This is a genomic window from Streptomyces sp. B3I8 (genome assembly GCF_030816915.1).
Lineage (GTDB): Bacteria > Actinomycetota > Actinomycetes > Streptomycetales > Streptomycetaceae > Streptomyces.
Genome location: NZ_JAUSYN010000002.1, coordinates 6749453 through 6807123, shown reverse-complemented (window position 1 = coordinate 6807123; position 57671 = coordinate 6749453). Strand labels below are relative to the sequence as shown.

General features: G+C 72.9%; 41 protein-coding genes and 1 pseudogene (2 of these 42 running past the window's edge). 17 read left to right on the top strand and 25 right to left on the bottom strand.

Translation table 11 applies throughout. The features are described from left to right. Window positions 1–54: the start of a LysR family transcriptional regulator gene (locus QFZ64_RS32110; protein WP_307070979.1), read on the bottom strand. It extends 867 nt beyond the left edge of the window; only the first 54 of its 921 coding nucleotides appear in the window; the start codon lies at window positions 52–54; its stop codon lies beyond the left edge, outside the window. 348 nt (window positions 55–402) lie between these two features. On the opposite strand from QFZ64_RS32110, the gene QFZ64_RS32105 reads away from it, so the two are divergent. Next, window positions 403–807 (top strand): ANTAR domain-containing protein, encoded by a 405-nt coding sequence (locus QFZ64_RS32105; protein WP_307070978.1) that lies wholly within the window; start codon window positions 403–405, stop codon window positions 805–807. Window positions 808–862: 55 nt separating this feature from the next. Here QFZ64_RS32105 and glgB read toward each other — a convergent pair whose 3' ends face one another. The 5 genes from glgB to QFZ64_RS32080 form a co-directional block, all read right to left on the bottom strand. Next, complete coding sequence (gene glgB / locus QFZ64_RS32100; RefSeq protein ID WP_307070977.1) at window positions 863–3094, bottom strand: 1,4-alpha-glucan branching enzyme; 2232 nt, start codon at window positions 3092–3094, stop codon at window positions 863–865. Beyond that, window positions 3091–4476 (bottom strand): phosphotransferase, encoded by a 1386-nt coding sequence (locus QFZ64_RS32095; protein WP_307070976.1) that lies wholly within the window; start codon window positions 4474–4476, stop codon window positions 3091–3093. The genes glgB and QFZ64_RS32095 overlap by 4 nt, the downstream gene beginning before the upstream one ends. 57 nt (window positions 4477–4533) lie before the next feature. Beyond that, window positions 4534–6267, bottom strand: coding sequence for a maltose alpha-D-glucosyltransferase (treS, locus tag QFZ64_RS32090; RefSeq protein WP_307070975.1), 1734 nt, complete (start codon window positions 6265–6267; stop codon window positions 4534–4536). Further along, a complete protein-coding gene (locus QFZ64_RS32085; protein WP_307070974.1) occupies window positions 6264–8264 on the bottom strand; it encodes an alpha-1,4-glucan--maltose-1-phosphate maltosyltransferase in 2001 nt (666 codons plus the stop codon). Before QFZ64_RS32085 ends, treS begins: the two co-directional genes overlap by 4 nt. A gap of 66 nt (window positions 8265–8330) precedes the next feature. Next, complete coding sequence (locus QFZ64_RS32080; protein ID WP_307070973.1) at window positions 8331–8729, bottom strand: DUF5133 domain-containing protein; 399 nt, start codon at window positions 8727–8729, stop codon at window positions 8331–8333. Window positions 8730–9108: 379 nt separating this feature from the next. Between QFZ64_RS32080 and QFZ64_RS32075 the strand changes: the two genes are divergently transcribed. The 4 genes and pseudogenes from QFZ64_RS32075 to QFZ64_RS32060 form a co-directional block, all read left to right on the top strand. Next, window positions 9109–9618 carry a pep a2 gene (locus QFZ64_RS32075; protein WP_307070972.1) on the top strand — a complete coding sequence of 170 codons (510 nt, stop codon included), beginning with the start codon at window positions 9109–9111 and terminating at the stop codon, window positions 9616–9618. 240 nt (window positions 9619–9858) lie between these two features. Then, window positions 9859–10674, top strand: coding sequence for a ribonuclease BN (locus QFZ64_RS32070; RefSeq protein WP_307071941.1), 816 nt, complete (start codon window positions 9859–9861; stop codon window positions 10672–10674). A gap of 146 nt (window positions 10675–10820) precedes the next feature. After that, window positions 10821–11645 carry a triacylglycerol lipase gene (locus tag QFZ64_RS32065; protein ID WP_307070971.1) on the top strand — a complete coding sequence of 275 codons (825 nt, stop codon included), beginning with the start codon at window positions 10821–10823 and terminating at the stop codon, window positions 11643–11645. 93 nt (window positions 11646–11738) lie between these two features. Next, window positions 11739–12090 (top strand): annotated as a pseudogene (locus tag QFZ64_RS32060) (SDR family oxidoreductase); the annotation flags it as partial. Window positions 12091–12166: 76 nt separating this feature from the next. On the opposite strand, the gene QFZ64_RS32055 reads toward QFZ64_RS32060, so the two are convergent. From QFZ64_RS32055 to QFZ64_RS32045, 3 genes are all read right to left on the bottom strand, one after another. Continuing rightward, window positions 12167–13939, bottom strand: a complete 1773-nt coding sequence (locus QFZ64_RS32055; RefSeq protein WP_307070969.1) for a glycoside hydrolase family 15 protein — start codon at window positions 13937–13939, stop codon at window positions 12167–12169. 103 nt (window positions 13940–14042) lie between these two features. Then, window positions 14043–15869: a thiamine pyrophosphate-requiring protein gene (locus tag QFZ64_RS32050; RefSeq protein WP_307070968.1), complete on the bottom strand. Its 1827-nt coding sequence runs from the start codon at window positions 15867–15869 to the stop codon at window positions 14043–14045. 120 nt (window positions 15870–15989) lie between these two features. Further along, complete coding sequence (locus QFZ64_RS32045; protein ID WP_307070967.1) at window positions 15990–19067, bottom strand: FAD-binding and (Fe-S)-binding domain-containing protein; 3078 nt, start codon at window positions 19065–19067, stop codon at window positions 15990–15992. A gap of 376 nt (window positions 19068–19443) precedes the next feature. On the opposite strand from QFZ64_RS32045, the gene QFZ64_RS32040 reads away from it, so the two are divergent. Continuing rightward, window positions 19444–20442: an alpha/beta fold hydrolase gene (locus tag QFZ64_RS32040; RefSeq protein ID WP_307070966.1), complete on the top strand. Its 999-nt coding sequence runs from the start codon at window positions 19444–19446 to the stop codon at window positions 20440–20442. On the opposite strand, the gene fxsT is transcribed toward QFZ64_RS32040, so the two are convergent. The 6 genes from fxsT to QFZ64_RS32010 form a co-directional block, all read right to left on the bottom strand. Continuing rightward, window positions 20408–24469 (bottom strand): FxSxx-COOH system tetratricopeptide repeat protein, encoded by a 4062-nt coding sequence (fxsT, locus tag QFZ64_RS32035; protein ID WP_307070965.1) that lies wholly within the window; start codon window positions 24467–24469, stop codon window positions 20408–20410. The two genes, QFZ64_RS32040 and fxsT, sit on opposite strands and share 35 nt — an antisense overlap. Next, window positions 24466–25683, bottom strand: coding sequence for an FxsC protein (gene fsxC, locus QFZ64_RS32030; RefSeq protein ID WP_307070964.1), 1218 nt, complete (start codon window positions 25681–25683; stop codon window positions 24466–24468). Before fsxC ends, fxsT begins: the two co-directional genes overlap by 4 nt. 1 nt (window position 25684) lies before the next feature. After that, entirely contained in the window at window positions 25685–26344 is a 660-nt protein-coding gene (locus QFZ64_RS32025; protein ID WP_307070963.1) for a TIR-like protein FxsC, read from the bottom strand. A gap of 176 nt (window positions 26345–26520) precedes the next feature. Continuing rightward, entirely contained in the window at window positions 26521–28917 is a 2397-nt protein-coding gene (locus QFZ64_RS32020; protein ID WP_307070962.1) for an FxsB family cyclophane-forming radical SAM/SPASM peptide maturase, read from the bottom strand. 7 nt (window positions 28918–28924) lie between these two features. After that, on the bottom strand, window positions 28925–29098 hold the full coding sequence (gene fxsA, locus QFZ64_RS32015; RefSeq protein WP_307070961.1) for an FxSxx-COOH cyclophane-containing RiPP peptide: 174 nt from the start codon (window positions 29096–29098) through the stop codon (window positions 28925–28927). 166 nt (window positions 29099–29264) lie between these two features. Further along, entirely contained in the window at window positions 29265–29687 is a 423-nt protein-coding gene (locus QFZ64_RS32010) for a PPOX class F420-dependent oxidoreductase (protein ID WP_307070960.1), read from the bottom strand. 195 nt (window positions 29688–29882) lie between these two features. On the opposite strand from QFZ64_RS32010, the gene QFZ64_RS32005 reads away from it, so the two are divergent. The 3 genes from QFZ64_RS32005 (at window position 29883) to QFZ64_RS31995 (ending at window position 32220) form a co-directional block, all read left to right on the top strand. Beyond that, on the top strand, window positions 29883–30692 hold the full coding sequence (locus QFZ64_RS32005; RefSeq protein WP_307070959.1) for an MBL fold metallo-hydrolase: 810 nt from the start codon (window positions 29883–29885) through the stop codon (window positions 30690–30692). A gap of 185 nt (window positions 30693–30877) precedes the next feature. Beyond that, window positions 30878–31840: an ATP-binding protein gene (locus QFZ64_RS32000; RefSeq protein WP_307070958.1), complete on the top strand. Its 963-nt coding sequence runs from the start codon at window positions 30878–30880 to the stop codon at window positions 31838–31840. Window positions 31841–31944: 104 nt separating this feature from the next. After that, a complete protein-coding gene (locus QFZ64_RS31995) occupies window positions 31945–32220 on the top strand; it encodes an SCO5389 family protein (protein WP_307070957.1) in 276 nt (91 codons plus the stop codon). A gap of 47 nt (window positions 32221–32267) precedes the next feature. Here the strand turns inward: QFZ64_RS31995 and QFZ64_RS31990 are convergent, their stop codons facing one another. The 9 genes from QFZ64_RS31990 to QFZ64_RS31950 all read right to left on the bottom strand — a co-directional run bounded on the left by QFZ64_RS31990 (window position 32268) and on the right by QFZ64_RS31950 (window position 42214). Beyond that, window positions 32268–32747: a copper chaperone PCu(A)C gene (locus tag QFZ64_RS31990; RefSeq protein WP_307071940.1), complete on the bottom strand. Its 480-nt coding sequence runs from the start codon at window positions 32745–32747 to the stop codon at window positions 32268–32270. Between the two features lie 104 nt (window positions 32748–32851). Continuing rightward, a complete protein-coding gene (locus tag QFZ64_RS31985; protein ID WP_307071939.1) occupies window positions 32852–35089 on the bottom strand; it encodes a cation-translocating P-type ATPase in 2238 nt (745 codons plus the stop codon). An 89-nt stretch (window positions 35090–35178) separates the two neighbouring features. Then, complete coding sequence (locus QFZ64_RS31980) at window positions 35179–35421, bottom strand: hypothetical protein (protein WP_307070956.1); 243 nt, start codon at window positions 35419–35421, stop codon at window positions 35179–35181. Window positions 35422–35519: 98 nt separating this feature from the next. Further along, complete coding sequence (locus QFZ64_RS31975; protein WP_307070955.1) at window positions 35520–36131, bottom strand: sigma-70 family RNA polymerase sigma factor; 612 nt, start codon at window positions 36129–36131, stop codon at window positions 35520–35522. 153 nt (window positions 36132–36284) lie between these two features. Further along, window positions 36285–37169, bottom strand: a complete 885-nt coding sequence (locus QFZ64_RS31970) for a hypothetical protein (protein ID WP_307070954.1) — start codon at window positions 37167–37169, stop codon at window positions 36285–36287. Between the two features lie 36 nt (window positions 37170–37205). Continuing rightward, the gene (locus tag QFZ64_RS31965; RefSeq protein WP_307070953.1) at window positions 37206–38102 is read right to left on the bottom strand and encodes an ABC transporter ATP-binding protein; all 897 of its coding nucleotides are present in this window, start codon (window positions 38100–38102) and stop codon (window positions 37206–37208) included. Then, window positions 38099–39103, bottom strand: a complete 1005-nt coding sequence (locus QFZ64_RS31960; RefSeq protein WP_307071938.1) for an iron ABC transporter permease — start codon at window positions 39101–39103, stop codon at window positions 38099–38101. Before QFZ64_RS31960 ends, QFZ64_RS31965 begins: the two co-directional genes overlap by 4 nt. Window positions 39104–39198: 95 nt before the next feature. Beyond that, complete coding sequence (locus QFZ64_RS31955) at window positions 39199–40266, bottom strand: ABC transporter substrate-binding protein (RefSeq protein ID WP_307070952.1); 1068 nt, start codon at window positions 40264–40266, stop codon at window positions 39199–39201. A gap of 223 nt (window positions 40267–40489) precedes the next feature. Beyond that, window positions 40490–42214 carry a hypothetical protein gene (locus QFZ64_RS31950; protein WP_307070951.1) on the bottom strand — a complete coding sequence of 575 codons (1725 nt, stop codon included), beginning with the start codon at window positions 42212–42214 and terminating at the stop codon, window positions 40490–40492. 290 nt (window positions 42215–42504) lie between these two features. On the opposite strand from QFZ64_RS31950, the gene QFZ64_RS31945 reads away from it, so the two are divergent. Then, window positions 42505–45849 (top strand): right-handed parallel beta-helix repeat-containing protein, encoded by a 3345-nt coding sequence (locus tag QFZ64_RS31945; protein WP_307070950.1) that lies wholly within the window; start codon window positions 42505–42507, stop codon window positions 45847–45849. Window positions 45850–45869: 20 nt separating this feature from the next. Beyond that, on the top strand, window positions 45870–47183 hold the full coding sequence (locus tag QFZ64_RS31940; RefSeq protein ID WP_307070949.1) for a S8 family serine peptidase: 1314 nt from the start codon (window positions 45870–45872) through the stop codon (window positions 47181–47183). A 294-nt stretch (window positions 47184–47477) separates the two neighbouring features. On the opposite strand, the gene eccCa is transcribed toward QFZ64_RS31940, so the two are convergent. Further along, on the bottom strand, window positions 47478–51404 hold the full coding sequence (gene eccCa / locus QFZ64_RS31935) for a type VII secretion protein EccCa (protein WP_307071937.1): 3927 nt from the start codon (window positions 51402–51404) through the stop codon (window positions 47478–47480). A gap of 367 nt (window positions 51405–51771) precedes the next feature. On the opposite strand from eccCa, the gene eccD reads away from it, so the two are divergent. The 6 genes from eccD to QFZ64_RS31905 all read left to right on the top strand — a co-directional run. After that, window positions 51772–53175: a type VII secretion integral membrane protein EccD gene (eccD, locus tag QFZ64_RS31930; RefSeq protein ID WP_307070948.1), complete on the top strand. Its 1404-nt coding sequence runs from the start codon at window positions 51772–51774 to the stop codon at window positions 53173–53175. Between the two features lie 91 nt (window positions 53176–53266). Further along, window positions 53267–54967: a type VII secretion protein EccB gene (eccB, locus tag QFZ64_RS31925; protein ID WP_307070947.1), complete on the top strand. Its 1701-nt coding sequence runs from the start codon at window positions 53267–53269 to the stop codon at window positions 54965–54967. 233 nt (window positions 54968–55200) lie between these two features. Further along, a complete protein-coding gene (locus QFZ64_RS31920; protein ID WP_307070946.1) occupies window positions 55201–55539 on the top strand; it encodes a hypothetical protein in 339 nt (112 codons plus the stop codon). Between the two features lie 130 nt (window positions 55540–55669). After that, window positions 55670–55993, top strand: coding sequence for a WXG100 family type VII secretion target (locus tag QFZ64_RS31915; RefSeq protein ID WP_307070945.1), 324 nt, complete (start codon window positions 55670–55672; stop codon window positions 55991–55993). A gap of 122 nt (window positions 55994–56115) precedes the next feature. Then, window positions 56116–56565 (top strand): type VII secretion system-associated protein, encoded by a 450-nt coding sequence (locus QFZ64_RS31910; protein ID WP_307070944.1) that lies wholly within the window; start codon window positions 56116–56118, stop codon window positions 56563–56565. Window positions 56566–56646: 81 nt separating this feature from the next. After that, window positions 56647–57671, top strand: partial view of an AAWKG family protein gene (locus tag QFZ64_RS31905; RefSeq protein ID WP_307070943.1) — the beginning only. 2815 nt of this gene lie beyond the right edge of the window; the window shows 1025 of its 3840 coding nt (coding positions 1–1025); the start codon lies at window positions 56647–56649; its stop codon lies off the right edge, out of view.

Here is a 57671-nt window from a genome sequence, read left to right as displayed (position 1 = left end):
GAAGTAGCGGACGAGCCGCAGGTCGAGATCGGGCGCGGAGGCCGGTTCGGTCATACCGGAAGCGTACGCGCCCCGGCCGGCCGCGCCCACTCGAAACCGTGCTGAGCTGCCGCGATGCCCGAATCGCAACACGAAGCACGCATGAGCCCGCCGGGCGACGTGTCCTACTTGACGTCGTCGGCCAGTTCACCGGGCAGGACCGCCGGGACGCCCGGCGGGTACGGCGTGACAGGAGCTCGTCGGCCGCGGTACCGGCCGGCTTCCTGTCCGGTTCCGGCTTCCAGCCGGGAGCGCGGCGGCGTACCCGTGACGCTGCGTCCCGGCTCGCACACAGCCGCTCGCGCCGCGACCATGGAGGCAACGCCCCGCACGGTGGGCCCCGAACAGGATCCCGGAGGGACGATGACCTCGAGCGCCCGGGCAGGGCAGGAGCCGCAGGACCACACGGGGGCGGACGCGGACGCGGAGCGGATCTTCGCCCTCGAGGAGGAGAACCGCCAGCTCAAAGAGGCCGTCACCTCGCACGCGGTCGTGGACCAGGCGATCGGCATGGTGGTCGGGCTGGCCCGGGTGACACCGGACGAGGCGTGGCGGGTACTGGTGGAGGTCTCCCAGCACACCAACATCAAGCTGCGCTGCCTGGCGGAAACACTCGTCCACTGGGGCGGCTCGGGGGTTCTCGCACCGGAGATCTGGGCGGTCCTGGAGGAAACACTGGACCGGAGGGGGCCCGAAAAAGGGGCGCGGGGAACCGCGCGATCCTTCGGGGGGCCGGGGGGCGGAGCCCTCCGGGGACGGGAAGGGTAGGGGCGGCGGGGGCGAAACAACCTCCCCAGCCGCCCCCTGTCTCCCCCCGGTCGCCTTACTCCGGCCGCCACCACACCGTGGCGAGCGGCGGCAACGTCACCCGCAGCGCACCCTCCGGCTCCGGCTTGACCAGCTCTCCCCCGCTCACCCCGCTCCCCCCGTACCGCTCCGCGTCCGTGTTCAGCACCTCCCGCAGCACCCCCACCCCGGCCGGCACCGCCATCCGGTAGTCCCGCCGCACCACCGGCGAGAAGTTGCACGCCACCACGAGCGGCGCACCCTGCGCGTCGTACCGCACGAACGACAGCACGTTGTCGTCCGCCGCGTTCGCGTCGATCCAGGCGAACCCCTCCGGCGAGGTGTCCCGCTCCCACAGCGCCGGTGTCTCGCGGTACCGCAGGTTCAGATCGCGCACCAGGTCCCGCACCCCGCGGTGGTCACCGGCCGCGCAGTACCCGTCGTCCATGAGCCACCACTCCGGCCCGGCCTCCGCCGACCATTCGGCGCCCTGCGCGAACTCCTGTCCCATGAAAAGGAGTTGTTTGCCTGGGTGGGCCCACATGAAGCCGAGGTAGGCGCGGTGGTTGGCGCGGCGCTGCCACCAGTCGCCGGGCATCTTGCTCACCAGCGCCTGCTTGCCGTGCACGGTCTCGTCGTGGGAGATGGGGAGCACGTAGTTCTCGCTGTAGGCGTACACCATCGAGAACGTCATCTCGTCGTGGTGGTACTTGCGGTGCACCGGCTCGTGCTGGATGTACTCCAGCGAGTCGTGCATCCAGCCCATGTTCCATTTCAGCCCGAACCCGAGCCCGCCGAAGCCACCGGCGCCCACGATGTCGGTGGGCCGGGTGACGCCGTCCCACGCGGTGGACTCCTCCGCGATGGTGACGACGCCCGGGCAGCGCCGGTACACGGTGGCGTTCATCTCCTGCAGGAAAGATACGGCGGCGAGGTCCTCGCGCCCGCCGTACACGTTGGGCACCCACTGCCCGTCCTCGCGCGAGTAGTCCAGGTAGAGCATGGAGGCGACGGCGTCCACGCGCAGGCCGTCGATGTGGAACTCCTCGCACCAGTACACGGCGTTGGCGACGAGGAAGTTGCGCACCTCGTTGCGTCCGTAGTCGAACTCCAGCGTGCCCCAGTCGGGGTGGGAGGCCCGCTGCGGGTCGGCGTGTTCGTAGAGGTTGGCCCCGTCGAACTGGGCCAGCGCCCAGTCGTCGCGCGGGAAGTGCGCGGGCACCCAGTCCATGAGGACGCCGATGCCCGCCCTGTGGAGTGCGTCGACGAGGTATCTGAAGTCGTCGGGGGTGCCGAGCCGGGAGGTGGGCGCGTAGAAGCCGGTGACCTGGTAGCCCCAGGAGGGGCCGAACGGGTGCTCCGCGACCGGCATCAACTCGACGTGGGTGAAGCCGAGATCGGCGACGTACGCGGGGAGTTCCTCGGCGAGCTGCCGGTAGGTCAGCCCCGGGCGCCAGGAGGCCAGGTGGACCTCGTAGACGGAGAACGGGGCTTCGTGTACCGGGCGTTCGCCCCGCCGGGCCATCCATTCGGCGTCGTCCCACTCGTGGTGCGAGGCCGTGACGATGGAGGCGGTGGCCGGAGGCACTTCCGCGCGCCGGGCCATCGGGTCGGCGCGCAGGGTGTGGCTCCCGTCGGGGCGGGTGATGTCGAACTTGTAGAGCGTGCCCTCCCCGAGGCCCGGCACGAACAACTCCCACACCCCGCTGTGGCCGAGCGAGCGCATGGGCAGGGCGGTGCCGTCCCAGTAGCAGAACTCCCCGCAGACCCGCACCCCGCGCGCGTGCGGCGCCCACACGGTGAAGCGGGTGCCTTCGGCACCCTCGTGGATCATCGGCTCGGCGCCCAGCGCGGTCCACAACTGCTCGTGCCTGCCCTCGTGGATGAGGTGCAGGTCGAGCTCGCCGAGCGCGGGCAGGAAGCGGTACGGGTCCTCCGTCTCGTGCACCGCGTCCCCGTAGGCGATCCGCAGCCGGTACCGGGGGACCTCCGGCCGGGGCAGCAGCGCGGAGAAGAAGCCGTCGCCGTCGTCGTGCAGCGCGGTCTCCCCCTCCCCCGTCACCAGCGTGACCGCCGTGGCGTACGGGCGCAGTACGCGAACCGCGACGCCGCCGGACACCGGGTGGGCGCCCAGGGCGGCGTGCGGGTCGTGGTGGGTGCCGGCCAGCAGCCGCTCCCGGTCCTCCGCTCCGGGGGGTGCGGGCCGCGCGGGCTGCCTCGCCGGCTGTCGCGCGGGCGGGGACGGGCGGGTTCGTGTGCGTGCGATCATGGTGTGGGCCTCCTCGATCCGGCCGGTGGACGTTCGGCGAGACGGGTGATCGCCGCCATCGGCACGGGTAGCCAGTCGGGGCGGTGCCGGGCCTCGTAGAGGACCTCGTACACGGCCCGGTCCGTCTCGTGGGCGCGCAGCAGTTCGGGTTCCTGCCGGGGGTCCCAGCCGGCCGCGGCGGCGTATCCCGCGCAGTACGCCTCCCGGCAGCGCTGGGACCACTCGGGGCGCCACGGTCTGCCCGTGCGCGCCGCGTAGTCGAAGGACCGCAGCATCCCGGCCACATCCCGTATCGGCGACTGGGCGCGGCGGCGTTCGGGCAGCGGGCGGGCCGGTTCGCCCTCGAAGTCGATGAGGTGCCAGTGGCCGCCCGTGCGCAGCACCTGGCCCAGGTGGAGGTCGCCGTGGATGCGCTGCGCGGGCCGGGCCGCGTCCAGTCCGGCGAGCGCCTCGACCGCCGAGCTCAGCGCGGGGACGTACGGCTGGAGCTGGGGCACGGCGCGGGCGACGGCCTCGACGCGGTCGCGCATGGCGGCCGCCAGCTTCCGGTGCTGCCGCCGGTCGGGGTACTCCAGCGGGAACGCGGCGGCGAGTGCCAGGTGCACCTCGGCGGTGGCCCGCCCCAGTTCGTACGCCTCGTCGGTGAAGTCGGCCCCGGAGGCGAGGGTCCGCAGGGCCAGGGTCCAGCCGGCCTCGGCGCCGCGCAGATACGGCTGGAGGACGGCGAGGGTGGCGTCCCACGGCAGCGAGGTGCGCACCCAGGCGACGGGTGCCGGAACCCGGGTGCAGCCCTGCCGGGCGAGTGCGCCCGGCACCTCCAGGTCGGGGTTGGTGCCGGGCTGGACGCGGCGGAACACCTTGAGGATGTACGTGTCGCCGTACACCACCGAGGAGTTGGACTGTTCGGCGTCCAGGAGCCGGGGCGCGAGCCCGGAGGGCAGCAGCACCTTCGGGTCGCGTTCGAAGGCGAGGGCGCCCGCGGTGCCCGGGGCGCGCAGCCGTTCCATGAGCAGGGCCGCCGAGTGGGGGTCCTGCAGGGCGTCGTACACCATCAGGCCGGCCAGCGGGCCCTCGGTGGGGCGGCCGATGGCGGCGGGCGCGAGGTGCGGCGGCAGCGTCTCGTGGGCGCCGAGGAGCAGTTGGTAGCAGTCGTGCAGGGGGTGCTCCCCGGACGGCGGTTCGGCATGTCCTGCGTGCACCAGCAGGTGCAGGCAGCCGGGGTGCAGCTCGGTCACGCTGAGCAGGGCGAGCTCCGTGACGGGGCGGCCCTTGCCCGCGAACCAGCGCTGCCGGGGCAGCCAACCGTGCAGCAGGTCGGCCAGTGAGGTCAGCAGCGATCCCGCGCCCAGGCCGCTCGGGCGGAGCGTTGCGGTGTTCGACATGGCGTCGCGTCCTTTCCGGGCCACGCGGCGGAATCCACGGGAGGAGGGTGCTTCGGGTCACACACTGGCGATCAGGCTCACCTTGGTGGCCGGGGCCGCTTCCCTGCGGAGCCGGAACCAGTAGAAGCCGTGGCCCGCCAGGGTCAGCAGGTACGGCAGTTGCCCGATGGCCGGGAAACGTACTCCGCCGATCAGTTCGACCGGGTGGCGTCCTTCGAAGGCCTGGAGGTCGAGTTCGGTGGGCTGGGCGAAGCGGGAGAAGTTGTGCACGCACAGGACGAGGTCGTCGCCGTGTTCCCGCAGGAAGGCCAGTACGGCCGGGTTGGAGGAGGACAGTTCGGTGTAGGAGCCGAGGCCGAAGGCGTGGTTCTGCTTGCGGATCTCGATCATCCGGCGGGTCCAGTGCAGCAGCGAGGAGGGCGAGGACATCGAGGCCTCGACGTTGGTGACCTGGTAGCCGTAGACGGGGTCCATGATCGTGGGCAGGAAGAGCCGTCCGGGGTCGCAGGAGGAGAACCCGGCGTTGCGGTCGGGGGTCCACTGCATGGGGGTGCGCACGGCGTCGCGGTCGCCGAGCCAGATGTTGTCGCCCATGCCGATCTCGTCGCCGTAGTACAGGATCGGCGAGCCGGGCAGGGAGAGCAGCAGCGCGGTGAACAGTTCGATCTGGTTGCGGTCGTTGTCCAGCAGGGGTGCGAGCCGCCGGCGGATGCCGATGTTGGCGCGCATGCGGGGGTCCTTGGCGTACTCGGCCCACATGTAGTCGCGTTCCTCGTCGGTGACCATCTCCAGGGTCAGCTCGTCGTGGTTGCGCAGGAAGATCCCCCACTGGCAGTTGGCGGGAATCGCCGGCGTCTTGGCGAGGATCTCGGAGACGGGGTAGCGCGATTCGCGGCGGACGGCCATGAAGATGCGGGGCATGACGGGGAAGTGGAACGCCATGTGGCACTCGTCGCCGCCGGTGCTGTAGTCGCCGAAGTAGTCGACCACGTCCTCCGGCCACTGATTGGCCTCCGCCAGCAGCACGGTGTCCGGGTACTGGGTGTCGATCTCCTTGCGCACCCGCTTGAGGAACTCGTGGGAGGCGGACAGGTTCTCGCAGTTGGTGCCTTCTTCGGCGTACAGGTAGGGGACGGCGTCGAGCCGGAAGCCGTCGATACCGAGGTCGAGCCAGAACCGGAGGGCCGCGAGGATCTCCTCCTGCACGGCCGGGTTCTCGTAGTTCAAATCCGGCTGGTGCGAGAAGAACCGGTGGAAGAAGTACTGCTTGCGCTCGGGGTCGTAGGTCCAGTTCGACGCTTCCGTGTCGACGAAGATGATGCGTGCGTCGGGATAGCCCTGGTCGTCGTCGGCCCACATGTAGTAGTCGCCGTAGGGGCCGTCGGGGTCCTTGCGGGACTCCTGGAACCACGGGTGCTGGTCGCTGGTGTGGTTCATGACGAAGTCGATGATGACGCGCATGCCCCGCTGGTGCGCGGCGTCGACGAACTCCACGAAGTCCGCGAGGTCCCCGAACTCGGGCAGGACGGCGGTGTAGTCGGAGACGTCGTAGCCGCCGTCGCGGAGCGGGGACTTGAAGAAGGGCGGCAGCCACAGGCAGTCGATGCCGAGCCACTGCAGGTAGTCGAGTTTGGCGGTCAGGCCCTTGAGGTCGCCGACGCCGTCGCCGTCGCTGTCCTGGAAGGAGCGGACCAGGACCTCGTAGAAGACGGCGCGTTTGAACCAGTCCGGGTCCCGGTCCTTGGCGGGGGTGTCCTCGAAGGTGTCCGGGACGGGCTCATTGACGATCATGGTGTGGGTGACCCTCCGATCTGCGGTGAGGACGGTCGCAGGACGGTCAGCACGTGTGCCGGCCTGTCGCCCGGCTCCAGACGCACGTAATTGGCCCTGCCCCAGGAATAGGTGTCGCCGGTGAGCTCGTCACGCACCGGCACCGCCTCGTGCCAGTCGAGACCGAGCTGCGGCATGTCCAACGACACCGTCGCCTCCTGCGTGCGATGCGGGTCGAGGTTCACGACGGTGACCACGGTGTCCGTGCCGGTGCGCTTGCTGTACGCGAGCACGGAGTCGTTGTCGGTGTGGTGGAAACGGAGATTGCGGAGCCGGCGCAGGGCGGGGTGCCGGCGCCGGACCGCGTTGAGCGTGGTGAACAGGGGGGCCAGGGTGCGGCCCTCGCGTGCGGCGGCGGCCCAGTCGCGGGGCCGCAGCTGGTACTTCTCGCTGTCGAGGTACTCCTCGCTGCCCGGGCGCAGGGGGGTGTTCTCGCACAGTTCGTAGCCGCTGTAGATGCCCCAGGTGGGGGAGAGGGTGGCGGCGAGGACCGCGCGGACGGCGAAGGCGGGGCGGCCGCCGTGCTGGAGGTAGGCGTGCAGGATGTCGGGGGTGTTGGCGAAGAAGTTGGGCCGCATGTACGCGGCCGCCTCACCGGAGAGTTCGGTGAGGTACTCCGTCAGCTCCTCCTTGGTGGTGCGCCAGGTGAAGTACGTGTACGACTGCTGGAAGCCGACCGCGCCCAGGGTGTGCATCATCGCCGGACGCGTGAACGCCTCCGCCAGGAAGAGCACGTCCGGATCCCGGCCGTTGATCTCCCCGATCACCCGCTCCCAGAACACCACCGGCTTGGTGTGCGGGTTGTCCACCCGGAAGATCCGCACCCCGTGGTCCATCCAGTGCCGCAGCACCCGCACCGTCTCCGCGACCAGCCCGTCCATGTCCGCGTCGAACGCGATCGGATAGATGTCCTGGTACTTCTTCGGCGGGTTCTCCGCGTACGCGATCGACCCGTCGCTGCGGTGGTGGAACCACTCCGGGTGCTTCTCCACCCACGGATGGTCCGGCGAACACTGCAACGCGAAGTCGAGCGCGACCTCCATGTTGAGCCGCCGTGCGCGGGCGACGAAGGCGTCGAAGTCGTCCAGGGTGCCGAGCGCCGGGTTGACGGCGTCGTGCCCGCCCTCCGGAGAGCCGATGGCCCAGGGGCAGCCGACGTCGGACTCGTTCGTGGAGAGGGTGTTGTCGGGGCCCTTGCGGAAGGCCGTCCCGATGGGGTGGACGGGCGGGAGGTAGACGACGTCGAAGCCCATGTCCGCGATGGCCGGAAGCCGCTCGGCGGCCGTGCGGAACGTGCCGTGCACCGTGGGGTCCAGGACCCCGCTCTCGCTGCGCGGGAAGAACTCGTACCAGGAGCCGAACAGCGCCCGCTCCCGTTCCACCCGGAGCGGGAGCGCGGCGGAGGCGGTGACGAGGTCCCGCAGGGGGTGGGCGGCCAGGATCGCCCGCACCCGGGGAGTGAGCGCGGCCCCGTACCGGGCCCGAGGGGAGCGGGTGTCGTCGCGCAGGGCCTCGGCGGCGGCGAGGAGGTCGGCCCGGGCCGCCGCGTCCGGCACGCCGTCGGCGGCCCGCTCGTGGAGCCGCGCACCCTCCTCCAGCACCACCTCGGTGTCCTGGCCGGCCGGGACCTTGATGCCGGCGTGGTGCCGCCAGGTGGTGACGGGGTCCCTCCACGCCTCCACCCGGTACGTCCAGTCGCCGACCGCCGTCGGGGTGACGTCGGCGCCCCAGCGGTCGGTGCCGGGGGCCAGTTCGCGCATCGGGGTCCAGGGGCCCGGGCGGCCGCCGGGGTCCGTCAGGACGACGTTGGCGGCGATCGCGTCGTGGCCCTCCGCGAAGACCGTGGCGGTGACGCGGAAGGTCTCGCCCTCGACGGCCTTGGCCGGACGCCGGCCGCCCTGGACGAGCGGCCGGACGTCCAGGACCGGAATGCGGCCGATGGCGGGGTCGGGGTTCATCGGTGTCGCCTCCTCCTCCGCCGTCCAGGAACCGGCCGCGGTGGGTGTGGGGGGTGGTTGACAGCGCTAGGGGGTGCCCGCGGGTGCGGGTTCGCCGTGGCGGGTTGGGCCGGACGGGGTGCGGGTGCCGCGGCGGGGGGTGGTCGTGGTGCGGCCGGCGGCCTTCGTACGCGGGGTGGCCGGGTGCTGGGGGACCGTCGCGCGTGGCCGTTCCGGGGTCTTCGGCACCGTCCGTGCGGGGGCGGTACGGGGGGTGGGGGCGAGGTCGGCGGCGCGCAGCCGGCGTTCGGCCGCCTGGGCGGCCTCCCGTGCGCAGCGCTTGCCCATGAGGGTGCGGAGGATCTGGCCCTCGTTCTCGAAGCCGTCCCGCGCCGCGGGGTCGTCGGGGGCCGCGAGCATCCGGCGTTCCCACTCCCGGTACCGCTCGAGATGGCGGGCGATCTCGGCCCTGGCAGGCGTCGGCATCGCACCGGTCACCTCCTTCTCCTCTGGATGCCGCTGGGTTCCGCCGGTTCCCGCGGTGCCGCAACGGAGGCGGCCGGGGAGTTCCGGCGTCGGATGAGGGCCGCGTACACGGACACGTCGTCCGGTCACGGCCCTCGACAGCTTTCACTCATGGTGCACGCGACAGCACGAAGCGTCCTGTTCGGATTTCAACCACCAAGCCCCTCCACCCGCACCCGGGCCCGCACCGGCGGGGCGGGCGGGTTCGAGTTGCGCGGATGGAGTAGCGATCCCACCCTGGGAGTGACTCAGGAGCGATGACCGCTCACGCTTCGTGATCGGGGCTCGGCCCACAAGGGCGAGGAGGAGCGAGAGCTTCGCCGGTGAGGAGCCAACGACGATGAAGACCGCATCACCCTGCTACTACCACCTCGAGGTGGATGTCACCCCGGAACGGATCGACCAGATCCGCCGGATCCTGACCGCCCACCTCCGGTACTGGAACCTGGAGGCGCACGCCGAGACCGTCTGTCACTGCACCGACGCGCTGCTGCACACCATCGCCCAGCACGCGGTGGACAAGAACACCACGCTCGAGACGTGGTGGAACGGCCAGCACCTGATCACCGCCGTCCAGGACAGCGACCGGGACATCCGGCCGCACTACGCCCCGAGCGGCGCGCTGGCGCAGATCGCCGCGCTGAGCGACGGCTGGGGGTGCTGCGCCACCGCCGGCGGCGGAAAGATCATCTGGTTCTCGCGCCGCGCCCGGGCGGCGGAACGGTCCCCGCTGGTGGCGCCCGCCCCGACGCCCGGAATCAGCACGGCGCTCGGCCTGCCGCGCGCCCTTCCGGTGCCCGCGCTGGCGCTCTCGGAGGAGGTGGCGGTGGCGGCCGAGGTGCACGCCTGACCCGACCCGCGGCCGCTCGAGTGCCCGGGCCGCCGGACGGACGTCCGGCGGCCCGGTCGTGTGCGGGACGGGGCGCCCTGCGGTGCGGGGCGCGTGACGGGCGCGGCGGGCGCGGCGGGCGCGATGAGCACAGTGAGCGTGATGAGCACGGTGGGCGCGGTGTCATGGTTACCGTACGTACGGCCCGGGGAACTCACCGGCGTGACCACCGGGGAGAGCGGGCGGGAGGAGCCGTCGAGCATGGAGCCGTCCGGGGAACCGAGCGACCGGTCGTGGCTCGGTGAGCTGTACCGGCGCGCCAAGGAACTGGAACTGCTGCACCGCGCCATGGGGTTCGCCACCCTCGCGCTGGTCACCCTCGCTCCCCTGCTGATCGTGGTGGCCGCGGCGGATCCGTTGCGGCACGGAGGGTTCGCGCTGTGGCTGGTGGACGGCATGGGGCTGTCCGGCCGGTCCGCCGGCGCGGTCGGCCGGGTGTTCACCCCGCCGAGCCGGGTGGTGGGGACGACCAGCGTGTGGGGCGGGGTGCTGCTGGCCGTGTTCGGGCTGTCGTTCGCGGCCAGCGTGCAGAACGGCTACGAGAGGATCTGGGGGCTGCCGCCGGGGCCCTGGCACCGGGTGTGGCGGCAGTTGGTCTGGCTGGTGGTGCTGATGGCGTACCTGTACCTCCAGGTGCAGTCGCGGACGGTGCTGGAGGGCTCGTACCGGATCGCGCTCAGCGCGGGAACGGGGCTGCTGTTCTTCTGGTGGGGGCCGTGGTTCCTGCTGGGACACCAGGTGCGCCGGCGGGAGCTGCTGCCGGGGGCCCTGACGACGGTGGCGTGTCTGGCCGGGCTTCGGCTGTTCTCGATCCTGGTCTTCACGCCGCTGGTGGTGACCAACGCGGTGAGCTACGGGGCGGTCGGCACCGTACTGGTGGTGGAGTCGTGGCTCGCGGGGGTCGGGTTCGTGGTGTACGGGGGCGCCGTGTTCGGGCGGATGGTGTGGGAGGGGGTGGCGGGGACGCTCTCCCGGCGGGCGGAGGCGGCCTCCGGGCGCAGGCACGGCAGTCGCTGATCGGGGTTCGCTCGGGTCGGAGGTCGCGCCGATCGGGGACCGCGGGTTCGTGCGGGGCGGCCGGGGTACTCGAGGGTCCTGGATTCGGCCGAGGGCGCGGGTTTTCGGGAGACCGGGCGACGCGCCGGACGGAGGTCGACCCGCACATGAGCATCACGGGCCTGGATCTGATGAGAGCGCGTGTCGTCGTCGCCTCACTGATGGCGTTGCGCGGTGCCGCACTGGAGACCGGATGGGCGTACGTGCGGCTGGCCGGTCTGCCGTGGGAGCTGACCCTGCAGGGGGTGCGCGGCCTCACCTCGTGGCTGGGCGGCGACGACGCACGGCTGGAGGAGCTGGACTGCGCCGACGAGAACGGCCTGCCGGTGCTGTTCGTGCACGGGCTGGCGGACCGCTCGTCGATCTTCACCCGACTGCGCCGGGCCCTGAGCGACAGTGGTGCCGGGCCGTGCTTCATGGCGACGTACAACGCCTTCAACCCCGACATCCCCGAGGCCGCCCGGCTGCTGGGCGAACAGGTGGAGCGGGTGCGGCGGCAGGCGGGCGGCAGGCCGGTGTGCCTGGTCGGGCACAGCCTGGGCGGTCTGGTGGTCCGTTACTACGTGCAGCGGCTCGGCGGTGACGCCCATGTCCCGCTCGCGATCACCCTCGGCACCCCGCACGGCGGCACCGCGATGGCGCTGTGGGGCATTCCGCATCCCTTCCTGCGTCATTTGCGGCCCGGCAGCGCGCTGCTGGCCGAGCTGGACGAGCCGTGCCGAGGCTGCCGCACGCGGTTCGTGTCCTTCTACAGCGACCTGGACGAGGCCGTGATCCCCACCAGCCGGGGCCGGCTCGACCATCCCGACCTGCGGGTGCGCAACGTGCGGGTGCACGGGGTGGGTCATCTGATGCTGCCGGTGGACGGCACGGTGATCGACGAGGTCCGTGCGGTGCTCGCCGAGGGTCCGGGACTGCCGCTGGCCGGATGAGACGCACACCCCACGTGTACGCGGGCGTACTCCCGCCCTCCGCCGGTCACTCGGCCCGCGCCGCGGGAAGCGCGGTCCCCCGGGTACGACGTGTTCGCGCTGCCGCACATCCCCGAGGGCGGCAGCATCATCGACTCCGTGTCCGCGCAGGCGTACAAGCCCAGTCCGCATCTGCTGGACTACGCGACCACGAAGGGCGGCATCGTCACCTTCACCCAGGGCCTGGCGCGGATGCCGGCGGAGAAGGGCGTCCGGTGAACGCGGTGGCCCCGGGTCCGGTGTGGACGCCGCTGATCTGGGCCACGCTCCCGGACACCCGGGAGTTCGGCAAGCGGGCGCCGTCTCGTTTCCGCGCCAGGAAGACATAGGCGGGCGCCGTCTCGGCCGGGCGTCGTTCACCAGCGCGGAGATCGTCAACGCGACGGGCGGGGCCCCGCTGCCGTGATCCTCGGGTCGTGCCCCTTCGGTCGTGCCCCTTCGGTCGTGACCCTCCGTCCGTGGTGACCGGGGCGCATCCCGCGTCACCCAGGCGGCCCGTCCAGCCGGGCCGCCGACTCCAGCAGCAGGGCGTGCACGAACGCCTGCGGCAGGTTGCCCCTCAGTTGGCGCTGGGCGACGTCGAACTCCTCTGCGTAGAGGCCCGAGGCGCCGCAGGCACCCCGGTTGCGTTCGAACCAGCGGTACGCCGAGGCCCGGCGGCCCTGCCGGTGCTCGGCCAGGGCCATGACGAAACCGCACAGCACAAAGGCGCCCTCCGCCTCCTCCAACGGTCTGTCGTCGTGCCGGAAGCGGTAGACGAAGTGGTCCTGGGTCAGATCGCGGCGGCACGCCTCCAGGGTGGCTCGGGTGCGCGGGTCCTCGGCCGGCAGCGCGCCGCGCACGGCGGGCAGCAACAGCGCGGCGTCCACGTGCGGGTCCTCGGGCGAGCGCTGCCAGTGGCCGTCCGGATGGACACTGGTGGCGGCGGTGGCGGCCAGGATCGTGTCGGCGAGCCGGGTGCAGGTGCCGGCCAGCGGGTGGCGGGGGGCCGCGCCGGCGACGGCCCGCAGTCCCGCGACGCAGCTCAGCCGGGAGTGGGTCCACCGGCGTTCGTCCAGTTCCCAGATGCCCGCGTCGGGTTCCCGCCACCGTTCGGCGACGGCGCGGACGGCGAGGTCGACGGCCTTCCAGCCGGTGTCGTCGAGCCGCCTCAGTCGGGCGGCGGCGGCGAACAGCAGCAGCGCCTCGCCGAAGCCGTCGAGCTGGAACTGGGTGCGCACCTGGTTGCCGATCCGGTCGAACCCGCCCGGGTAGCCCGGCAGATCGAGGTCCTGCTGGTCGGGCACGGGGGCGCCGTGCACGGTGTAGGCGGGGGCCAGGCCGGGCCCGTCCTCGTGGAGCCTTTCGCCGACGAACCGGACGGCGTCGTCGAGGAGTTCGGGCGCCCCGGCAGCGGCCGCGGCCTGCCCGGCGTAACTCTGGTCGCGGATCCACACGTACCGGTAGTCGTAGTTGCGGCCCTCCTCGGCCCGCTCCGGCAGACTGGTGGTGGCCGCGGCGACCATGCCGCCGCCGCGTGTGGTCAGCCCGCGCAGCACGGCGTAGGCACGGCGGGCGTCGCCGGGCGCGAGGGTGTTCTCCAGTGCCGGCACGGCCCGCCGCCAGGCGTCCTCGGTGGTGCGCCACAGGTCCCCGGCGCGGGGCAGCACCCGGGGCAGCGGGGAACCGGAGCATTCCAGGACCAGGTCGAGCCGCTCCCCCTCCCCCAGTTCCACCTGTGCGGTGAGGCCGTCCTCGCCCGGCACGGCGGACGGGGGTCCCTGCCAACGCAGGTGGAGACCGCCGGTGCGCAGCTCCCACACGCCGGGCCCGGATCGCCGTACGGGCTCCAGCGGCGCGCGGCCGTAGTCGGCGTGCGGATCGAGGACGACCGAGAGCCGGGCCGGGTTGTCGACGGCCCGGAGCTGCCGCAGCAGGAGGAGCCGTTCGGGATCGCCGGGGAAGGCAAGGGCCTCGCGGCACTCGACGATGCCGTCGACGGTCACCCAGCGGCTGCGCCAGATGAGGGTGCCCTCCTCGTAGTAACCGCCGAAGACGTAGGTGTCGCGCGGGCTGACGGCGTACACGCCACGGCCGCCGATGAGGTCGGCGAGGACGGCACCGTCGTGCCAGCAGGGCGCGCACAACCAGCCGATGGCGCCGTCCGGTCCGATCAGCGCGCCCCGTTCCCCGTCGGCCAGCAGCGCGTAGTCGTGCAGCGCGTGCGGGGGGAACGGGCCGCCCGGCCCGGCCGGCCGGGTGTCCTTCGTGCTCATGCTGTCCGGCCTTCCGTCCGGCGGGCCGTCCAACGGGCCGGGCCGGCCGGATGCCGCCGGTCGGCCCGGTGGGGGTACGGGTGGGGTCGCGGGTGCCGGTGCGTCACTTGCCGTTCTCCGTGCCGGGCCGGTCCGCGCGGTCCCGGCCGCCGGGCAGCATCTCCTGCACCTTGGCCTTGAAGCCCTGCCGGACCATGCCCGCCCGGTCGCTGTCGCCCTTGAGGATGGACGTGGCGGCGGCTTCGATCTGGTCGAGGGAGGCGTGCGGCGGGATCGGCGGCACGGCGGGGTCGGTGACGAAGTCGAGGACGAACGGCCGGTCGGAGGCGAGCGCGGCCTGCCAGGCGGCCTGGACGTCACCGGGCTTCTCCACCCGCATGCCGTTCAGGCCGACCGAGCGGGCGAAGTCGGCGTAGGCGACGTCGGGGAGAGACTGCGAGGGCAGGAACTGCGGGGCGCCGGACATGGCCCGCATCTCCCAGGTGACCTGGTTGAGGTCCTGGTTGTTCAGGACGGCGACGATGAGGCGCGGGTCCTCCCACTGCTGCCAGTACTTGGCGACGGTGATCAGCTCGGCCATGCCGTTCATCTGCATCGCCCCGTCGCCGACCAGCGCGATCGCGGGCCGGTCGCCGTGGGCGAACTTGGCGCCGATGACGTACGGGACGCCGGGGCCCATGGTGGCGAGGGTGCCGGAGAGCGAGCCGCGCATCTCGCCGCGCAGCCGCAGGTGGCGGGCGTACCAGTTGGCGGCGGAGCCGGAGTCGGCGGCCAGGATGACGTTCTCGGGCAGCAGTTCGTTCAGGGCGTGGGCGACGTACTCGGGGTTGATCGGTTCGGCGTCCACGGCGGCGCGCCGCTGCATCACCTCCCACCAGCGGGCGGTGCCCTTCTCGATCTTCTTGCGCCAGGAGTTGTCCTTGGCTCCGTCCAGGTGCGGCAGGAGCCGGCGCAGGGTCTCGCGGGCGTCGCCGACGAGGTTGACCTCGAAGGGGTAGCGCAGGCCGATCATGTGCGGGTCGATGTCGATCTGCACCGCCCGCGCCTGACCGAACTCGGGCATGAACTGGGTGTACGGGAAGCTGGAGCCGATGACGAGGAGGGTGTCGCACTCCTGCATCAGCTCGTACGAGGGCCGGGTGCCCAGCAGTCCGATGGAGCCGGTGACGTAGGGCAGGTCGTCGTCGAGGGCGTCCTTGCCGAGCAGCGCCTTGGCGACGCCGGCGCCGAGCCGCTCGGCGACCTCCATGACCTCCTGGCGGGCCCCGCGGGCGCCCTGGCCGATCAGGACGGCGACCTTGCTGCCCGCGTTGAGCACTTCGGCGGCGCGCTCGATGTCGGCCTCGGCGGGCACCGGCGCGTAGTGGGTCATGCCCAGGCTGGAGGGCACCATCTTGAAGGCGTGCTCCGGCGGCGAGTAGTCCAGTTCCTGCACGTCGGCGGGGATGATGACGGCGGTGACCGAGCGGCGGGCCATGGCGGTGCGCATCGCGCGGTCGAGCACGTTGGGAAGCTGCTCGGGGACGGTCACCATCTCGCAGAAGTCGGAGGCGACGTCCTTGTAGAGGCTGACCAGGTCGACCTCCTGCTGGTACGAGCCGCCCATGGCACTGCGGTTGGTCTGGCCGACGAGGGCGACCACGGGCACGTGGTCGAGCTTGGCGTCGTACAGCCCGTTGAGCAGGTGGATCGCGCCGGGTCCGGAGGTGGCGGCGCAGACGCCGACCTTGCCGGAGAACTTGGCGTAGCCGACCGCCTCGAAGGCGGCCATCTCCTCGTGCCGGGCCTGTACGAACCGGGGGTGGTTGTCGGCGCGTCCCCAGGCGGCGAGGAGGCCGTTGATGCCGTCGCCCGGGTAGGCGAAGACGTGTTCGACCTCCCACTCGCGCAGCCGCTCGAGGACGTAGTCGGAGACCTTCTTCGACGACATGTTCGGGACCTTTCCGTGGAGTTCGCAGTTGACTCGAGGTGAGGGCCGGGAGGCCGGTCCGCACCCGGTTACCCCGCTGCCGGGCGCTGTCACGCGTGCCGGCCAGCCCGGCGCCGTGCGTCAGCCCCGGCGCGTCAGCCGGCGTACGGCGCCGCGGCCCGCCGCCGCGGCGGCCGTGGCGGTGACGGCGGCGGCGCCCGCGGTGGCCGCCCAGCGGGCGGTGCGGGAGGGGCCGGCCGGGCGGTCGGCCAGGCGTTCGGGGTGTTCGGTCGGCAGGTTGTCCTGACCGAGCCCGAGGGCGAGCACCTCGGCCAGGTGCAGGGCGCGACGCCCGGTGTCGCCCTGCTCGATCTGGGTGCGGCAGCTGAATCCGTCGGCGAGCAGCACGCTGTCGGGAGCGGCCGCGCGGACGGCGGGCAGCACGCCCTGTTCCGCAACAGCCATGGAGACCTCGTGGTGGCCGCGTTCGAAGCCGAAGTTTCCGGCCAGTCCGCAGCAGCCCTCGTCGAGCACGTCGGCGTCCAGGTGGGCGCGGCGCATCAGCTCGCGGTCGGCGTCGAACTTCATGATCGCGTGCTGGTGGCAGTGCGTCTGTACGGTCGCCCGCCGGGACAGCCGAGGCGGCTCCCAGTCCTCGGGGGCGTGGTGGACGAGCTGCTCGGCGAAGGTCCGCACCTGGCCGGCGAGCCGTCGCACGTCCTGGTCGGCGGGCATCAGCTCGGGTGCGTCGGAGCGGAAGACGGCGGTGCAGGAGGGTTCCAGCCCGATGATCGGGGTGCCGGCCTCCAGGTACGGCTTCAGGGTGTCCAGGGTGCGGCGCAGCACCTTCTTGGCGACGGTGAGCTGGCCGGTGGAGATCCAGGTCAGCCCGCAGCACACGGGTCGTTCCGGCACGGCGACGCGGAAACCGGCGTCGCGCAGGACCCGTACCGCGGAGGTCGCGATCGCGGGGTGGAAGTAGGTGCTGGAGGTGTCGGGCCACAACATCACTGTCCGTGGGTCGGCGGGATCCGGCGCGCCGGCGAGGGAGGCGTCGTGCTTCCCCTCCTCCCGCCACCACTGCAGGAAGGACCGCTCGGCGAAGACGGGGGCCTGCCGTGCCTTGTCCACCCCGGCCACCCATTTGCCCGCCCGGCTCAGTACGGGCGCCTGGAGCGCGGTATTGACCAGCGAGGGCGCGATCCGGGAGAGCCTGGCCCACACCGGCATCCAGCCCATGGAGTAATGGGCGGGCGGACGGAGCCGGCCGTCGTAGTGGTGGGCGAGGAACTCGGCCTTGTAGGTGGCCATGTCCACCCCCGTGGGGCAGTCCGACTTGCAGCCCTTGCAGGCCAGGCAGAGATCGAGGGCGTCCTTGACCTCGGTGGAGCGCCAGCCGTCCTTGACGGCGGAGTCGGCGTGCCCGTCGAGCATCTCGAACAGCAGCCGGGAGCGGCCGCGGGTGGAGTGCTCCTCCTCCTTGGTGGCCCGGTACGAGGGGCACATCACGCCGCCCTCGTGGCCACGGCAGTTGCCGATGCCGACGCAGCGCATCACCGCGCGGCTGAAGGAGTGCTCGTCCTCCGGATAGCCGAAGTGGGTCTCCGGGGTCATCGGCGTCCAGGAGGCGCCGAGGCGCAGCTGTCCGTCGACGGGATTCGGGTGGACGACCTTGCCCGGGTTCATCCGGTTCTCCGGGTCGAACAGCGCCTTGAGCTCGCCGAAGGCGCCCACCAGCCGCCGGCCGAACATCCGGGTGAGCAGCTCGCCGCGGGACTGGCCGTCGCCGTGCTCGCCGGAGAGGGAGCCGCCGTAGGAGGCGACGAGGTCGGCGGCGCGTTCCAGGAACCGCCGGAAGACGGCGATGCCCTCGGCGGTCTTCAGTTCGAACGGGATCCGGGTGTGCACGCAGCCCTGCCCGAAGTGCCCGTACACGGACGGGTGGTCGTAGTCGAACTCCTCGAACAGCTTCTTCAGGTCACGGAGGTAGTCGCCGAGGCGTTCGGGCGGGACGGCGGAGTCCTCCCAGCCCTCCCAGGTCTCCCGGCCGTCCGGCGGGCGGGCGGTGACGCCGAGTCCGGCCTCCCGGGCCTTGAGCATGCGCTGCTCGCGCTCGGGGTCGTCGGAGAAGGCGACCCGGGGGTCCTTCTCGTCGCGGCCGAGGGCGCGCAGCAGGTCGTGCGCCTGCCGGTCGACGTCGTCCTGGCTGTCGCCGGCGAACTGCAGCAGCAGCCAGCTCCCGCCCTCGGGCAGGGCGTGCAGGGACTCCTCGTGGGCGTGCTCCTCGCGCATGAGCTGCGCCATGCGGTCGTCGAGCGCCTCCAACTGGGTGGGCTCGCAGTGCCGCAGCAGGCGGGTGACGTCGTCGGCGGCATGGCAGATGTCGTCGTAGCCGAGGACGAGCAGCGGCTGGTACGCGGGCACCGGCACCAGGTCGAGTTCGGCGCGCAGTACGGTCACCAGGGTGCCCTCGCTGCCGACGAGGGCGCGGGCGACGTCGAGGCCGTTCTCGGGGAGCAGCGAGTCGAGGTTGTAGCCGGAGACGCGGCGCGGGATCTTCGGGTAGCCGGTGCGGATGTCGGCGAGGTACTCGGTGACGAGGCGGTCCAGGCCGTCGTAGATCTCGGCGCGGCGGCCGCCGGCGGCGGCGATCGCGGCGCGCTCCTCCGGCGAGGTGGGGCTGACCCACATCCGGACGCCGTCGTAGGTGAGGACCTCCAGCCGGCGCACGTTGTCGACGGTCTTGCCGTACGCCTGTGCGGAGGCGCCGCAGGAGTTGTTGCCGATCATGCCGCCGAGCGCGCAGTGGCTGTGCGTGGACGGCTTCGGCCCGAACTGCAGCTTGTGCTCGGCGAGTCGGCGGTTGAGTTCGTCCAGGACGATGCCGGGTTCGACGACGCAGGTACGGGCCTCCGGGTCGACGGAGACCAGGGCGTCGCAGTACTTGGTCCAGTCGACGACGACGGCGGCGTTGGTGCACTGGCCGGCCAGACTGGTGCCGCCGCCGCGGGAGAGGACGGGGGCGCGGAAGCGTGCGCACACCTCGACGGCGCGGGCGCCGTCCTCGACGCTGCGGGGGACGACGACGCCGAGTGGGACCTGGCGGTAGTTGGAACCGTCGGTGGCGTAGGCGCCGCGGCTGCCGGCGTCGAAGCGGACCTCGGCGTCCGTCTCGGCGCGAAGAGCGGCCTCGAGCTGGGTCACCGGAACATCGGCCATGTTCGCTCCCGCAGGGTTGGGTGGCTCACGGCGGTGCGGGTACCCGGTTTTGCACTGTGCAAAGGAGTCGATTGCGCAGGGGATTTCCGCCCCCGCCGCCCCTACCCTTCCCGTTGCCGCGAGAGGCGCCGCCCCCATTACCCCGAAAGGGCGGTACGCCGCGGCTTGTCGCGCGGTTCCCCGCGCTCCCTGACAAGGGGGGACGCGCCCGCCGGTCACTGGGCGATCCGCCCACGGCGGCATCCCCCGGTGCACTACCGTAGGCGCGGTTTCCGCCGCCTCGAAACGGCTGAACCACACCTTGGCGCGGGTCCCTCCGGGGAGAATCATGGGAAGGTCCCGCCCAGTACAGCCGCTGGCGACGGGAGGACATCGAGTGGTCGGAAGTGTCGAGGTGCCGGTCCGTGAGCAGGGCGGTCCGGGGCGGCCCAGGACCCTCGTCTACCAGACGTGGGGCGACGAGGACGCGCACCCCGTCTTCCTGCTGCACGGAACTCCCGGCAGCCGGCTCGGTCCCCGGCCCCGCACCTTCGACCTGCACAAGCTCGGTGTCCGTCTGATCGCCTACGACCGTCCCGGCTACGGCGACTCCGACCGGGCCCCGGGACGTACGGTCGCCGACGCCGCCGCGGACGTCGACGCGATCGCGCGGCGGCTGGGGCTGGAGCGCTACTCGGTGGTGGGCCGGTCCGGCGGTGGCCCGCACGCGCTGGCGTCGGCCGCGATCAACCCCGGAGGGCGGGTGGCGAGCGCGGCCGCCCTGGTCTCGACCGCTCCACCGGACGCGGACGGCGCGGAGCTGGACTGGTTCGCGGACATGTCACCGTCGAACGTCGCCACGTACGAGCTGCTCGACCGTAGCGCGCCCGATGTGGCGGAGCTGGGCGCCCTGCTGGCGCGCAACGCCGAGGCCATCCGCAGCGATCCGGCCTCGCTGCTGCGGTCGCTGGACGAGGAACTGCCCGCGGTGGACCGGGTCGTGGTCTCGGACGCCGGGGTGCGACGGATGCTGCTGGTCAACTATCTGTCGGCGGTCGGGCACGCCCGCTCCCCAGGCGCGGAGTCCCCGCGGATGGATCCGCGGGCGCCGCTGGGCTGGGTGGACGACCTGGTCGCCTTCCGCTCGCCGTGGGAGTTCAAGCTGGAGGAGATCGACCCGTCGCTGCCCGTGCTGCTCTGGCACGGCGAGCACGACGTCTTCGCGCCCCTGTCCCACTTCCGCTACCTCGAACGGCACGTTCCGTCCGCCCGGGCGGTGCTTCAGCCGTCGGTGGCGCATTTCGCGGCCCTGCCGGCCATGCCGCAGGTCCTCGCCTGGGTGCGCGACCGGGCCCGGGAGGTCAGATCGGCGGTGGCTCCAGTTCCAGGCAGGTGATCCGCTCCTCCCGCAGGGCCCGCACCCGCGGGTGGTCCTCGCCGAGCCGCTTGGCCAGGGCGGACAGGGCGGCCTGCAGGGTGCTGCGCGCCTCCTGCGGCCGGCCGAGCAGTCCCAGGACCAGCCCCAGGTTGCCCGCGCAGGTGAGCGTGGAGGGGTGGGTGGGTTCCAGGGCCTCGCGGAGGAGGTCGTACGCCTCCTGGCAGCCCCTGCGCGCCTCCTCCCGGTCACCGAGGGCCGCGTCGGCTGCGGCCAGGTTGACGCGGCAGATCAGGGTGTAGGGGTGGTGCTCGCCGCTGAGCGCGGTGAATGCTTCGAGCGCCCGCAGCAGCAGCGTGCGCGCCCGTGCCGACTCCTCGACGGTCGCGGTGTCCCCGCCTGCCGGGTGCGCGGCCGTGTCGATGTCGCCCAGCAGCAGGACCGCGTAGTTGGCCGAGCACGCCACCGTCTGCGGATGGTCCTCGCCGAGGCTGTCCCGGAGGTCGTCGAGGACCCTGCGGATCAGCCGCAGTCCGTCGTCCCTGCGGCCCTGCGCGGCCAGGTCGCCGGCCAGGCTCATCTCCACCAGCAGCCGTTCCGGGGAAGCCCCTTTCTCCCCCTCCGGCCCGTGCTTGAGCACGTGTTCGACCAGTTCCTGCGCCTCGGCCGGCCTGCCCGTCCGGCGCAGCGCGCCGGCCAGGCCCTTGGCGGTGTTCAGCACCGTCGGTGAGCCCTGGGTGAGCCGGGGGTTGCGCAGACAGCGGTCGTAGGCGCGCCGCAGCAGGCTGACGGACGCCGCGTAGTCGCCGCAGTCCCGGTGGTCGCGTCCGAGGTTCACCGCGGACTCGATGGTCAGCGGATGGTCGTGCAGCAGGATCTCCTCACGCAGGGCGAGGGTCCTGGTGTCCAGGGCGCGGGCCGTGTAGTACTCGCCGGACAGCCGCAGGGATACGGCGAGATTGTTGGCGGCGCCGAGGGTGCGGGGGTGGTCCTCTCCGTAGATCTCCAGATAGCGCTGGTGGGTGCGGCGGTCGTGCTCCAGCGCCTCGGACAGCCGGCCCAGGCCGCGCAGGTCGGCGGCGACGCTGCTGGTGGTCATCAGGACGTGCTGGTCGTCGGGGTCGCGCAGGGTGGCGAGCTGACGTTCGAGGACCTCCCGGTCCAGGGCCAGCGACTCTTCGTAACGGCCTTGTGCGCGCAGGATGTTGGCGATCTGGAAGCGCATGTGGAGGGTCCAGCGGTCGTCGGGGGAGCCGCTCTCCGTCCAGGTCGTCACACAGCGGTTGCTCAGCTCCATGGCCTGTGCCAGCTCGCCCCGGCGGCGCAGTTGCCGTACCCGGTCGACCAGGAGTTCCCGGATGCCGCCCTCGGTGGCGCTCATCGCCCAGGGAGTGCCGATGTGGGACCAGATGACCCGGTAGCTCTCCCAGGTGTTGGGGTCCTCGGGGTCGTCCTTGCTGGGGCGGGCCGCGATCAGAGTGCGGTAGACGACGTCCCGCGCGGCCTGCCGTTCCTGCTCGGTCATGCTGTCCCGCATGGCGCGCTGCACCAGCCGGTGCACCTGGACACCCCAGATCTTGCGGTCCACGGTGACCAGGGAGAAGCGGCTGAGTTCCTGGTAGGCGCGGGCGACGGTGCGGGAGTCACCCAGCGCGCGGGAGACCTCGGCGCCCTCCAGCAGGTCCATGGAGATCGGCTCGGGGCCGAAGTAGGCGCAGATCTGCAGTAGTTGCACCGCCTGCGGGAACTTGAGGCGCAATTGCCCGAGGGCGAACTCCCAGGTGGCGCCGCTGACCCTGGTGACATCGCCGACCTTGTCGTCACCGGAACCGCGGGTGCGGGCGGCACCGGTGGCCGGGGACTGCAGCTCGCGGAGGTAGGCGCGGGCACTGACCTTGGACTGTTCGATGCCTGCGGCGGCCTGTTCCACCGCGATCGGCAGGTCGCCGAGCGCCTCCGCGATCTGGTCCGCGTCGGCCCGGCCGCAGTCGGGCAGCCGGCCGCGCAGATGGGCGATGCTCTCCTCGCGTTCGAACACGCCGACTTCGAGGGTGTCGGCCCAGCGCCCCCAGCCCTCCGAGCGCTGGCTGGTGATCAGAACGTGTCCGCTGCGGCCGCTGACCATGAAGTCGGGCAGATTGCCCGCCTCCACCGCGTTGTCCAGGATCAGCAGCCAACTGCCGTACGGTTCGCCGCGGTCGAGGGCTTCACGGACGGCTTTGGCGGTGTCGGTGGGGTTCTTCCGCTCGGCCACGCCCAGCGGCCCGGCCATGGCCGCGAACTGTTCGACGGCGAGGTTGCGCTGTTCGGCCTGGATGTGCCAGGCGATGTCGTAGTCGCTCTTGTAACGGTGGGCGAACTCGCGAGCGAGCAGCGTCTTTCCGACTCCGCCGAGGCCCTTGAGGAGCAGCGCCCTGCCGTCCCCCTCGTGGAGCCGCTCACGGATCCGCTCCAGTAATGCGGTGCGGCCGGTGAAGGAGGCGGTGCGCAGCGGGACGGACCACACCGGGGGTTCGGCTCCGGGGTAGCGGGGCATCCGGCGTTCGCCGCCGGTGTAGTGCTCGCGGGAGGCGGGGGCGAAGGTGCGGCCGAAACAGGCCAGCAGGGCGTCGCGGGCGGCCTCTCCGGTGTCACAGCGGGTCAGGTCGGCGAGCCGGTCGGTGAACGGGCTGCCGAGCGGCAGCCGTTCGACGCTCATGGACACCAGGCGGCCGTCCTCCTCCAGGCCCCCGGCCGCGTAGACCGCCTCCCAGGTCGTACGGAAGCGCGAGGAGCGCAGATAGGCCTCGGAGAGTACGACGAGGGTGTGCGGGGCCGACTCGACGACCCGCTCGATCTCCTGCCGGTGCCGGCCGCCCTCGGCGGTGCCCTCCTGCGCCAGGTGGACCTTGAAGCCGGCCTCCTCCAGGACCGCGCCCGCCCACAGCGCCCAACTACGGTCCTGAGGTACGAAGCTGACGTACACGTCGGAGACACGGGGCGGCCGGTGGCGGGTGTAGCGCTCCAGGGTACGGCGGCGCAGCGCCTCGTCGATCCGGGCCATCCGGGTCACCTGGCCGTCGGAGAGGACCTCGGCGAGCCGCTCGTAGGCGGAGAGCAGGCTCTTGGGGTCGCCGGGGGCCTCGCGGAAGGGGGCCAGGGTCTCCTCGTAGGAGTAGATGGGCCGGTAGGGGATCTCCACCCGGCCCCAGTAGTCGTCGGGCTGGGTGCCGGCGGGGAGGTGGCGGCGCAGGATGCGGTCGAAGCGGTACTGGAACTGGCCGCGGGCGGCCTCCAGCCGGTCGGCCTCGGCGTTCTCCACGCGCATGGGGACGGGCAGGATGCGGATGCGGCGGTCGCGGTGCATCTCCTCGATGCGTTCGGCGACCGCGACCGCGCCGTCGATGCTCTGGCTGCTGGGGGTGAAGCAGGTGACGAGGGTGTGCGGCAGGTTGACGGTGCAGATGTCGGAGATGTCGTTCAGGCCCGTACGGCTGTCGACGAGGACGTAGTCGTACCGGTCGCCGAATGCGCGCTTGAGGCGTTCCAGGAAGCGGGTGGCAAGCGGGCCGTCCATGAACGGCTTCCAGTCGAACTGCGAGAAGGCGGTCAGATAGCCCTTGTTCTTCGTCCCCGCCGGGAGGTAGTCGAGCCAGCCGCCGTCCGGGAAGTGCCAGGAGACGGGCAGCACACAGCTCTCCAGGGGGAGCATCTCGGCACCCCAGTCGTCGCCGGAGACGGTGACGGCCTCGACGGAGCCGTGGCTGGAGCCGTGGCCGAGGTGGGGCCCGGAATCGTGTGTCGCCGCGACGGTGTGCCGGACCTGGACCAGGGACTCGCTGAAGCGGGAGACGAGTTCCAGCACGCCGGGTGTGGTGCGCAGTTTCTCCTCGTCCAGGAAGGGGTGGAAGAAGCGGTCCAGGCCGGGAGCGTCCAGGTCCCAGTCGACGACGAGCACGCGGTGTCCCGCGGAGGCCAGGATCCAGGCCGTGTTGGCGAGCGCCATCGTCCGTCCCGTACCGCCCTTGTACGAGTAGAACGTGATGATTCTGCCCTCGTCGCCGGTCATGACCTGCCCTCCGTGCGGTCCCCGGCGCCGTTTCCCCCGGTGGACAATTGCGAGTGAATGTATCGCAAATAGCGCATCTTGGCGGACTCGGCGAGTTCGCTGAACCACAGTGCGAACACGTCCGGGTCGGGCAGGCGGCCTCGGACGGCATTCTGCTCCCCCGTGCGGCCCTCGCGCAGGAAACGGGGAAAGCAGGTGTGCAACAACCGCTCCAGCCGCTCGGACCCTTCCTTGGTCTGCGGATCGTCCTCGGGGAGCACGCTCAGCACGGCCGTCCACGGTCGCCGTGCGGCGTCGAACTCCTTCGCCTGGGCGGCGATCCGGGGATTCTCCAGAGCCCAGGGATCGACCACGAGGATCCAGGGGGCGTCCGGGACGGCCGCGCTGCGCAGTTCGGCGCGGGGCTTGTCGAAGGCCACCAAGTCGGGAGCGAAGCCGAGGTTGCGGGCCAGCGCCCGTACCTGGTCGGCGAGCGGGCCGAGGGCGGGGCCGTAGGGCCGCCAGTCCTCCGGCGCCGGGCCGTAGCGCGACTCGTCCCGGCCGATGGGGAGTTGGTCCTCGGTAGGGGCGAGGACGGTGATCCGCAGCGGCGGCGGGGCGGGTGGCGGGGCGGCGAACGCGTTGTCCAGGTCGGTCAGCGGGGACGGCAGGCCCTGGTCCTCGGGCGGTGCGGGGACGGTGGCGGCGGCGTGCAGGACGCGGCGGGCGAGCCAGGCGGTGATCCGGCCCGCCCGGTCGGCGGCCTGCGCGTCGCCGAGTTCCGTGCCGAGCTGGAGCATCTGGTGCAGACCCGTGGCGGCGTACTCCTCCTCCGCCTCACCGCCGCCCTCGGGCATCGCGGGCAGGTCGTACTGGGCCGCGCGGGGCAGCGCGGAGGGCGGGTACGGCGTCCACAGCACCGGTACGAAGGCCGGGCCGCCGGGTGGTGGCCGGGTGGTGGCCGCGGTCCAGTGCCGACCGCACTTCGGGTCGGTGAAATACCGCTTCGCGTAGAGGGGGACGAAGACACGGCAGTCGGCGAGGGCCCGCAGGGTCTCCTCGGCCGGTGTCGCGGACCGCTCGACGAACCCGGCCGCCTCTCCCTCCGGCCCGCCGGCGGCGGCGAGGTGGGCGCACAGGTCGTCGAAGAAGCGGAAGACGAGCCGGTCGAAGTCGGGGCTGCGGCCCGTGCGGTGCACCGGCACGTGCGAGTAGCTGAGGAAGAAGAGCGGCATCCTACTGTTCCTCCTCGAAGACGTTCCTGAGCTCCTTGAACAGCTCGATGTCGCAGGGCGCCAACCGGGTCTGCTCGGCCACCTTGACGATCGTCTGCGCGATGCCCCACACGGCGCTGTGGTACTTGGCGTGGTAGCCCTTCGCGCGCAACCCGTACAGCCCCCACGTGAGGTATTCCGCGCCGAGGTCGGGATGCTCGTACTGCACGCGGCGGGCCACGCGCGGCAGTTTCAGGTGCTCGGGCCCGACCCAGAGCACGGGGACGATGGCGTTGCCGGTGTACGGGCGGCTGCGGCCGTGTTCCTCCTGGCGGCGGGCGAAAGCGTCCCACTCCCGGCCGCACCACTCACGGGTGAAATAGCGATAGGTGTAGACGGGGACGAAGACCTGGCAGTCACTGAGGGTCTCCTTCAGCCGCCGCTCCCAGTCGGCGCCGACGCCCATCCTGCGATCCAGGAACCCTGGCGGGCGAACTCCGTCATGATCGGTCAACTGCATGATGTGTCCGCACAGTTGACGATGGAAAGCGACCAGGTCCTGATCGGGGTTCTGCGCCTTCGCCCCGTCCTCGGTGGACGGCACCCGGGCATAACTGAGGAAGAAGACGTACGGGTCCGGCGCGCCGGCCGTCCCGGCCGGCCCGGGAGCCGGATCAGTCATGGCGTGTCCCTCGTCCCCCGGTCCTCGCCGCACGCGCGGTACGAACCGTGCGACCACTTCTGGAGTGCACCATTGGAACGCGAACACACCGCCGCATGCCAGGGGTTGACGCGTTCCGCTTGTACCGAGGGGCGCACGGAGGGCGCACGTGCGCCGGGGCGCGTCCGGCGACGGCGTCATGGTGCGAACGCGGTCGCGGCGGCGTGCAGGCGGCGGACCAGGCGCAGCCCGTACGGACTGAGGGGGCCGGAGCCCAGTATGTCGTCCAGTAGCCCCAGCACGTTCTGCCGCAAGGCGGCGGCGACTTCCCGCGCGTGCGCCGCCGCCGCGGCGTCCCGCTCCGTCCCGGTCCGTGCGCGCAGGGCCCGCAGCCGCCACACGTCGGCGACGGCGAGGTGTGCGTAGGCGCCCTGCAGGGCGGCGGGCAGGGGGCGCGCCTCGGAACGCCAGGGAACGGGGACGCGCCGGGTGTCGGCGGGGTCGAAGGGGGCGTACATGTCGTACAGCGCCCACAGTTTGGCGTGCTGGAACTCGTGGATCAGCAGCAGGGCCAGATCGTCGGCGGTCCGGGGCAGTGCCAGGCCGATCGCGCCGAAGGTCGGCAGTGAGGTGACGCTGATGTCCTCACCGGTCCGGGGAACCAGGGGGATCAGCGTGGTGAGGCCGGCGGAGATGCCGGGCGCATAGGCCGGATAGGCATCCCGGATCAGCCGCCAGGCGTCGGCGAACAGGTGCTGCCAGAGTCGTACCTGATCGGCGGTCAGGCGTGGCTGGGCCTGATGGTTCCCGCCGTAGCAGTCGCGCCCTGGATCGAGGTCGTCCAGGACCACCCGGAGGCCGTCCGCGGTGAGACGGCGCAACGGCTGCCAGCGCATGCCGTCCGGCAGCGGATCACGTCCGAGTACCCGTCCGGCGACGGCGATACGGCCGTCCGCCGTCTCGACGGTCACCGTCCCGCCCGGGCCCGGCGTGCGGTCGTCCTCGGGCAGGAGCAGCCGGCCGATGCCGGGGAAGTGGATGCCGGTGCCGTCCGGACCGCGGCGCGGCGGCACGGGGAGGGTGAGCCGGCCGCGGGTGCGCGCGGTGGCGGAGAGCGCGGCCTCGGCTGGGCGGCCGCCCGCGAGCCGTTCCAGGCGGGCGTGGGCGAGGGCCCACCCCCGCAGATGGGGGTCGGCGAGCAGCAGTCGGCGGGCCTCGGCGGGCAGTGCGGCGACCGCCCTCCAGCCTGCCGCCGAGGCGTCGGGACGCCGTGCGGCGGTCCGCGCGGCGGCGGCGAGCGCGGTGGTGCGCCGGCTGCGCTGCGCGGCGGCCAGTTCGCGTACGTCGTCGGCGGTGCTCAGACCGGCGGCCAGGGCGTCGAAGCGGGACCAGGCGAGACTGTGCCGGTTCCCGGGAGTGCCGGTGGCGGGGGCCGTGACCGGGGCGGGGTCCGTACCGGTGGCGGGGTCCGTGCCGGTGGGACTTCTCTCGGCGGCTCGCACGTGGTCGATGAGCTTGAGGAGGTCGGCGCAGTACACAGAGGGCGCGTCGAAGCCGTTGGCCGAACGGTAGCGGTGCCCGTACAGGCCGCCGCCGCAGACCGCCACCACGCGGCAGGAACGGCAGGCGGCGCTCAGGCCGTCGGTCCCGGTGCGGCGGGCCTTGATGCCCGGGTGGACCGCGGCTTCCTCCAGTCGGTGGGTGGCCAGGTGCAGCCCGGTCTCCGGGGCGCCCGGGTAGGCGGTCTTGAGCCAGTCCGCCTGTTCGACGGCGCCGTCGGTCTCGAGGACCAGCAGGTCGGTGCCGTCCGTTCCCAGCGCCTCGGTGAAGCTGGTGCCGCCGTCGGTGAGCCGGCTGATCGACTCGAACATCCGGATGGAGACGGGTCTTCCGTCGGCTGCCCACCGGTCGTGGACGGCGATCAGCCAGTCCGCGTAGTCGGTCGCCCCGTGCGGGCGGGGCGGCGGGCGGTCCCAATTGGCGTGCGGCAGCAGGAAGTCGATGGCGGGCGGGTCGAGTGCGGCCAGGGCCCGGTAGACGGCCACCGGGTCGTTCGCGACGTCGACCGTACAGAGCAGTCCACCGAAAACCCGCCGGTGGGCGGGGGCGTTGAGGCACCTCACGGCACGCACCACGTCCCCGTAGCTGCCGGAGCCGTCGGCGCGGACGCGGTGCCGGTCGTGGGCGGCCTCGTCACCGTCGAGCGAGACGCTGGTGATGACGGATTCCTCGACGAGCATCGCGCAGAAAGCGTCGTCCAGGAGCAGTCCGTTGGTCTGCATCCGCAGGTCGAGGTCGGCTGTGCCGCGCAGCGCGGACCGCAGGGTCCGGGCGAAGCCGCGCAGCCGCTCCCGTCCCGCGAGCAGCGGCTCGCCCCCGTGCAGGACGACATGGACCCGGCGCAGATGGTGCGCCGCCGCGTGCTCGGCGATGCGGGCGGCGGCCAGCCGGAAGGTCTCCTCCGACATGGTCACCGGCCGCCCGCGCCAGCTCTGGTCCGGGCCGCGATAGACGTAGCAATGGTCGCAGCGCAGGTCGCAGCGGCTGTGCACCTTGATCACGAACTGCCGGAAGGATCCCGTCGCCGCGGTCACGGTCCGGTCAGAGCAGCGAGGACTGGAACGCGGCCACGGGCTCCTCCTCGCCGGGGAGCGTCCTGGCCAGTGCCGCCCTGATGGCGGCCTCCGGCACCTCGTCCAACGGGGTGTCCTGGAAGTCCTCGACCATGCTCGTGGCCGCGGGCTGCCGTTCGTAGCTGTTCACAGGGCTGTCCACAGGCGTCTCCTCGGGCATAGGGCACCGGGTGGCACCCGCCATCGTGGCGTTCCGCCCTCAGCCCGGCAAGGCACTCCCCGGCCAACCCCGGCGCCCCGTCAGGGCGCCAGGGTGTCGGGGTCGGCAGGGGCTCAGGGGTGGTGAGGGGCCCAGGAGCGGGAGGGGCTCAGGTTGCCGGCCCGGTGTTGTCGCGGTAGCCGCCCCAGCCGTGCCAGCGGTCGATCTCGATGTACGCGCTGACGCGGGGGTGCTCGCGGTCGGCGTAGGGCCGGCCCAGGTAGTGCTGGGAGAGCCGGTCGATGTCGGTCAGGTCCTCGTCGTCGCACAGTTCCGCCACCCGCCCGATCAGGGTGACGTGGCTGTACCAGTCGGACTCGTCGAGCACCGTGAGGGTGACCCGGGGGTCGTTGCGCAGGTGGGCGAGGCGCTTGCGGCTCTCGTCCATGTTGACCAGTACCCGGCCCTCGTCCCACAGGTACCAGGTCGCGGTGGACACGGGCTGGCCGTCGGCGCGCAGGGTGGTGACGACGGCCGGGTTCGCCTTGCGCAGCATGGCCACGGCGGCGTCCGGAAGCGGCGGCTTCGACATGGGGTGCCTCCTGTTCCCGCAGTGGTGCGCCGCGGGTGTTGTCACGGGTTGGACATAGCCGGTCCCCACCGTGTCATACGCGCCGGTCGGCCGCCCCGCGGCCGGGTCCGTGCGGCCCGCCGGTAGTACGGTCCTCCGGGCGGTACGGCCGAATGTGTCGGCGCGCCCGGCTTCACGGCGGCGAGAGGAGCAGGCATGGCATCCGCCCTGCGGAACGAGGACATCGTCCGGATCGGCGACGACGTCCACATGGTCACGGGCAGCGACACCAACTGGGTGATCGTCAAGGACGGGGACACCGCCGTCCTGATCGACACCGGGTATCCCGGGGACCGCGAGCGGCTGTACGCCTCGCTGGCCGCGGTCGGGGTGGCGCCCGGGGCCGTGGCAGCCGTGCTGATCACGCACGCGCACAACGACCACCTCGGCTCCGCCGAGCACCTGGCCGTCACGCACGGCACGCCGGTGCTGATGCACCAGGAGGAAGTGCCGCACGCGCGCCGTGACTTCCTGCACCAGGTGACCATCGGTCAGGTGCTCGGCCAGGCCTGGCGGCGCGGGGTGGCGCCGTGGGCCCTGCGCGCGCTGCGGGTGGGAGGGACCGCGCACATCCCGGTTTCCGGTCCCCGCGCTTTCGCGGTGGGCGGCCCGCTGGACCTGCCCGGCGCCCCGGTGCCGGTGCACTCCCCCGGGCACACCCACGGGCACTGCGCCTATCTGCTGCCGGGCAGTGGCGTACTCGTCAGCGGGGACGCGCTCGTCACCGCGCACCCCACCTCCCGGGTGCGCGGGCCGCAGCTGCTGCCGGGCATGTTCCACACCGACCGGGCCCGCGCGCTGGACTCGCTGTCGGTGTTCGAAGCGGGAGAGACGGGAGAGACGGGAGAGACGAGCGGGGTGGTCGACGCGGACGTCCTCGTGCCCGGGCACGGTCCGCCGCACCGCGGCAGTGTGAAGGCCGCGGTGGCCGCGGCCCGTGAGCGGGCGGAGGGTCGTGTGCGCTGAATCCGGCGGGCGGCCCGCCGTCCGGGCCGGTGGGCAGCGGTCCGTCCGCCAGCTCCGTCCGCTCCGCCGGTCCGCCCGGTCCGCCGGTCGGGGGAGCATGATTTGACAGCCGGTCAGCGGCCTCCCGACGATGTTCTCATGAAAGCCGTTTTCAATCCCGACAGCGTCGGCGAAGGGGGCTCGTGATGCGCGTCGCGTTCGTCGGCAAAGGCGGCAGCGGCAAGACCACGCTGTCCGCCCTCTTCGCCGGTCACCTGGCCCGCTCCGGCGCGCCGGTCCTCGCTCTCGACGGTGACATCAACCAGCACCTGGCACACGCCCTGGGCCTGCCCGAGGAGGAGTCCTTCGGCGCCCCGCCGCTCAGTGCCCGTACCGGTGAGATCAAGGATTTCCTGCGCGGGAGCAACCCCCGGATCGCCTCCCCCGAGGTCATGCTGAAGACCACTCCCCCGGGCCGCGGCTCCCGTCTGCTGCGCCTGCTGGGCGACGACGAGATCCACGCGCGGCACGTCCGCGAGGTGGCCGGGGTGCCGCTGATGGTCACCGGCGCCTTCGGCGAGGAGGACCTCGGGGTGGCGTGCTACCACTCCAAGCTGGGCGCGGTGGAGCTCTACCTCAACCATCTGGTGGACGGCACCGGCGAGTACGTCGTGGTCGACATGACGGCCGGCGCCGACGCCTTCGCCTCCGGGCTGTTCACCCGGTTCGACCTGACGTTCGTGGTCGTCGAGCCGACCCGCAAGAGCGTCTCGGTGCTCCGTCAGTACCGCGAGCACGCCGCCGAGTTCGGCGTCCCGATCGGGGTCGTCGGCAACAAGGTGACCGGCGAGGACGACCTGCTGTTCCTCAAGGAGCACGTCGGCGACGACCTGCTGGCGTACGTCCCGCAGTCCGCCCACGTCCGCGCCCGGGAGCAGGGCCGCGCGCACGGCGTGCCCGAGCCGGCGCTGCTGGGCGCCCTCGGCGAGCTGCGCCGCGCGGTGGACGCGCGCCCCAAGGACTGGGAGACCTTCCAGCGGCAGGGCGTCGAGTTCCATCTGCGCAACGCCGCCGCGTGGGGCGACCGGGCCACCGGTACGGACCTGGCGGCCCAGGTCGACCCCGGCTTCCGGCACGGTCCGGCCGCGCTGCGGGCCTCCTCCGGCTGAGCGGGCCGGGCGCGCTCCCGCTCACCGCGCACGGCGGCGGGACCGCCCCCGCCCTGATCGAGCACCCTCAACACCTACCCCCACACCGGACGGGACGTCTCACCGTGTCGCTCGACGCCCTCCCCCACCCGCTCGCCGACACCGAGGGCGGGGCGGCCCGCGACGAGGACGTCGTGGCGGCCGTCCGCGCGTCCCTGCCGTACGCCTACCGGCTCGTCGCCGGGCTCGCGGACGAACTGCGGTCGGGCACCGCCGAGTTCGCCGACGCCGTCGCGTCCGCGCCGACGGAGGCGGAGCGCGGCCAGTTGCGGTGCGCACTGTCCCGCGAGGAGATCCGCGGGTGCCTGGAGCGGCACTTCGGCGTCGTCCTGGCGTCCTGAACGCACGGTGGGGGCCAGAAACAGATGACCCGGCCCCCGCCGGCGTGTCAGTCGCGCGTCCCCGGGCGGACCACCACGGCGAGTGTCTCGACGGGATCGCTGTGCTCGAAGCGGAGCACGAAGGGCACGAGGTCGCCGCTGCGCCAGCGGGACGTGACGGGGACGGTGACATCGCTGGTGAGGGGTGACATGTCGACAGTGCCGCCCGCGGGCACCCGCAGGGAGCCGGCGAGCTGCCGGTAGGCCGCGTTCCCGTCGGTCATCCGGTGGCGGCTCAGGGTGATCCCCCGGCCGACGGTGGACGACGTCACCGCGACCAACGTGTCCGGTGCGCCGCCCGAGTTGGTGATCCGGAAGAAGGCGGCGGTCTCCTCGGCGTCCGGGGCGGGGAGATACAGTCGGGCGTCGGCGACGGCGATCCGGGCGGGGCTGCCGGCCCTGCCCGACGCGGTCCACGCGGCGAGTCCGCCGAGGGCGAGGACGGCGGCGCACACGGGGGCGAGGCCGGCCAGGACGGTGTCCTTCAGACGTCGTCGGGTGGGCCGCCAGGGGTGCGGGGCCGTCGGCGCCCCTCTCTCGGTACGGGAGCCGGGAGCCGGGTGTGCGGCGGCGGCTGGAGCCGCTGCGGGGGTCACATCGCCGCCCGGGTGCGGGACGCGGGCGCCGTGCGCCGGCGGCCTGCCGGTGACGGCTGCCACGCCCGCAGGCGCAGGCTGTTGCCGACCACGAGGAGCGAGCTGACGGACATCGCCGCCGCGGCGAACATGGGGTTGAGCAGGCCGACCATGGCCGGTGGCACGGTCACCAGGTTGTAGCCGAACGCCCAGAGCAGATTGGCGCGGACGGTGCCCAGCGTGGCGCGGGCCAGCCGTACGGCGTCCGCGAGGGCCTCGATGTCACCGCGCACCAGTGTCACGTCGGCGGCCCCGATCGCCACGTCCGTGCCGGTGCCCATGGCGATGCCGAGGTCGGCCCCGGCCAGGGCGGCCGCGTCGTTCACCCCGTCGCCGACGACCGCGACCCGGTGGCCGCGCTCCCGCAGCTCCCGTACGAGCGCGGCCTTGTCCTCGGGCGAGCAGCGGGCGTGGACCTCCTCGACGCGGAGTTCCCCGGCGACGGCGCGGGCCGGTTCCTCGCGGTCCCCGGTGGCGAGGACGGGCCGCACCCCGAGCTGCCGCAGCCGCTCCACGGCCCGGTAGCTGCCCGGCCGCAGGACGTCGCCGATCCGGAGCAGTGCCTCGGCACGGCCGTCGACGCGCACCACGACCGGCGTGCGGGCGCCGTCCGTTCCGGCGGTCAGCGCCTCGGCGAGGACGTCGGGCAGGGTGCCGTCCGGGGAGCGGACCTCGACCGTCCTGCCCTCCACCCGTCCGCGCACGCCCTGCCCGGGCAGGGCCTCGAAGCCCTGCACGGCGGGCAGTTCCCGTCCGGGCGCGGTACGCCGCGCGTACGCCACCACGGCGCGGCCCAGCGGATGCTCGGAGCCCTGTTCGACCGCCGCCGCCAGCCGCACCACCGTCTCCTCGCCGAGCCCGCCGGGCACCTCGGTGACCGCGGCGACGCTCATGTGCCCGGAGGTGAGCGTGCCGGTCTTGTCGAGCACCACGGCGTCCAGGTGCCGCAGGCTCTCCAGCGCCCGTGGCCCGCTGACCAGGACGCCGAGCTGGGCGCCCCGGCCGGTGGCGGCCATCAGCGCGGTCGGGGTCGCGAGTCCCAGCGCGCACGGGCACGCCACGACCAGCACGGCCACGCACGAGGTGAGCGCGGCCTGCGGCTCCGCCCCGGCGCCGAGCCAGAACCCGAGCACCGTGACGGCGAGCACGAGCACCACCGGGACGAAGATCCCGGCGACCTTGTCCGCGAGCCGCTGGGCCCGTGCCTTGCCCGCCTGCGCCTCGGTCACCAGCGCGGTGATGCGGGCGAGCCGGGTGTCGGTGCCGACGGCCGTGGCCCGCACGAGGAGCAGGCCGCCGACGTTCACGGCGCCGCCGGTCACCGGGGCGTCGGGGCCGACCTCGACCGGTTTGCTCTCCCCGGTGATCAGGGAGAGGTCGAGCGCGGAGTTGCCTTCCACGACGACGCCGTCGGTGGCCGGCCGTTCCCCGGGCCGCACCACGAAAACCTGTCCGACGCGCAACTCCTCGACGGGGACCAGCCGCTCCCGTCCGCCCTCGCGCACGGACACCTCCTTGACGGCGAGCGTGGCCAGCGCGCGCAGGGCGGCGCCGGTCCCCCGCCGCGCCCGTGCCTCCAGATACCGGCCGAGCAGGACGAACAGCGGGACGCCCACGGCCACTTCGAGGTACACCGGCGCGGAGCCGTCGGTCGCGGACGGCACGAGGCTGAACGGCATGCGCATGCCGGGGTCGCCCGCGCCGCCCAGGAAGAGGGCGTAGCAGGACCAGGCGAAGGAGGCCAGGACGCCGAGCGAGACGAGCGTGTCCATGGTCGCCGCCGCGTGCCGCAGTCCGCGGGCCGCCCGGACGTGGAAGGGCCGGGCGCCCCAGACGACGACGGGTGCGGCGAGGACGAAGCACAGCCACTGCCAGTCGCGGAACTGCCACGCGGGAATCATCGACAGCAGGAGCACCGGCAGGGCGAGCAGCACGGTGACCACCAGCCGGTCGCGCTCCCGCCGCAGTGCCCGCGCCTCCTCGCTGTCGCCGTCCGCGCGCGTCCGCGGGGTGGGCGGCGCCGGGAGCGCGGCCGTGTACCCGGCGCGCTCGACGGTGGCGATCAGTTCCTCGGGGCCGACGCCGGACGGATGCCGCACCCGGGCCCGGCCGGTGGCCAGGTTCACCGCGGCGGTGACCCCCTCCAGCCGGCCGAGCTTCTTCTCCACGCGCTGCACGCACGCCCCGCAGGTCATCCCGCCGACGAGGAGATCGGTGACGACCTCGCCGACGGCCGGTCCGGTGACCGCAGCCGCGCCCCGTCCGGTGTCCTGTCCCGTGGACATCAGTGACCGCCTCCCTCTCCCATGTCCCCCATGTCCGTGCCGCCGTCGGCTCCTCCGTCGCCGTCCCGGCTCACCTGGGAGCCGTGCATGCCGGGCGCGACCGGCCCCGCGCCGGTTCCGACGGCGTAGGCCGCGGCGAACGCCACGACCAGCAGCAGAAGGAATCCGAACAGGGCCGGCGGGGGCAGCGCCCGGCGGAGGGAAGGACCCGCCGCGGGGGCGGGCCGGCGGGTCTGTGCCATCTGACGCGACTCCCAACACCTCGCACGGCCCCGGGTGGGGCCGTACCGGTGCAGGAGTCGGAGCGGTGGGCCACCGGGTTCCCGGGGGCCGGTGTGACCTACGTCATCGCGAGCGACCCGTGAGCGGTCGGCGCCGGGGCCGGGGTGCCGGACTCGGCGTCCAGCATGCCGGCCAGGGCGCCGCGCGCCCGGGAGACCCGGGAGCGCACGGTGCCGACCGGGCAGCCGCTCGCCTCGGCGGCCTCCCCGTACGGCAGGCCGAGCAGTTGCGTGAGGACGAACGCCTCGCGCCGGTCGCCGGGCAGCGCGTCCACCAGATCCATGAGGGCGACGCCCTCGTCGAAGCCCGGCAGGCCGAGCGGCTGGGCGCGTTCGACGGCGAGCTGCCAGTCGGCCGTGTCGGCCTTGCGGGGCCGGGCGGCGGCGCGGCGCAGGCTGTCGGCGACGGCCCGGCGGGCGATGGACAGCAGCCAGACCCGGGCCGAGGAGCGGCCCTCGAAGCGGTGCAGCGCGGTCAGGGCCCGCAGGAACGTGTCCTGGGTGAGGTCGTCGGCCGCCTGGGGGTCGTGGGCGAGGTGGGCCACGTAGCGGCGTACGTCGTGCTGGAGGGCGCGCACGAAGCGGTCGACCGCTTCGTTGTCGCCGCCGGCGGCGGCGAGCGCCCAGGCGGTGACCGTCTCGTCGGTCACCGCGGGCAGGGCAGGGGTCATGGGTCCCTAGGTCCTTCACTCGGATCCCGTGCGGGCGCGCCGAAGGGCCGCGGAGGCCGTGGTCGGCCGGCCGCACGGGTGGGGAGGTCCGTTCACGCGGACGCGTGAACGGCGGCCCGCGCCGTGCGTGTCACGGCGTCGGGGATCCGGCTGTCACAGGACAGCGGTCGCCCCGGGTGGACCCCGAGTGGTGAAGGCGTGGACGAGCAGCCGCGGACGCGGGCGGTGCGTACGCTCCCGAAGGCGCCGCGGCGGGGCCGGCGCCTCGGGCGGTACGAGTACGGCGAGGACGAGCCGCAGCGGGACGAAGGCACGGTCGGCGCAGGCCCGGGCCAGCGCGAAGGCCGCCTGCTCGCCCTGCGCCAGCCACAGTCCGCACAGCGCGGCGGCCACCAGGTGGGCGGCGAGCATGCCCCAGGATGCGGTACCGGTCGCGTGCGCCATGACGTGCCAACCGGCGGAGTGCGTCTCCGCCATGCCCGGCATACTCGACATCCCCTGCATGCCTGCCGTCCCGGACATGGCGGCCATGTCGTGCGCCATGGAGCTCGTGCCCGTGGAGCCCGTCGGCAGGGGGCCCGTCGACGACAGGGCGTCCATGGCCGACGCCGGCAGGGCGCCGGTGCCGTGCCCGTCCCGTACCCGCTGGAGGAGCCCCGCCTGTACGGCGACGTCGTAGGCCCGGGTCGCCGCGGCGGACCCGGGGTCGGCGCCGCACAGTACGTGGCCGGCCCACTGCCGGAGCCCGGCCGTGCCCGGGGGCGCGGTCGCCCCCGGCCCCGGTACGGACTGCGCGCGAGTGAAGCCCAGGTGCAGAGCCGTCTGTACGGCGACGGTGAGCCCGGCCACCGTGGTGCGCCGGCGTTCCCTGGCCCCGAACGCCCAGCCGACGGCTCCGACCGCGGCGACGGCGGCGGCCAGGGCCCACCAGGGCACCGGCGCCCCGGACATCAGGACGTGACCGGCGGCGGCGAGCACGACGCACACGGCCGCGAACATCGCGGCCCGCAGTGCGCGCAGTACCCCGCCGGCAGACATCTCGCCTCATCCTGACACCCGGAGCCCGGGCCTGTGTCACCGGCCCGCGGAACCGGTCGCGGCCGGGTGGGTACGGCCACCCGCCGCCTTTCCCTCGGCGCCTTTCTCCTCGCCGCCCCGGGCGTTGCCGTCGCCGTCCGTCCCGTCGCCGTTCGGGTCGTCCGCCGGACGGCGGTGGTCGAAGGCGATCAGGGGATCGCCGGTCAGCGGGTGCGCGACGACAGCGGCCCGTACGCCGAACACCTCCGCCAGCAGTGCGGGCCGCAGCACCTCGCGCGGTGGCCCGGAGGCGACCACGCGGCCCTCGTGCAGGACGTGCAGCCGGTCGCAGACGGAGGCCGCCGCGTTGAGGTCGTGCAGGGAGACCAGCGTGGTACGGCGTCGGTCGCGCAGCAGGGCGAGGAGTTCGACCTGGTGACGGACGTCGAGGTGATTGGTCGGCTCGTCCAGCACCAGGAGGTCCGGCCGCTGGGCGAAAGCCCGTGCCAGAAGCACCCGTTGGCGCTCCCCGCCGGAGAGTTCGGCGAACCGGCGGTCCGCGTGGCCGGTCATGCCGACGTCGGCGAGGGCACCGTCGACGATGCCGTGGTCGGCGGCGTCGTCACCGGCGAACGCCCGCTTGTAGGGGATGCGCCCCATGACGACGACCTCGCGTACCGTCAGCTCGAAGTCGCCGCCGCGCTCCTGCGGCAGGGCGGCGATGTGCCGGGCCGATCGCGCGGGGCTCAGCTCCCGCAGATCGGTGCCGTCGAGCAGGACGCGGCCCGCGACGGGCCTGAGATGGCGGTAGACGGTGCGCAGGACGGTCGACTTGCCGCTGCCGTTGGGTCCCACCAGGCCGGTGATCTCGCCCGGTGCCGCGAGGAGACGGGCGCCCGCGACGACCGTACGGCCCGCGTAGGCGACGTGCAGGTCCTCGATGTCGAGTCTCACCGGGCGCTCCCCCGTCGGCGGTCGAGCAGGTACAGCAGGGTGGGGGCGCCGAGCAGCGAGGTGACGACGCCGACCGGCAGCTCCTGGGTGTCCATGGCGGTGCGGCACACCAGGTCGACGACGACCAGCAGCAGCGCGCCGAACAGTGCCGAGACCGGGAGCAGTCGGCGGTGGTCGCCGCCGACGACGAGACGGCAGACGTGCGGGACCATCAGCGCGACGAAGCCGATGGCCCCCGAGACCGCGACGAGGACGCCGGTGAGCAGGCTGGCCGCCGCGAACAGTTCGCGGCGCAGCCGGGCCACGTCGATACCGAGGCCGGCCGCGCTCTCGTCGCCCATCAGCAGCGCGTTGAGGCGTCTGGCGCGGGCCTGGAGGAGCAGCCAGACCGCCGGTACCGCGGCGGCGGGGGCGGCCAGCAGGGGCCAGGTGGCACCGCCGAGGCTGCCCATGAGCCAGAACAGCACGCTGTGGGTCTGCTGTTCGTCCCCCGACCGCAGGACGAGGTAGCTGGTGAACCCGGAGAGGAACTGGCCGATGGCCACCCCGGCGAGCACCAGGCGCAGCGGGGCGAAGCCGCCGCCGCGCCTGGCGACGGCCCACACGAGGACGAAGGTGGCGAGCGCGCCCGCGAAGGCGGCACCGGACAGCCCGAGGCCCAGGCCGCCACCGGCGCCGAGGCCGAGCACGAGCGCGGCGACCGCGCCGAGCGAGGCCCCCTGGGAGACGCCGAGGAAGTACGGGTCGGCCAGCGGGTTGCGCACCAGGGCCTGCGCCGCCGTGCCGACCAGGCCGAGGCCCGCGCCCACCAGCGCGGCCAACAGCGCGCGCGGCAGCCGCAGTTGCCACACGATGAGGTCGTCGGTGCCGGGCCGGGGCGCTTCGCCGGTCGTCCGGCGCCACACCACGCCCCACACCTCCTGCGGCGGGATCGAGGTGGAGCCGAGGGAGACCGCCACGGTGAGGGCGGCGAGCAGGGCGATGCCGAGGAGGCAGAGCAGGGGCGCGGTGGGGACGGGGCCGCGAGCGCCGCGGGACGGTCGGGGCGGGCGGCCGACTGGGGTGTTCGTCCCGCGCGGGAGGACGTCGGCCACCGTCAGCCGACCTTGGACGGGTACAGGGTGTGGGCGATGCGTTCGACCGTGTCGGCGTTCTCCACCCCCGCGATGGTGGTGCGCTCGGACCGGATGCGCAGGAAGTGGCCCTGCTTGACGGCCTTCAGCCCCTTGGTGGCGGGGTTGGTCTCCAGCCACCGCCGCGCCTCGCCGAACGCCTTCTCGGTGGCGGCCCTGCCGCCCCGGTTGCGCACGCCGAGCTGGATCCAGTCGGGGTCGCGGGAGAGGACGTCCTCCCAGCCGACCTGTTTGTACGTCGTGTCGCAGTCGGCGAAGATGTTGCGGGCCCCGGCGAGGGTGATGACCGCGTGGGCGACCTGGCGGTTGCACAGGGCGGTCGGCTGCTTGGTGCCGGCGTCGTAGTCGAAGAAGAAGTACGTGGGCCGCTCGGCCTCCGGGACGTTCCCGATCGCCTTCCTCACCGCCCGGACCCTGTCCTTCATGCCGTCGACGAGTCGCGCGGCCTTCGCGCGGGTGCCGGTGACCTCGCCGAGCGCGGTGATGTCGGCCTCCACGGCGGACAGGTCGGTCACCGCGCCCTCGCGCCGTGCCGCGCAGGCGGTGGACTTGAGGTAGATGTGCTTGATGCCGGCGGCCCGGAACTCCTCCTCGGACGGGGCGTCGCCCACGCCGTTCATCCTCATGCCGGCGAAGGTGTCGATGTAGAGGTCGGCGCCGGAGGCGAGGAGTTTCTCCTTCGGGATCACCGATCTGCTGAGCACCGCGACCTCGCGGCCCTGCGCGTCGAGCGCGCCGGGCAGGGTGCCGGGTCCGGGCGGGAAGCCGGTCCCGATCACCCTGTCGCCGGCGCCGAGGCGGAGCAGCAGTTCCAGGCTGGAGGCGTTGCTCGTGACGATCCGCTCCGGCGGCCGGGAGAACGTGGTTCTCGCTCCCCGGCAGTCGGTGACGGTGACCGGGTAACGGCCGGTGCCGGGCCGTCCGGCGGCGGAGCCGTCGTCCGCAGCGCCGCCGCCCCCGCCTCCGCAGCCCGTCACGAGCAGGCCGCCCACCACCACTGCCGTCGGGCCCCACCCCGTGCGGATACGCATCGCTGTTCTCCTGGATCGCTTCGGTGCGCGGGCTGCTGCTCGCCACCCTCGGTCCAGTAGTCGCGGCGGGCACCGGGTGAGTTCCCGGTGCCTTCCCGGCGGATGCGGTGCTGTCGGTGTGGGGGGATCGGTGGGGGGTGTTCGGTGGGGGGCTGCTCGGTGGGTGCGGTCGGCGGGGGTGATCGGTCGGTGCGTCGGTGGCCGCGGTGGTCGGTCCGGGCGGTCAGTGCTGGGTGTTGCTGGCCCAGATCGCGTTGCCGTTGTCGTAGATCACCACGTTGCCGTCCTCCTGGATCTTGAGGACGGACCCGTTGTGGCCATAGGTGTTGCTGGCCCAGACGGGCCGGTTGGCCGAGGTGTACACGACGAGGTTGCCGTCCGCCTGGAACACCGCCTGGTAGTTCGAGCCGAACGTCATTGTGGCCCAGCGCGCCTTGCCGTTCTCGTCGTACACCACGAGGTTGCCGTCCGTCTGCATGTGCAGCCGGGCCCGCTTGGCGTCGAGGGTCTGGCCCGCCCTGAGCACCCGGGTGGCCGAGACGGTGATGTAGGCCGGGAGGCTCGGCTTGGAGGCCTTCTTCGGCGTGCTCTTCTTCTTGGTCTCGACCTTCGTGGTCTTCGAGGACGTCGTCCTGGTCGGCGAGGTGACCGGACCCGTGGGCACGGTGACCGGTGCCCCCGCGTTCACGGGGCCCCCCACGTGCTTGTCGCTCTTCGGCGAGGCGGAGTGGGATCGGGAGTGGCTGGGCGAGGCGGTGGAGGAGGCGTACGGGGCGCCCGGGCCCTCGGAGCCGTCCTCGCCGAGCACGGTGCCCGCCTGGTCGGCCACGACGCCGTTGTGGGTGTCCGTGGAGCGGTCCCGGTTGACCAGCAGCACGGGCACGGCGACCAGGACGGCGCCGAGCACGGCCGCACCGGCCAGCAGGGGCCTGCCGGGGCGGCCGGTGGGCACCGCGGCCGCGGTGCCGGAGCCGGGGTCGTCGGGGGCGCTCGCGGCCACCATCTGGAGCTCGGCCGGGGCCGGGGCGGCCTGTGCGTCGGCACCGCCGCCGGTGCCGGCGTTGCCGCTGGTACCCGGGGCATCGGCGGACGCGCGGTCCGCGGCGACGGCACCGGAGGCGGCGCCTCCCGGTGCCCCCTGCGCTCGCGGCGCTCCTGACGCCTCGGACGCGGCGGCGGCCGCGGCCGGTTCGGCGGCGGCGCTCGCCGCGACGGCCGCCGCGGCTCCGCCCCCGGCGTCGACGGTGTGGGCACCGGAGGCGGTGCCCCCGGACCCGCCGGCAGCCGTGGCGGCGGCCCGCTTGCGCTTCCGGCCGCCGAACACGCCCGCCCCACGGCGTCCGCCCGTGGAGCCCAGGGTGACGGTGGCACCGTCGGCGGCCGCGGATCCGTCCGCGCCCGGCCCCGTGGTGACGTCCCGCTCGCCCGTGCCGCCCTCGGTGCCCGGCTTCGCGCCGGACGCGGCGGTTCCGGGTGTCCCGGCGTCCGTCGTGCCCCGCGCACCGCCGGTAGCGGCGCCTGCGCCCGCCGTCGGCCGACCCAGGACACCGGACGCCACGGCGTCGGTGTCGTCGGCCTCCTCCGGGGGCGCGGCGCCCGGCCCCGCCCCGCCCGAAGCCGCTTCACCCGAAGCGGCCGCGCCCGAAGTCGCCCCGCCCGGAGCCTTACCGGCCCCGGTGAGCGCGTCGAAGGCCGCGCCCTCGTCGGGAGTCTCGTCCCCCGCTGCGCCGGCGGCTCCGGAACCCGAGGCCCCGAGCCACTGCGCGCGGGGGTCCTCCGCCCCGCCGGGGCCGGTGGGTGCCCCGCCGTCCGTGGCGTCGCCCCCGGCCCCCGGTCGGGAGGCCCCCGCCGGGGGCCTCACCTTCAGGTTCCCGGCCGCCGCCGAAGTGTCGTCCGTCGAAGTCCCCGCCGCCGTTTTCCCGGCGGGCGATCCCGTCCGATCAGCCATCCGCGCCATCCGTCCCGCAGTTCGTCGTACGTCCGTGTGTACGGCTCCATTCACGCACATGTTCCAACGGCTCGTCATGTCACTGGGGTTACCAAAGGGCGTCGGAAACTCTCCGCGCTGGTAGAAGCGTTGCGCGCGGACCATAATTCGTCCCACGGATACACGCGCACACCGCGTGCCCTGCCCGCACCGGTCGTTCCGCAACCCGACCGGAGTAGGAACACGCGTCCGGGGGCGGCATGATGGTGCCCACCGCAACCCACGGGTGCCGACACGAGGAGGTCAGCGGAGTGCGCCAGGTAGTGACGGTCTGTCCGGAGGGCACCGGGGACGCCCGGACGATCGGAGAGGCCCTGGCCAGGGCGCGCGGCGGCGCGGTGCTGAGTGTGCGCCCGGGGACGTACGAGGAGAATCTCGTCGTCACCACCCGGGTGACCATCGTCGCCGAGCAGTCACGCGGCAGCGTCCGGTTGGCGCCGCGCAAGGGCACCGCGATCTCCCTGCGGGCCGACGCGGTGATGCTGACCGATCTGGTCGTGCAGGGTCAGGACGAGAAACTGCCCGTCGTGGACGCCTCGCAGGGGCAGGTCGCGATGCAGGGCTGCGATCTGTCCGGCGCGGCCTGGACCACCGTGCTGGCCCGCAACGCCGGTTCGCTGGCGATGCGCGAGTGCCGGGTGACGAGCAGGACCGGCGCGGGTGTCGTGGTGACCTCGCAGACGGAGAGCTCGCTGGAGTCCTGCACGCTGGAACACCTCGGCACCAGCGGCGTGGTGATCGGCGAACGCGGCCGGGCCACCATACGCGGCTGCACCGTCCGCGACGCCCGCGGCAACGGCATTCTCGCCAACGGCGACGCCCAGGGTTCGGTCGAGGACTGCGACCTGTCCTCGACCGACAAGCCGTCGCTGGCCCTGGAGGAGCGCAGCGCCCTGAAGGTGCTGCGCACGGTGATCCACGACACCACGATCGGCGTGCACCTGACCAGCTCCGGCCGCACCGAGCTGGAGGAGGTGCGGGTCAGCGGCACCAGCGGTCCCGGCATCGTGGTCTCCCACGGCGCCGACCCGGTGCTGCGCCGCTGCCGCACCGCCCGTACACAGGGCAACGGACTGCTGGTGACCGACCGTTCGCGCGGCACGTACGAGGACTGCTGGCTGACCGGGGCGCACGTACCGGCACTGCGTGTGGCCGGGGCGTCCTCGCCGACGCTGACCTCACTGACCGTCCGGGACGGCGAGGCGGACGGCGTGCTCCTGGAGGAGGACTCGGCGGCCGAGCTGGAGCGCGTGGAGATCGTCGACGTCAAGGGCACCGGTGTGGTGGTCAAGGGCGGCGCCAACCCCCTGGTGCGGCGGGCCCGGATCACCGGGGCCGGCGGCACGGGCGTGTCGGTGCGCGACGGCGGGCGCGGCCGGGTGGAGGACTGCACGGTGGAGACACCGGGCGGCGCGGGCGCGCACGTCGGCGCGGGCGGCGACGTCTATCTCGCCGGGTTCTCGGTGAGCTCTCCGGGCGGGGCCGGTCTGGAGATCGGCTCGGAGGGCACGGTGTCGATCCGTGACGGCGAGCTGGTGTCGGCGGGCGGCTGCGGCGTCCTGGTGGAGGACGGCGGCGAGTTGACGGCGACCCGGGTGCGGGCGGCCGCGGCCTCCGAGCACGGCTTCCTGATCCGGGAGGGCGGCCGGGCCGCGCTCAACGGCTGCGAGGCGGCCGGTTCCACCCGTGACGGCATCCGGGTGGAGACCGAGGCACCGGTGTCGGTGGTCAACTGCACGGTGCGGGAGAACCACGGCTCCGGCCTGGTGCAGTCCAAGGCGGGCGGCCGGCTGGCGGTGGAGAACCTCACCAGCACCGGCAACGAGTCCCGTGACGCCTGGGGGTTCGGCGAGGCGGAGGGCACCGACCCGGCGGGTACCGTGACGGACTCGGACGGACCGGCGCGGCCGGACGGACCGATGGCCGCGCTGGAGAGCCTGATCGGCCTGGACAACGTCAAGGAGCAGGTCCGCACGCTGGTCAATCTGACCCAGCTGGCCCGGCGCCGCGCCCAGCTCGGCATGTCGGCGCCGCCGATGAGCCGGCACCTGATCTTCGCCGGTCCGCCCGGTACCGGTAAGACCACCGTGGCCCGGCTGTACGGCACGATCCTGGCGGAGCTCGGGGCGCTGCGCTCCGGGCACCTGGTCGAGGTCTCCCGCGCCGACCTGGTCGCGCAGGTCATCGGCGGTACCGCGATCAAGACCACGGAGACCTTCGAACGCGCTCTGGGCGGCGTGCTGTTCGTCGACGAGGCGTACACCCTCACCTCCGACTCGCGGGGTTCGGGCGCGGACTTCGGCCGGGAGGCCGTCGACACGCTGCTGAAGCTGATGGAGGACCACCGTGACGACGTGGTCGTCGTGGTGGCCGGCTACTCCAACGAGATGCGCAGCTTCCTCAACTCCAACCCGGGTCTCGCCTCCCGGTTCTCGCGGACCGTGGAGTTCGAGAACTACTCGGTGCCCGAACTGGTGGAGATCATGGAGAGCATGTGCGGTCGTCACCAGTACGTGCTCGCCGACGAGACCCGCAAGGCGCTCGCGGTGCACTTCGACCGGCTGCCGAAGGACGCCGGCTTCGGCAACGGCCGTGCGGCGCGGCAGGTGTTCGAGGAGATGGTGGACCGGCAGGCGGTACGGCTGGCGTCGCTGACGAACGTCTCCGAGCAGGACCTCACGCTGCTGCTGCCGCAGGACATCAGTGAGGAGGCGGCGCAGGAGGCCGCCGCGGACCCGGACGCACCGGACGCCGGCGACGACGCGCTGAGCAGGCTGGACGCGCTGATCGGGCTCTCGGCGGTCAAGCGGGACGTCACCGACCTGGTCAACCTGGTCTCGACGGCCCGGCAGCGCGAGGCCGCCGGGCTCCCGGCGCCCCGGATCAGCCATCACCTGGTGTTCACCGGGCCGCCCGGCACCGGCAAGACCACCGTGGCCCGGCTCTACGGCGAACTGCTCGTCTCGCTGGGGGTGTTGCCACGCGGCCAGCTCGTCGAGGTCTCCCGCGCCGACCTGGTCGGCCGGTACGTGGGCCACACCGCGCAGCTGACCCGGGAGGTGTTCGACCGGGCCCTGGGTGGTGTGCTGTTCATCGACGAGGCGTACACGCTCACCCCGCGCGGGGGTTCGGGGTCGGACTTCGGTCAGGAGGCGGTGGACACGCTGCTGAAGCTGATGGAGGATCACCGCGACCAGGTGGTCGTCATCGTGGCCGGCTACACCGGCGAGATGGAGGGCTTCCTCGCCTCCAACCCGGGCCTGTCCTCCCGGTTCTCACGCCGGGTGGAGTTCGCCGACTACTCCTCCGACGAGCTGGTCACCATCGTCCGCCAGCACGCGCTGCAGTCGGGGTACGAGTGCGGGGCCGGGCTCGGCTCGGTGCTGCGGCAGTACTTCGACACGCTGCCCAGGGACCGGTCGTTCGGCAACGCGCGCACCGCCCGCCAGGTGCTGGAGCGGATGATGACCCGGCAGGCGGGCCGGCTCAGCAGGCTGGCCGCGCCCAGCCTGGACGATCTGCGACTGCTGCTGCCCGAGGACCTCGTCGACCAGGCCTCCGCGTCGTCCGCCCCCAGTGGGGCGGCGGGCGCATGACGGACAGGACACGCACGCCCATGACACCCACGCCCGCGTCGCGCACACGCCTGACGCACCCGGACACGGCGCGCCCGCACGCGACACCCACCGCCGCGCGCGCCTCCCGACCGGCCCGGCGGACCCGGGCCCTGGGCGCCGCCCTGCTGCTGACGGCCGTCGTGGGCGGTGCCGCTGCCGCACCCGCGGCGGCGGCCGGGGGCAGTTCGGTGCGGTTGCCGGTGCTGCCCTCGAAGCTGGCCGCCGACGACTCCTGTACGGCGGGGTCGGCCCAGCGGGCCACGGCGGTGCCGTGGGAGCAGGCAGGTCTCCAGCTCAGCCGGGCCTGGCAGGTCACGACGGGTGACGGGGTGACCGTCGGCGTCGTCGACACCGGCGTGTCCACCTCCGCGCCCGCGCTGAAGGGGCGGGTGACGGCGATCGGCGACGCCGGGACGGACTGTGTCGGGCACGGCACCTTCGTCGCCGGCCTGGTGGCCGCGGCCGCGCAGGACGGCGTGCGGTTCGAGGGCGTCGCCCACCACTCCCGCATCCTCGCGGCGCGGGGCAGCGACAACCGGGGCTCGACGACCGCCGAGCGGGTCGCGGCCGGCATCCAGGCGGCGGTCGACGGCGGCGCCAAGGTGGTGACGGTGTCGGCGGCGCTCGAGCGCGACTCCGCCGCGCTGCGCTCGGCGGTGGCGCTGGCCGCGAAGAAGGACGTGCTGGTGATCGCCGCGGCGGTGCCGGACCCGCCGTCCACGCCCGCCTCCCAGGACCCGCCCCCGCGCGACTTCTACCCGGCCGCGACCGACGGAGTGCTCTCCGTCCTCGACCTGGACGTCGAGGGCAAGCGCCCGACCGGCTCGTACACCACCGACAGCGCGGATCTCGCCGCGCCCGGCGACGGCGTCGTCGGCATCGGCCCGGCCAAGAACGGCCACTACATCGGCTCCGGCGCCTCGCTTGCCGCCGGGTTCGTGGCGGGGGCGGCGGCGCTGGTGCGTTCCGTCCACCCGGAGCTGTCGGCGGCACAGACGGCGCGGCTGCTGCGGTCCTCGGCGTATCCGGCGGACGTGCCGCGACTGGACCCGTACGCGGCGGTGACGTCGGTCCTCACGCCCGGGACGTCCGGGACCGCCGGCGCACGGGGCCAGGACGCCGCCGCCCCGCCGGTGCGGCTGCCGGAGGACAAGGCCGCCGGGCCGCTGCGCCGGGCCATGTGGCCGACGGCGGCGGGGTTCGGCGTGATCATCGCCGTCGTCTGGCTCGGCGCGGTGCTCCCCCGGGGCCGACGGCTGGGCTGGCGCCCGACGCGCACGAAGTCCGCGCAGAGCGCGGAGACGGAGGCCTGACGGTCGTCGTCCCGGTACGGGTGGTGTGCGGCCGGCCGCGCGGTTCCCCGCGCCCCCGACGGGGCACGTAGCCGCACTCGACACAGCCTCGTGCGCCTTGGCAGTAGGGGGTGCCGCCCGTTTCCGGAGGCGCGGCCCGGTGTCGATGTGCGGCTCCGCCGCGGGGCGCGACGAACCACGACGCAGCCGCGCCCGCCGGCGAACCGGACACCTCCCACCCCCTCCCGCACGCGGCAAAAGGGCCGGTTCACGACCTCCGTGGTCGTGAACCGGCCCTTTGCCGACCGAGCCGTACTACTCCGCCGTGCCGGCGGCCAGGGCCGTCTGGATCAGCGTCGGCTTGCGGCGGACGATCCGCAGCGCCCGCCCCGGCGGGAGTACCCGCGGCTTGACGTTGCCGAACACGTAGCCCTCGGACGGCGGGCAGGACATCAGGATGCCCGGCGTGTTGACCTCGTCGAGGCGCCGCAGCAGTTGGTCGTTGAGCCCGCGGCCGGCCCCCGTGGCGGAACGGACGACCACCATGTGCAGCCCCAGCTCGTGCCCGAGGGCGAGGTGTTCGAAGAGCGGGGCGAACGGGTGGTCCACGACCGAGCCGCCGCCGACCATGTCGTAGTCGTCGACGAGGACGAACAGCCGGGGCCCGGTCCACCAGTCGGCGAGCCTCATCCGGGCCGGGGTGATCTCCGGGCCGGGCAGCCGGGTACGGAGCGCCTTGGCCGAGCCGCCGACGAGCTGCTTGAGCGCGTCCATGGCGACGGCGTGGCCGAGCCGGTACTCCTCCGGCACCGCGTCGACCAGGTCGCGACGGTAGTCCACGACGAGGATGCGGGCCTCGGTGGGCGTGTAGCGGGCGACGACGGCGTCGGCGATCACGCGCAGCAGGTTGGTCTTGCCGCTCTCGGTGTCGCCGACGGCGACCATGTGCGGGGTGCGGGAGAAGTCGTGCCAGACAGTGTCGAGGGTTTCCTCGTCCTGGCCGAGCGGCACCTTCAGGCCGTCGCCGAGTTCCGGCGCGGGCAGGTCGGCGGCGGGCAGCAGGTGCGGCAGCATCCGCACCTGGGGGGCGCGCGGGCCCTGCCACGCGTCCGCGATCCGCTCGACGAGGTCGGCGACGCCCTCGCTGAGCGTCTCCGGGTCGCTGGAGCCGTCGCCCCGGGGCAGCGCGGACAGGAAGTGCAGTTTGCTGTCGACGGTGAGGCCCCGGCCGGGGATACGGGGCACCGCGTTGGCCTTGCGGACGTCCACCACGGAGTCCATGTTGTCGCCGAGCCGCAGTTCGAGCCGGGTGGCGGCCTGGTCGCGGACGGGGGCGGTGAGCTCCAGCCAGCGGGCGGTGGCGACGATGAGGTGGATGCCGTAGTTGAGGCCGCCGGTGGCGATCTGGTTGAAGGTGGGGATGAACTGGTCGAAGTTCTGGCGCACTTCGGACCAGCCGTCGATCACCAGGAAGATGTCGCCGTGCGGTTCGTCGGGGAACTCCCCGGCGGCCCGGCGGCGCCGGTAGGTGGCCATCGAGTCGATGCCGTGCTCCAGGAAGAACTGCTCGCGCTGGGTGAGGATGGCGGTGACCTCGGCGACCGTGCGGCTGATCCGCTCGCTGTCGAGGCGGGCCGCGACGCCGGCCACGTGCGGCAGCTTGGTGAGCTGGGAGAGCGTGCCGCCACCGAAGTCGAGGCAGTAGAACTGGGCTTCGCGCGGGGTGTGGGTCAGTGCCAGGGCCATGATGAGGCTGCGGAGCACGGTCGACTTGCCGCTCTGCGAGCCGCCCGCGACGGCGACGTGACCGCCGGCCGTGGCGAGGTCCACCAGAAGCGGGTCGCGCCGCTGGTCGAACGGTTTGTCGACCAGGCCGACGGGCACCCGCAGCTTGCCGGTGCCCAGCCACTGGGACGCGGTCAGGCCGCGCACCGGGTCGACGGTGAGGCCGCCGAGGAGTTCGTCGAGCGGGGAGGGGTCGTCCAGCGGCGGCAGCCACACCCGGTGGGCGGGCGGCCCGGAGTCGCGCAGCCGCTCCAGTGCCACGGCCAGCAGGGTGCTGCTCTCCTCCTCCGCCTCCGGCTCCGGCTCGATCGCGGCCGGGGCGGGGGCGCGGGGCACGACGTACCCGGCGGACCAGGGCACCACCTGGGTGGCGACCCGGGCCTGGGCGACCGCGCCGCCGCGCCGGCGGTAGGGGCCGGAGACGTAGGCGGCGCGGAACCGGGTGAGGGCCTCGACGCCGCTCTTGAGGTAGCCGCTGCCGGGCTGGGAGGGCAGTTCGTAGGCGTCGGGTACGCCGAGGACACCCCGGGACTCCATCGCGGAGAAGGTACGCAGACCGATCCGGTACGACAGGTGCGACTCGAGCTGGTGCATACGGCCCTCGTCCAGGCGCTGCGAGGCGAGCAGCAGGTGCACGCCGAGCGACCGGCCGAGGCGGCCGATCATCACGAAAAGCTCCATGAAGTCGCGGTGCGAGGCCAGGAGTTCGCTGAACTCGTCGACGACGACGAAGAGGCTGGGCAGCGGGGCGAGGGGGGTGCCGGAGGCGCGGGCCCGCTCGTAGTCCAGGGCGGAGGTGTAGTTGCCGGCCGACCGGAGCAGTTCCTGACGGCGGATCAGTTCGCCGTGCAGGGCGTCCTGCATGCGCTCGACGAGGGCGGCCTCGTCGGCGAGGTTGGTGATGACGGCGCTGGTGTGCGGGAGTTCGTCCAGGCCGAGGAAGGTGGCGCCACCCTTGAAGTCGACGAGGATGAAGTTGAGGGTCTCCGAGGAGTTGGTGAGGGCGAGGCCGAGGACGAGGGTGCGCAGCAGCTCGGACTTGCCGGAGCCGGTGGCGCCGATCAGCATGCCGTGCGGGCCCATGCCGCCCTGCGCGGACTCCTTGATGTCGAGCTCGACGGGCCGCCCGTCGGGGCCGACCGCGATCGGTACCCGCAGTCGGGCGGAGCCGGTGTGCTTGCGGAACAGGGTGTCCGGCTCGAGCCGGTGCAGGTCGGCGACGCCGAGCAGGGTGGTGAGTTCCATGTCGGCCAGGAGCGGCTCGACGGCGTCGGTGGTGAGGCTCATCCGGTAGGGGGAGACGAGCCGGGCGAGCGACTCGGCGGCGCGGGGGCCGACCCGGTCGGGGCGGCCGAGGGCGGTGGTCTGCTCCCGGCGGCTGCGGTCGGTGCGGACCAGGGAGACGGAGTCGGGGGCGACGTCGAGGCGGAGCGTGGTGCGGCCGGGGCGCCAGGTGAGGGCCTCGGACAGGTCCAGGACGACGGCGTTGCGGTAGCCGGGGCCGTCGAAGCGGTGACCGGCGGGGACGGCGGCGCCGTCCACCACGACCACGACGAACGGCTCGTCGCGGCCGGGCGCGGCGTCCGGGTCGTAGGCGGGCCGCTCGGCGAACTCGCTGCCGAGCTGGTCCTCCAGGTCGGTGAAGGCGGTGGCGATCATGCGCAGGGGTCCGGCGCCGTCGGTCTCCTGCGGGTGCTGGTTGTGGGGGAGCCATTTCAGCCATTCCCACTCGCCGCGCACCTCGTCGTCGGCGCAGACCGCGATCCACATCTCCTCCGGCGGGTGGAACAGCGCCAGTTGGCACAGCGCGGCACGGAGCATGGCGCGGGCGGCCAGGCGGTCACCGCGCATCAACACCCGCGACCAGGAGCGCAGATAGAGCGCGATGGGCTGGCCGGGGACGGTGCTGTAGGCGCGGATGAATCGGCGCAGGGCGTGTGCGCTGAGCGGTTCGAGGTCCTCGACCGGTTTGGTGGAGATCGGGGTGAGCCGCATGGCGAACTGCTGATCGCCGACGGCTATCCGGACCTCGCCGAAGTCCTCGTCCTTGGGGCGGCGTTCCCACAGCCGGGTGGTGCGCACCATGGAGCGCAGCACCCGGGGCTCGGGGTGGCGCCAGGCGAGGGCGAGTTGCTGCTCGACCACCGCGCGCTGCACGGTGCGCCGGCTCTGGGCCAGGTAGCGCAGGTAGTCGCGGCGTTCGCCGCGCAGCCGCTGCTTGCGGTCGCCCGCCTTGCGCATGACCTGACCGACCATCATGGCGGCGGCGGCCAGCACCATCATGCCGAGCGCGATGTACATGAAGACGCCGTTGCTCTGGCCCCCGGAGCGCAGGAACATCAGCATCATGGAGACCGACATCATGGCCATCGGCATGTACGTCCACACCGCGGAGGTGTCCGGGACGGTCTCCTGCAGGGTCGGCGGTTCCTGAAGGGTCAGCTCGCCGCTGGGCATGTTCGGGCCGCGACGGCGGGCCGGACGACGGAACAGGACCACGCTCAACGCTGGAGCTCCTTACGGTTTGTCGCGCAGGACGGCGGCACGTGGAGGCAGCCGGGCGCGCCCGGGAACGGCACCTCGGCATCGCGGGCCGGGCGGCGCGCGGGGAAGGCCGGTCGGACGGACCGTACGATACGGCGGTGCACTCGGGCTTACCCGCGGGGGTAACGAGAAGTGAACACCATTGTGCACTGGCTCCCGTTGGTCACGGTCACCGGAAGTGTCAGTAGTCTGCACCCGTCAACTCCGTACGTCCATGTCACCCCTCCCCCCTCTCGCCACTCCCTCCCCTTTCCGACGTTCAGGAGACGTGAGTCCCGGTATGACCGACACCTCCGTGGCCGGACTGTGCCACCTGACCGTGCGTGCCCCGAGCCGCACCATCGACCTCGCCGTGCCGTCCGACGTGCCGGTCGCCGACCTTCTGCCCACGGTGCTGCGGTACGCGGGTGAGGACATCGAGGAGAACGGCCTCGAACACGACGGCTGGATACTTCAGCGCCTCGGCGGCCGGCCGCTGGACGAGGAGGCGACGCTGGCCTCGCTCGACCTGACCGACGGTGAGGCGCTCCACCTGCGGCCGCGCACCGAGGCGTTGCCGGAGGTGCGGCTCGACGACCTGGTGGACGGGATCGCAGCGGTCACCCGGGACCGGCTGCACGGGTGGAGCGAGGAGGCCGCGCGGCGGCTGCTGCGCGGTCTGGTGGCGCTGGCGGTGCTGTCCGGGCTGACCCTGCTGGCCTGGCCGGGGGGCCTGTCGGCGACACTGCGGGCGGGCGCGGCCGTCGCCACCGGTCTGCTGCTGCTGGCCGGTGCGGCCTCGGCGAGCCGGGCGATGGACGATGCGGCGACCGGTGCGGTGCTGGGTCTGCTCGCCTCGCCGGCGTTGGCGCTGGCGGGCTGGCTGGTGCCGGGCGGTGAACTGAGCGGGCCGCAGGCCCACCAGGTCCTCGGGGCACGGCTGTTGGGGGCGGCCGCGGCCTGGGCGGGCGGTGCCGTGCTGGCGCTGGCGGCCGCCGCGGTGCGTACGCCGCTGTTCCTGGCGTCGGCGGTGGTGGCGCTGGCCACGGCGGCGGGCGGCACACTGATGACGGCGTTCGACGTGCGCCCGGCGGCCGCGGCCGGTGTGGTGGCGGCGCTGACGGTACTGATGGGCGGTCTCGTGCCGGCCCTGTCGTTCCGGTTCGCGGGGATGCGGATGCCGGCCCTGCCCACCAACGCGGGCCAGCTCCAGGAGGGCATCGATCCCTACCGGGGCGAGGACGTGACGGTGCGCACGGAACTGGCCAGCGAGTGGATGACGGCGCTGTACGGGGCGACGGGTGTGCTGGCGTCGAGCTGCCTGGTGGGTCTCGCCTACCACCCCAGTCTCCCCGCGGTGCTGTGCGCGCTGACGCTGTCGCTGCTGCTGCTCCTGCACGGGCGGGGTCTGGTGAACACCGCGCAGCGTCTGGTGCTGGTGCTGCCGGGCGCGTGGGGTCTGCTGCTGCTGTCGTTCGGCTGGGGCCTGGAGCTTTCGGGAAGCGAGCGGGCGCTGCTGGTGGCGGGGCTGCTGGCGCTGGCGACGGCGCTGACGGTGGCGCTGTGGACGGTGCCCGGCCGGCGGCTGGTGCCGTACTGGGGGCGGGCGGCGGAGCTGCTGCACTCTCTGCTGGCGATCGCGCTGCTGCCGCTGACGCTGTGGCTGCTCGGCGTGTTCGGCCATCTGCGCGGCATGACGGGCTGACCCGGGCGGCCGGGCCGGCTTCCCACCGGGAACGGCCGTCCCCGCAAGTCCCCGTAAGCGAGTACGAACCAGAACGAGCCAGGAGGCAACCGTGCGGTCCAAGCGCGATCAGGTGCAGGCGCACACGTTCATGATGGGGCGGCTGACCGCGGGCATGCTGCTGGCCGACCCGGACGCCCCGGAGAGCCCGCTCGGGCGCACCACCCGCGGGGCGTTGATCGGGGTGGTGGTCGGCGCGCTGGTGTGCGGCGGCGCGGTGGTGTTCGGGCTGCTCAAGCCGGGCGGCAACGACACCTGGCGCAGCGGCGACACCCTCATCGTCAACAAGGACACCGGCGCCCGCTACCTGTATGTCGGGGGGCGGCTGCGCCCGGTGCGCAACTACGCGTCGGCGATGCTCATCGGCGGCTCCGACCTGTCGACCACGTCGGTCGGCTCGGCGTCGCTGGAGGGCACCCCGGTCGGCAGGCCGGTCGGCATCACGGGCGCCCCCGACACCGTGCCGGGCACCGGCGGCCTGGAGGACTCGGCGTGGGAGGTGTGCTCGGCGGGTTCGGGGACGACGACGGCGCTGGTGCCGGGGGCCCCGCTGGAGAGTGAACCGGTGGGTGAGCACACGGCGTTGGTGGTGCGGGGTCCGGACAAACGGATGTATCTGGTGTGGCAGGGCAGCCGGCTGGAGCTGGACGGCGCGTCGGGCGCGACGGAGTCCCTCGGCTACGGGGCGGTGAAGCCCCGGCCGGTGTCGGCGGCGTTCCTCGACGCGCTGGTGAACGGCCCCAAGCTGGCCACGCTCCTGGTCCAGGGGCAGGGTGCGCAGGGTCCTGAGCTGGGCGGGCGGCCCACCAGGGTGGGACAGGTGTTCCGGGTGGTGGCGGGCTCGGGCAGTCAGGAGTACGTGCTGCAGAAGGACGGTCTGCACCCGGTGACGGCCACGCAGTCGGCGTTGCTGATCGGTGATCCCGACACCCGCAAGAAGGCGTACGCCGGGCAGCCGCCGAAGGTCGTCACGATCGGTGTCTCCGATCTGCGGGCCCATCAGGCTCCGGGGACGTCGGCGAAGGACCCGTCGGTGGCCGGGCTTCCGGACAGCCCGCCGCGCGCGGCGCGGCCGGACACCGGGCAGGCGGCGTGCGCGCAGGTCGACACGGTCGACGGGCGGGTGCGGGTGCGGTCGGTGCGGGTCGCGGAGTCGGCACTGTCCCCGGTGACGCAGCCCGACATGACGGCGCTGGCCGCGGCGTGCGTGCCGGTGGACGGGGTGGTGATGCGGCCGGGGCGCGGCACGTTGGTGCGGGCGCTGGGCTCGGCCGGTGCGCCGGTCGGTGACACCACGTTCCTGGTGAGCGACGACGGGGTGAAGTACCGCATCCCCGACTCGTCGGCGCTCACCGCGCTCGGCTACGACGAGGGGTCCGCGGTGCGGGTGCCGTCCACCCTGCTGTCCATGCTGCCCACGGGCCCCGAGCTGGATCCGCGGGCGGCGGCGTCGGAGTCGGTCACGCCGGTGGCGGCCGGGTCGGCGGTGGGCGGACCGACGGCGCAGTGCGACGGCGGCGGGAAGACAGGCGCCGGCCGGGCCGGGGCGAAGGCCCCGTCGAAGGGCACGGCGACAGGTACGGAAGCCGGCACGGCGGCGGGTACGGGGGCGGGCAAGGGCGCGGCCGGCGGTTCGGGCTTCGGGTCCGCCGCGTCGGGCACGGCCGGTACGTCCTCGGGCACGCGGCAGGACGCCGCCGGTACCGGGGGCTCGTCGGCCGCCGGATCGGGCACCGCGGGCAGTGGTTCGTGACCGTTTCCGGTGTGTCCCGCGCCCGCTTGACGACCGCTTCCCGGTTCCCGGCCCGAGCGCGCCCGCTGGGCCCCACGGACGTGAAGGTTGCGCTCAAGTAACCGCTGAGCAACAGAACTTGACGGTTTGGCCACAGCAACCTCAGATTTTCCTCAGTCGGTTGTCAGCGCAACTTTCCGCACTCTAGGCTCACGGTGCCCCGAACACTTACCCGAATGATGAAAGGTGGGACGATGGCGGGAGACGGCCAGCAGTCAAGCGAACATTCAACCCGGAACGGCATCCAGGCCCTCGAGAGCGCGTTCAGCGGCATCATGAAGATCCGCCAGGACGTCGACGGCACCCGTTCCACCCTGGGCGCCGGCTACCAGGGCAGCGACGGTGGCCAGTACGGCCAGCTGCTCGGCCAGTGGGACGAGCAGTGCAATGTCATCCTCAAGAACCTCGAGGACGTCATCGACCGCCTGAACCAGAGCCTGGTGGAGCACAACAAGACCCAGGGCTCCTCGAACGACCAGATCAACCAGGCGTACAACAGCTCTCAGTCGGTCTTCGACCAGCTGGCGGGCTGAACACGGGACGCCACGCCCCATCCTCGGCACCTCCGGTCACGGTCGTGCCACGGGCACCGGCGACCACCGGTCGCACTCGTGGCGACTTCCACACCCACCCCCCTGCACACCCTCGTGAGAGAGGCAGACCGTGGCAGACAATCTGAGCGACGGTTACATCTACGTCAGCTACAACCACATGGCGAACGCGGCCGACGACATGGTCATGCAGACCAAGGCCATTTCGCAGACGCTCACCAACCTTGAGGCGGAGCTGAACGAACTCTCCAAGACCTGGTACGGCAACGACGCCGACACCTACCGCCAGAAGCAGGCGGCCTGGGACGGCGCGGTGGAGAACATGAAGAACCTGCTCAACTCGCACGGTGCGCTGCTGCAGGACATCCACAACAGCTACCAGCACAGCGAGAACTCGCTCAGCCAGATGTGGTCCGAGGTCACCATCGGCCGCTAGATCCGGCTCACTTCCACACCGCGCCGGACCGGCCCTCGCGCCGCCGGCGCGGTGTGGGCATTCCCCGTACCGTCGCCGTCGCCGCTCCCTTCGGCCGGCGCGCACCGCCAGCGGAGGCACTCATGACAGACCTGACACATCTGGACTCGACCGCGCTGAAGAACTTCAAGAACCAGGATGTCGGCGGGTTCAGGACGGACCTCAAGAACATCCGCGAGGACGCGGCGGGCGTCAAGTCCCTGAAGAACACGATCACCAACAACGGCGACGACTCGATCGAGAAGAAGTCCATCCTGCGGATCGGCATGATGGGCGGCGGTGACAACACGGACGCGCTCGGCGGAGGCGCCCTGCTGACCTCGCTCACGAAGAAGGCCACCGGCCTGGACAACATCTTCGTCTCCCAGGGGACGCTCTTCGGGGACATCGACAGCGCCCTCGACGACACGATCACCACGCTGCTCAAGACCCAGGGCGACAGTCTCACCTCCATCGACGGCGAGAAGCTGTTGGACATCTTCGGGACCGTCGACGACGACATGAGCGGCACCGGGGACAAGACCGAGTCCTGATTCGGGCACCCCCGCCCGCCCCTCCGGCGTACCCCGCTCACCGCCCTCCCTCCACCCCTCTCAGCAGCGGAGCTCCGTCCCATGGCCGACAGCACGACCGGTACCCCCACGTACGACGAGGGCGACTACTTCGCCCAGGCGGTCATCAACCTCACCGGCTATCCCGTCCCGTCCAGGTCCTCCCTGTTCAAGAGCCTCAGCAGTGCCAGCACCGACGACTTCTCGGGGCTGCAACTGTTCCGCATGGAGATCTCCGGGGAGGGCATGCGGTCGGTGACCGAGTCCGACTACTCGGCGCTCTACAAGCAGCGGCACGACGGCGGTGACGACTACGTCCTCGCCTTCTACGACGCCGGCGGCGACGGAGCGCACAGCAGCGTGAGCTTCAAGAAGGCGCGGATCATCATGATCGGTGTCGGCGTCGACGAGCACGGCCGTGCCACGCTCTGGGGCGACAAGCAGATCAGCGGCGGCGGTAAGTTCGAGGGGTCGTACTCGCACACCCAGTGGGACTCCGGGCCGATGGCGCAGTACATCTCCGGCAGCAAGCTGGCCCTCGACAGGCTGATCGCGAGCCTCACCACGGAGGACTTCGAGTACGCCGGGGCCAGTGTCACCGACGCCAACGCCGTCGACCTGAACTCGTTCATCACCGTCGGGCAGTCCTTCGACCGGGTGATGAACTTCTTCACCTCCCACGCGGACACCATCGCCTCGTGGATGAAGTCGCTCGGCGAGGACCAGGCCGCCTGGAAGGGGAAGGCGGCCAGCCTCTTCTGGCACCTGCTGAAGGAACTGCAGACGAATTACGACGGGTACATCAGCCAGCTGGGCGGGCGTGATTACTCGGCCGGTCACGTCTACAACGACTACCACCCGAAGACGAACGTGAGCGACGCGCTGCTCGGCGCCATGTTCGCGGCGCGGCAGGCGGTCCTCGATGTGCAGAAGGGGTGGGAGGAGTGGGCCAAGGACGGCAAGCACGACCCCCACTACCACCTTGTCCAGGTTCTGGACAACGTCAGTAAGTTCGTCATCGAGAACAACATCAATCACGTGCAGTCGACGACGAGCACGCACGGCAACTACGGGGGCGGCTACTCCAC

Coding starts and splice junctions, on each gene's coding strand:
- QFZ64_RS31970 (WP_307070954.1), bottom strand. CDS start 37,169: ATGTCTGCCGGCGGGGTACTGCGCGCACTGCGGGCCGCGATGTTCGCG.
- QFZ64_RS32045 (WP_307070967.1), bottom strand. CDS start 19,067: ATGGCCGATGTTCCGGTGACCCAGCTCGAGGCCGCTCTTCGCGCCGAG.
- QFZ64_RS32095 (WP_307070976.1), bottom strand. CDS start 4,476: ATGTCGAACACCGCAACGCTCCGCCCGAGCGGCCTGGGCGCGGGATCG.
- QFZ64_RS32050 (WP_307070968.1), bottom strand. CDS start 15,869: ATGTCGTCGAAGAAGGTCTCCGACTACGTCCTCGAGCGGCTGCGCGAG.
- QFZ64_RS31920 (WP_307070946.1), top strand. CDS start 55,201: ATGGCGGGAGACGGCCAGCAGTCAAGCGAACATTCAACCCGGAACGGC.
- QFZ64_RS32005 (WP_307070959.1), top strand. CDS start 29,883: ATGGCATCCGCCCTGCGGAACGAGGACATCGTCCGGATCGGCGACGAC.
- glgB (WP_307070977.1), bottom strand. CDS start 3,094: ATGATCGCACGCACACGAACCCGCCCGTCCCCGCCCGCGCGACAGCCG.
- QFZ64_RS32000 (WP_307070958.1), top strand. CDS start 30,878: ATGCGCGTCGCGTTCGTCGGCAAAGGCGGCAGCGGCAAGACCACGCTG.
- eccD (WP_307070948.1), top strand. CDS start 51,772: ATGACCGACACCTCCGTGGCCGGACTGTGCCACCTGACCGTGCGTGCC.
- QFZ64_RS32055 (WP_307070969.1), bottom strand. CDS start 13,939: ATGAGCACGAAGGACACCCGGCCGGCCGGGCCGGGCGGCCCGTTCCCC.
- QFZ64_RS32070 (WP_307071941.1), top strand. CDS start 9,859: ATGGAGCCGTCCGGGGAACCGAGCGACCGGTCGTGGCTCGGTGAGCTG.
- fxsT (WP_307070965.1), bottom strand. CDS start 24,469: ATGACCGGCGACGAGGGCAGAATCATCACGTTCTACTCGTACAAGGGC.
- eccCa (WP_307071937.1), bottom strand. CDS start 51,404: ATGCCCAGCGGCGAGCTGACCCTTCAGGAACCGCCGACCCTGCAGGAG.
- QFZ64_RS32105 (WP_307070978.1), top strand. CDS start 403: ATGACCTCGAGCGCCCGGGCAGGGCAGGAGCCGCAGGACCACACGGGG.
- QFZ64_RS31950 (WP_307070951.1), bottom strand. CDS start 42,214: ATGGCTGATCGGACGGGATCGCCCGCCGGGAAAACGGCGGCGGGGACT.
- QFZ64_RS31985 (WP_307071939.1), bottom strand. CDS start 35,089: ATGACCTGCGGGGCGTGCGTGCAGCGCGTGGAGAAGAAGCTCGGCCGG.
- QFZ64_RS32025 (WP_307070963.1), bottom strand. CDS start 26,344: ATGACTGATCCGGCTCCCGGGCCGGCCGGGACGGCCGGCGCGCCGGAC.
- QFZ64_RS32010 (WP_307070960.1), bottom strand. CDS start 29,687: ATGTCGAAGCCGCCGCTTCCGGACGCCGCCGTGGCCATGCTGCGCAAG.
- fsxC (WP_307070964.1), bottom strand. CDS start 25,683: ATGCCGCTCTTCTTCCTCAGCTACTCGCACGTGCCGGTGCACCGCACG.
- QFZ64_RS32080 (WP_307070973.1), bottom strand. CDS start 8,729: ATGCCGACGCCTGCCAGGGCCGAGATCGCCCGCCATCTCGAGCGGTAC.
- QFZ64_RS31910 (WP_307070944.1), top strand. CDS start 56,116: ATGACAGACCTGACACATCTGGACTCGACCGCGCTGAAGAACTTCAAG.
- QFZ64_RS31980 (WP_307070956.1), bottom strand. CDS start 35,421: ATGGCACAGACCCGCCGGCCCGCCCCCGCGGCGGGTCCTTCCCTCCGC.
- QFZ64_RS32075 (WP_307070972.1), top strand. CDS start 9,109: ATGAAGACCGCATCACCCTGCTACTACCACCTCGAGGTGGATGTCACC.
- QFZ64_RS32085 (WP_307070974.1), bottom strand. CDS start 8,264: ATGAACCCCGACCCCGCCATCGGCCGCATTCCGGTCCTGGACGTCCGG.
- QFZ64_RS31955 (WP_307070952.1), bottom strand. CDS start 40,266: ATGCGTATCCGCACGGGGTGGGGCCCGACGGCAGTGGTGGTGGGCGGC.
- QFZ64_RS31975 (WP_307070955.1), bottom strand. CDS start 36,131: ATGACCCCTGCCCTGCCCGCGGTGACCGACGAGACGGTCACCGCCTGG.
- QFZ64_RS31940 (WP_307070949.1), top strand. CDS start 45,870: ATGACACCCACGCCCGCGTCGCGCACACGCCTGACGCACCCGGACACG.
- QFZ64_RS32065 (WP_307070971.1), top strand. CDS start 10,821: ATGAGCATCACGGGCCTGGATCTGATGAGAGCGCGTGTCGTCGTCGCC.
- treS (WP_307070975.1), bottom strand. CDS start 6,267: ATGATCGTCAATGAGCCCGTCCCGGACACCTTCGAGGACACCCCCGCC.